General features: G+C 58.4%; 56 protein-coding genes and 1 tRNA gene (1 of these 57 only partly in view). 19 read left to right on the top strand and 38 right to left on the bottom strand.

Going from position 1 to position 56913, the window contains the following annotated elements; all coding sequences use genetic code 11:
• Positions 1 to 603: the 3' portion of a 4Fe-4S binding protein gene (locus F8N36_RS00700; protein ID WP_291330830.1), read on the top strand. The gene continues 222 nt to the left of window position 1, outside the view; only the last 603 of its 825 coding nucleotides appear in the window; the start codon falls outside the window, past its left edge; it ends in the stop codon at positions 601 to 603.
• Between the two features lie 405 nt (positions 604 to 1008).
• On the top strand, positions 1009 to 2451 hold the full coding sequence (locus tag F8N36_RS00695; RefSeq protein ID WP_291330829.1) for a diguanylate cyclase: 1443 nt from the start codon (positions 1009 to 1011) through the stop codon (positions 2449 to 2451).
• Between the two features lie 280 nt (positions 2452 to 2731).
• On the opposite strand, the gene ablB is transcribed toward F8N36_RS00695, so the two are convergent.
• The 5 genes from ablB to F8N36_RS00670 all read right to left on the bottom strand — a co-directional run bounded on the left by ablB (position 2732) and on the right by F8N36_RS00670 (position 7725).
• Complete coding sequence (gene ablB / locus F8N36_RS00690) at positions 2732 to 3571, bottom strand: putative beta-lysine N-acetyltransferase (protein WP_291330828.1); 840 nt, start codon at positions 3569 to 3571, stop codon at positions 2732 to 2734.
• Positions 3558 to 4874: a lysine 2,3-aminomutase gene (gene ablA, locus F8N36_RS00685; RefSeq protein WP_291330827.1), complete on the bottom strand. Its 1317-nt coding sequence runs from the start codon at positions 4872 to 4874 to the stop codon at positions 3558 to 3560. Before ablA ends, ablB begins: the two co-directional genes overlap by 14 nt.
• A gap of 460 nt (positions 4875 to 5334) precedes the next feature.
• On the bottom strand, positions 5335 to 6564 hold the full coding sequence (locus F8N36_RS00680; protein ID WP_291330826.1) for a PAS and helix-turn-helix domain-containing protein: 1230 nt from the start codon (positions 6562 to 6564) through the stop codon (positions 5335 to 5337).
• Positions 6565 to 7078: 514 nt separating this feature from the next.
• A tRNA-Leu gene (locus F8N36_RS00675) sits at positions 7079 to 7164 on the bottom strand.
• 120 nt (positions 7165 to 7284) lie between these two features.
• Positions 7285 to 7725: a hypothetical protein gene (locus tag F8N36_RS00670; protein ID WP_291330825.1), complete on the bottom strand. Its 441-nt coding sequence runs from the start codon at positions 7723 to 7725 to the stop codon at positions 7285 to 7287.
• Positions 7726 to 7846: 121 nt separating this feature from the next.
• Between F8N36_RS00670 and F8N36_RS00665 the strand changes: the two genes are divergently transcribed.
• Entirely contained in the window at positions 7847 to 8317 is a 471-nt protein-coding gene (locus tag F8N36_RS00665) for a phosphatidylglycerophosphatase A (protein WP_291330824.1), read from the top strand.
• A gap of 100 nt (positions 8318 to 8417) precedes the next feature.
• Here F8N36_RS00665 and infA read toward each other — a convergent pair whose 3' ends face one another.
• From infA to F8N36_RS00640, 5 genes are all read right to left on the bottom strand, one after another.
• Positions 8418 to 8636, bottom strand: coding sequence for a translation initiation factor IF-1 (gene infA, locus F8N36_RS00660; RefSeq protein ID WP_006008898.1), 219 nt, complete (start codon positions 8634 to 8636; stop codon positions 8418 to 8420).
• A gap of 135 nt (positions 8637 to 8771) precedes the next feature.
• Complete coding sequence (gene lgt, locus F8N36_RS00655; RefSeq protein ID WP_291330823.1) at positions 8772 to 9617, bottom strand: prolipoprotein diacylglyceryl transferase; 846 nt, start codon at positions 9615 to 9617, stop codon at positions 8772 to 8774.
• Complete coding sequence (gene moaC / locus F8N36_RS00650; RefSeq protein WP_291330822.1) at positions 9614 to 10105, bottom strand: cyclic pyranopterin monophosphate synthase MoaC; 492 nt, start codon at positions 10103 to 10105, stop codon at positions 9614 to 9616. Before moaC ends, lgt begins: the two co-directional genes overlap by 4 nt.
• A 190-nt stretch (positions 10106 to 10295) precedes the next feature.
• Positions 10296 to 11504 carry a metal-dependent hydrolase gene (locus F8N36_RS00645; RefSeq protein ID WP_291330821.1) on the bottom strand — a complete coding sequence of 403 codons (1209 nt, stop codon included), beginning with the start codon at positions 11502 to 11504 and terminating at the stop codon, positions 10296 to 10298.
• Positions 11505 to 11507: 3 nt separating this feature from the next.
• Positions 11508 to 11846 (bottom strand): chemotaxis protein, encoded by a 339-nt coding sequence (locus F8N36_RS00640; protein ID WP_291330820.1) that lies wholly within the window; start codon positions 11844 to 11846, stop codon positions 11508 to 11510.
• A 268-nt stretch (positions 11847 to 12114) separates the two neighbouring features.
• Here F8N36_RS00640 and F8N36_RS00635 point away from each other — a divergent pair, with 268 nt between their 5' ends.
• The 6 genes from F8N36_RS00635 (at position 12115) to leuB (ending at position 18541) form a co-directional block, all read left to right on the top strand.
• Positions 12115 to 12756, top strand: coding sequence for a phosphatidylserine decarboxylase family protein (locus F8N36_RS00635; protein WP_291330819.1), 642 nt, complete (start codon positions 12115 to 12117; stop codon positions 12754 to 12756).
• Positions 12757 to 12805: 49 nt separating this feature from the next.
• Positions 12806 to 13567, top strand: a complete 762-nt coding sequence (gene pssA / locus F8N36_RS00630; protein WP_291330818.1) for a CDP-diacylglycerol--serine O-phosphatidyltransferase — start codon at positions 12806 to 12808, stop codon at positions 13565 to 13567.
• Positions 13568 to 13683: 116 nt separating this feature from the next.
• Complete coding sequence (locus F8N36_RS00625; protein WP_291330817.1) at positions 13684 to 15231, top strand: 2-isopropylmalate synthase; 1548 nt, start codon at positions 13684 to 13686, stop codon at positions 15229 to 15231.
• A 220-nt stretch (positions 15232 to 15451) separates the two neighbouring features.
• Entirely contained in the window at positions 15452 to 16714 is a 1263-nt protein-coding gene (locus F8N36_RS00620) for a 3-isopropylmalate dehydratase large subunit (RefSeq protein WP_291330816.1), read from the top strand.
• Between the two features lie 66 nt (positions 16715 to 16780).
• Positions 16781 to 17272 carry a 3-isopropylmalate dehydratase small subunit gene (locus F8N36_RS00615; RefSeq protein ID WP_291330815.1) on the top strand — a complete coding sequence of 164 codons (492 nt, stop codon included), beginning with the start codon at positions 16781 to 16783 and terminating at the stop codon, positions 17270 to 17272.
• A 195-nt stretch (positions 17273 to 17467) separates the two neighbouring features.
• Positions 17468 to 18541, top strand: coding sequence for a 3-isopropylmalate dehydrogenase (gene leuB / locus F8N36_RS00610; protein ID WP_291330814.1), 1074 nt, complete (start codon positions 17468 to 17470; stop codon positions 18539 to 18541).
• Between the two features lie 78 nt (positions 18542 to 18619).
• Here the strand turns inward: leuB and F8N36_RS00605 are convergent, their stop codons facing one another.
• The 5 genes from F8N36_RS00605 to mqnB all read right to left on the bottom strand — a co-directional run bounded on the left by F8N36_RS00605 (position 18620) and on the right by mqnB (position 25786).
• A complete protein-coding gene (locus F8N36_RS00605; protein WP_366247015.1) occupies positions 18620 to 19549 on the bottom strand; it encodes a DMT family transporter in 930 nt (309 codons plus the stop codon).
• Between the two features lie 141 nt (positions 19550 to 19690).
• Complete coding sequence (locus tag F8N36_RS00600) at positions 19691 to 20515, bottom strand: septal ring lytic transglycosylase RlpA family protein (protein ID WP_291330813.1); 825 nt, start codon at positions 20513 to 20515, stop codon at positions 19691 to 19693.
• 530 nt (positions 20516 to 21045) lie between these two features.
• Positions 21046 to 24045 carry an AIR synthase-related protein gene (locus F8N36_RS00595; RefSeq protein ID WP_291330812.1) on the bottom strand — a complete coding sequence of 1000 codons (3000 nt, stop codon included), beginning with the start codon at positions 24043 to 24045 and terminating at the stop codon, positions 21046 to 21048.
• Positions 24046 to 24072: 27 nt separating this feature from the next.
• Positions 24073 to 25038 (bottom strand): polyprenyl synthetase family protein, encoded by a 966-nt coding sequence (locus tag F8N36_RS00590; protein ID WP_291330811.1) that lies wholly within the window; start codon positions 25036 to 25038, stop codon positions 24073 to 24075.
• Positions 25039 to 25045: 7 nt separating this feature from the next.
• Positions 25046 to 25786 (bottom strand): futalosine hydrolase, encoded by a 741-nt coding sequence (mqnB, locus tag F8N36_RS00585; protein WP_291330810.1) that lies wholly within the window; start codon positions 25784 to 25786, stop codon positions 25046 to 25048.
• A 161-nt stretch (positions 25787 to 25947) separates the two neighbouring features.
• On the opposite strand from mqnB, the gene F8N36_RS00580 reads away from it, so the two are divergent.
• Complete coding sequence (locus tag F8N36_RS00580; protein ID WP_291330809.1) at positions 25948 to 26145, top strand: DUF2065 domain-containing protein; 198 nt, start codon at positions 25948 to 25950, stop codon at positions 26143 to 26145.
• Between the two features lie 133 nt (positions 26146 to 26278).
• Here the strand turns inward: F8N36_RS00580 and F8N36_RS00575 are convergent, their stop codons facing one another.
• The 19 genes from F8N36_RS00575 to alr all read right to left on the bottom strand — a co-directional run bounded on the left by F8N36_RS00575 (position 26279) and on the right by alr (position 45929).
• Positions 26279 to 27019, bottom strand: a complete 741-nt coding sequence (locus tag F8N36_RS00575) for a ubiquinone/menaquinone biosynthesis methyltransferase (RefSeq protein ID WP_291330808.1) — start codon at positions 27017 to 27019, stop codon at positions 26279 to 26281.
• 1 nt (position 27020) lies between these two features.
• Complete coding sequence (locus F8N36_RS00570; RefSeq protein WP_291330807.1) at positions 27021 to 27191, bottom strand: hypothetical protein; 171 nt, start codon at positions 27189 to 27191, stop codon at positions 27021 to 27023.
• A gap of 298 nt (positions 27192 to 27489) precedes the next feature.
• On the bottom strand, positions 27490 to 30144 hold the full coding sequence (locus F8N36_RS00565) for a hypothetical protein (RefSeq protein ID WP_291330806.1): 2655 nt from the start codon (positions 30142 to 30144) through the stop codon (positions 27490 to 27492).
• Between the two features lie 308 nt (positions 30145 to 30452).
• On the bottom strand, positions 30453 to 30839 hold the full coding sequence (locus F8N36_RS00560; protein ID WP_291330805.1) for a cytochrome c3 family protein: 387 nt from the start codon (positions 30837 to 30839) through the stop codon (positions 30453 to 30455).
• A 98-nt stretch (positions 30840 to 30937) separates the two neighbouring features.
• A complete protein-coding gene (gene cobJ, locus F8N36_RS00555; RefSeq protein WP_291330804.1) occupies positions 30938 to 31717 on the bottom strand; it encodes a precorrin-3B C(17)-methyltransferase in 780 nt (259 codons plus the stop codon).
• 16 nt (positions 31718 to 31733) lie between these two features.
• Positions 31734 to 32906: a cobalamin biosynthesis protein gene (locus F8N36_RS00550; protein ID WP_291330803.1), complete on the bottom strand. Its 1173-nt coding sequence runs from the start codon at positions 32904 to 32906 to the stop codon at positions 31734 to 31736.
• Between the two features lie 163 nt (positions 32907 to 33069).
• Positions 33070 to 34341 (bottom strand): glutamate-1-semialdehyde 2,1-aminomutase, encoded by a 1272-nt coding sequence (gene hemL / locus F8N36_RS00545; protein ID WP_291330802.1) that lies wholly within the window; start codon positions 34339 to 34341, stop codon positions 33070 to 33072.
• 16 nt (positions 34342 to 34357) lie between these two features.
• Positions 34358 to 34837, bottom strand: a complete 480-nt coding sequence (locus F8N36_RS00540; RefSeq protein ID WP_291330801.1) for a siroheme decarboxylase subunit beta — start codon at positions 34835 to 34837, stop codon at positions 34358 to 34360.
• A gap of 125 nt (positions 34838 to 34962) precedes the next feature.
• Positions 34963 to 35517: a hypothetical protein gene (locus F8N36_RS00535; protein WP_291330800.1), complete on the bottom strand. Its 555-nt coding sequence runs from the start codon at positions 35515 to 35517 to the stop codon at positions 34963 to 34965.
• 302 nt (positions 35518 to 35819) lie between these two features.
• Positions 35820 to 37538: a cation acetate symporter gene (locus F8N36_RS00530; RefSeq protein WP_291330799.1), complete on the bottom strand. Its 1719-nt coding sequence runs from the start codon at positions 37536 to 37538 to the stop codon at positions 35820 to 35822.
• A complete protein-coding gene (locus tag F8N36_RS00525; RefSeq protein WP_291330798.1) occupies positions 37535 to 37849 on the bottom strand; it encodes a DUF485 domain-containing protein in 315 nt (104 codons plus the stop codon). The genes F8N36_RS00530 and F8N36_RS00525 overlap by 4 nt, the downstream gene beginning before the upstream one ends.
• A gap of 49 nt (positions 37850 to 37898) precedes the next feature.
• Positions 37899 to 38531 carry a 3'-5' exonuclease gene (locus F8N36_RS00520; RefSeq protein WP_291330797.1) on the bottom strand — a complete coding sequence of 211 codons (633 nt, stop codon included), beginning with the start codon at positions 38529 to 38531 and terminating at the stop codon, positions 37899 to 37901.
• Position 38532: 1 nt separating this feature from the next.
• Positions 38533 to 40347 (bottom strand): putative nucleotidyltransferase substrate binding domain-containing protein, encoded by a 1815-nt coding sequence (locus F8N36_RS00515; RefSeq protein WP_291330796.1) that lies wholly within the window; start codon positions 40345 to 40347, stop codon positions 38533 to 38535.
• 982 nt (positions 40348 to 41329) lie between these two features.
• The gene (locus tag F8N36_RS00510) at positions 41330 to 41596 is read right to left on the bottom strand and encodes an RNA-binding protein (protein ID WP_291330795.1); all 267 of its coding nucleotides are present in this window, start codon (positions 41594 to 41596) and stop codon (positions 41330 to 41332) included.
• 490 nt (positions 41597 to 42086) lie between these two features.
• Positions 42087 to 43448, bottom strand: coding sequence for a replicative DNA helicase (gene dnaB, locus F8N36_RS00505; protein ID WP_366247017.1), 1362 nt, complete (start codon positions 43446 to 43448; stop codon positions 42087 to 42089).
• A gap of 155 nt (positions 43449 to 43603) precedes the next feature.
• Positions 43604 to 44098 carry a 50S ribosomal protein L9 gene (rplI, locus tag F8N36_RS00500; protein WP_291330793.1) on the bottom strand — a complete coding sequence of 165 codons (495 nt, stop codon included), beginning with the start codon at positions 44096 to 44098 and terminating at the stop codon, positions 43604 to 43606.
• Between the two features lie 10 nt (positions 44099 to 44108).
• Positions 44109 to 44372: a 30S ribosomal protein S18 gene (gene rpsR / locus F8N36_RS00495; RefSeq protein WP_022659828.1), complete on the bottom strand. Its 264-nt coding sequence runs from the start codon at positions 44370 to 44372 to the stop codon at positions 44109 to 44111.
• Between the two features lies 1 nt (position 44373).
• The gene (rpsF, locus tag F8N36_RS00490) at positions 44374 to 44682 is read right to left on the bottom strand and encodes a 30S ribosomal protein S6 (protein ID WP_291330792.1); all 309 of its coding nucleotides are present in this window, start codon (positions 44680 to 44682) and stop codon (positions 44374 to 44376) included.
• Positions 44683 to 44792: 110 nt separating this feature from the next.
• Positions 44793 to 45929: an alanine racemase gene (gene alr / locus F8N36_RS00485; protein ID WP_291330791.1), complete on the bottom strand. Its 1137-nt coding sequence runs from the start codon at positions 45927 to 45929 to the stop codon at positions 44793 to 44795.
• Positions 45930 to 46192: 263 nt separating this feature from the next.
• Here alr and tgt point away from each other — a divergent pair, with 263 nt between their 5' ends.
• A complete protein-coding gene (tgt, locus tag F8N36_RS00480) occupies positions 46193 to 47332 on the top strand; it encodes a tRNA guanosine(34) transglycosylase Tgt (RefSeq protein ID WP_291330790.1) in 1140 nt (379 codons plus the stop codon).
• A gap of 70 nt (positions 47333 to 47402) precedes the next feature.
• Here tgt and F8N36_RS00475 read toward each other — a convergent pair whose 3' ends face one another.
• Positions 47403 to 47681 (bottom strand): DUF5665 domain-containing protein, encoded by a 279-nt coding sequence (locus F8N36_RS00475; protein ID WP_291330789.1) that lies wholly within the window; start codon positions 47679 to 47681, stop codon positions 47403 to 47405.
• A 123-nt stretch (positions 47682 to 47804) separates the two neighbouring features.
• On the bottom strand, positions 47805 to 48323 hold the full coding sequence (locus F8N36_RS00470; protein WP_291330788.1) for a VUT family protein: 519 nt from the start codon (positions 48321 to 48323) through the stop codon (positions 47805 to 47807).
• Between the two features lie 467 nt (positions 48324 to 48790).
• Between F8N36_RS00470 and era the strand changes: the two genes are divergently transcribed.
• The 7 genes from era (at position 48791) to fliQ (ending at position 53411) form a co-directional block, all read left to right on the top strand.
• The gene (era, locus tag F8N36_RS00465) at positions 48791 to 49714 is read left to right on the top strand and encodes a GTPase Era (RefSeq protein WP_291330787.1); all 924 of its coding nucleotides are present in this window, start codon (positions 48791 to 48793) and stop codon (positions 49712 to 49714) included.
• A 2-nt stretch (positions 49715 to 49716) separates the two neighbouring features.
• Complete coding sequence (locus tag F8N36_RS00460) at positions 49717 to 50445, top strand: YggS family pyridoxal phosphate-dependent enzyme (protein ID WP_291330786.1); 729 nt, start codon at positions 49717 to 49719, stop codon at positions 50443 to 50445.
• A gap of 75 nt (positions 50446 to 50520) precedes the next feature.
• Positions 50521 to 51153 (top strand): flagellar basal body-associated FliL family protein, encoded by a 633-nt coding sequence (locus F8N36_RS00455; protein WP_291330785.1) that lies wholly within the window; start codon positions 50521 to 50523, stop codon positions 51151 to 51153.
• A 154-nt stretch (positions 51154 to 51307) separates the two neighbouring features.
• On the top strand, positions 51308 to 51850 hold the full coding sequence (gene fliN / locus F8N36_RS00450; protein ID WP_291330784.1) for a flagellar motor switch protein FliN: 543 nt from the start codon (positions 51308 to 51310) through the stop codon (positions 51848 to 51850).
• Complete coding sequence (gene fliO, locus F8N36_RS00445; protein ID WP_291330783.1) at positions 51843 to 52328, top strand: flagellar biosynthetic protein FliO; 486 nt, start codon at positions 51843 to 51845, stop codon at positions 52326 to 52328. Before fliN ends, fliO begins: the two co-directional genes overlap by 8 nt.
• 31 nt (positions 52329 to 52359) lie before the next feature.
• Entirely contained in the window at positions 52360 to 53058 is a 699-nt protein-coding gene (fliP, locus tag F8N36_RS00440) for a flagellar type III secretion system pore protein FliP (RefSeq protein WP_291330887.1), read from the top strand.
• 83 nt (positions 53059 to 53141) lie between these two features.
• Complete coding sequence (gene fliQ, locus F8N36_RS00435) at positions 53142 to 53411, top strand: flagellar biosynthesis protein FliQ (protein WP_291330782.1); 270 nt, start codon at positions 53142 to 53144, stop codon at positions 53409 to 53411.
• A 415-nt stretch (positions 53412 to 53826) separates the two neighbouring features.
• On the opposite strand, the gene F8N36_RS00430 is transcribed toward fliQ, so the two are convergent.
• Complete coding sequence (locus F8N36_RS00430; RefSeq protein WP_291330781.1) at positions 53827 to 54639, bottom strand: RNA methyltransferase; 813 nt, start codon at positions 54637 to 54639, stop codon at positions 53827 to 53829.
• A 274-nt stretch (positions 54640 to 54913) separates the two neighbouring features.
• Between F8N36_RS00430 and F8N36_RS00425 the strand changes: the two genes are divergently transcribed.
• Entirely contained in the window at positions 54914 to 56593 is a 1680-nt protein-coding gene (locus tag F8N36_RS00425) for a lytic transglycosylase domain-containing protein (protein WP_291330780.1), read from the top strand.
• A 30-nt stretch (positions 56594 to 56623) separates the two neighbouring features.
• Here F8N36_RS00425 and F8N36_RS00420 read toward each other — a convergent pair.
• Positions 56624 to 56913: hypothetical protein (locus F8N36_RS00420; protein WP_291330779.1), on the bottom strand; the 290-nt coding region annotated here is incomplete at its 5' end.

Raw genomic sequence — 56913 nt, 5'->3', positions numbered from 1 at the left:
GTTGTGGCCCTGCTGCTTGGGCGGGTTTTCTGCTCGTGGATATGCCCCTACGGTTTGCTGTCCGAACTTGTGTATGCCCTGCGCTGGCGGCGGGATGGCGGGCGCCTGGTGGTGCGGCAGGCCTTCTGGGGCAAGGTTCTGCTGCTGGCCATGGGGCTGGTGGCGGCGCTAGGGGTAGGATTTCCGGTTTTGGGCATTGTTTCGCTGCCCGGCGAGCTCTCGTTGCTGCCCGTGCTTGCATGGCAGGGGGATGACATGTGGCTGCTGCTTGTGGCTGTCGCCGTGCCGCTGGTTGCCCTGCTGCTGGAATTTGCCACAGGCAAGCGTCTGTGGTGCCGTTTTGTGTGCCCGCAATCTGTGCTGCTGGGGGCCACGGCCAGTTGCCTGCCCGAGAAGGCTTTGGGCCTGCGTATTGTCTGGCGGGCAGAGAGGTGCTCCTGCAAGGGCAAGGCTCCCTGCCAGAAAGCCTGTTCGCTCGACCTGAACCCGCGCCGCAAGGGCGGCCCTGAAAGGCACGACTGTACCCACTGCGGCGACTGCGTCAGCACCTGCGCTGGCTATGGCAGCGCGCTGGAATGGTTCGTAAAAAAGAATGACGGGTAGAAAACACCGGCAGTGTCAGGCAGATAGTGTCAGATAACACCGTTGCACACCTATTGATTGTCCATTTTGTGCCGTATTGTCTTTTAAGCAAGAGCATTACAAAAAACGGCATAATATTGTCTGGAAGCTATTCACGCCTGGGCGTATAGTGACCATGCGGGTAGTGGCGCACCTTCTCTTCCCTCCTCCACTAAGTTTATAACTCCCTCACAATATTCGAGTGTTTAACATTTTTTGGCGCATGGCAATGCAGGATGCCCCATGAAATGGCGAAAGCATACGTGCAAGGGTGTGGATATGCCTTCTGGTTTCAGGAGGCCTCTTCGCGCTGCTTATTACAGGCCCGGCAGGTATACCTGGCAGGTATTGTTTTCAACGGTGTGCATTTACGGCACAATGCTGGTGATGCTTGCTGGTGCAGCCGTATGGCTGGGTTTTGACATGGCCTTGAGCCGTGAACAGATTATTCAGGAAAGGTCTGCTCTTGCAGTTCAGCAAAGCCAGTTTATGAGCCAGTGGTTTGGAACGACAGTTGTTGCTGCCGATTATGTTCTGCGCGATGTTCTTGAAAAAGTTACGGCAGATGAGGTGAACAGCAGCGTTGGCAACAAGGATGAAATACAGCGAGTCTGCCCCTGGCTGGCAAAAAAAATTTCTACCGTGCCCGGTGCCATCGGCCTTGGGCTGTACGACGCGGAATGCATTTATCGGCTGGTGGCAGACACCACAAAGATCGGTTTGAAAAGCAATCTGTCATTCTGCGCCTCATCACCTGTCATGACCGAAAACCGGGCCTACACGCAATATCTGCCTGCCATCAAATCTGCCTCAAAAGTTCCAACCATCGCCGTTACCCGCCCACGTATTTCTTCCGAGGGGCACTTTCTTGGCGGTGCCCTGGCCGCATTTCATATTGGGGAATTTCAGCGCTGGATACAGTCCTTTCCTTTGGGTGATCACGATGTGCTGGCCCTGGCCGACAGCGATGCCATGATAGTGGCGCACAATCCTCCCACATCAGCCAACTTTGAAAAACGCATCATTTCACTGGAAGAATTGCCAAATTTTGGTAGACAGCGCTCAAGCGCCAGCCTGATTGCCGTGTCGCCTCTGGACGGACGCACCAGGGTGTATGGGGTGAGCAAGGTAGAAAATATTCCCCTGCTGTGCATTGTGGGCTTTGACCTGCACGACAGCCTTCACGAATGGCGGCGGCGTGCATGGCAGTTTGGGGGCGGTTTTTTGGGAATGCTGCTGCTGTACACGCTTGCACTGCGGGAGCATCTTTTGACCCTGCGGCAATGGGATGACATGCGTGATCTGGCTGCCACCGATCCTTTGACCGGTGTCGCCAACAGACGGCAGCTAGTTTTGTGCGGCGAAAAGGAAATGGCAAGAAGCCGCCGCTATCAGGGGCATATTTCACTGTTGATGGTAGACATTGATAGATTCAAATCCATCAACGACCTTTGGGGGCATGCCACAGGTGACCGGGTCATACAGGCCGTCGCCGATGCAATGGTGGCTATTACGCGCGGGCAGGATGTGGTTGGCCGTCTTGGGGGCGAAGAATTTTTGCTCATTCTTGCCGAAACAGACGGCGTGGGGGCTCTCGCCAATGCCGAACGGCTGCGCGAGACCATTCAGGACATGGTGTCGGTAACCTCGGACGACAACCAGATTGTGCGGTTTACTGTCAGTGTGGGGGTAACCACATCTGCTCCGGATGATGCCACCTTTGCCGACATGCTCGGCCGGGCGGACCGGGCGCTTTATGCAGCCAAAAATTGCGGCCGCAATCAGGTGGTTGGCGTATGGCCTGAAACATGCGCGCGCAACGTGGCCTAGTGCTTTTTATGCCCAGATTCAGTGATGGCTGCCCGTATTATTGTGGCAGATGAGCCGTCACACCGCTTGGAACGTATGCTCGGCAAATATTTTTTAAAAATGTATATACAAAACAAATAGATGTGAGATCTGGGCGGGCTCCCTCACAGCAAATCGTTTTTTGTTGTGAGGAGCCGTGGGCGAAAAACCCCAGTTTCAATTAGAGGGAATGTTGCAAGCACAGGGGGGGCTGCCCCTGTACTCGCGAGGTGATGAATTATTGCAGATAGTCTGTGCTGGGTTATCTGGCAGCAATTTTTTTGTGCCATACGTTCATGCTTTCAAGCGTGCCGCCAATCTGGGTATTATTATACAGGGTTCCGCTGAACATATACCCCCTTTTTGCGAAAACAATATTCATTCCAAAGCTTTCCGCGCGGGCTATGGTGTATGTTGTGTGAATGCCTCTGGCATGCATGACTGTTTCCATGCGGGTCAGCAGTGTGCCTGCAGCGCCTGTTCCCTGATGCTCCTGCAAGGTGGCAAAGTCTGTCATTTCTGCGCATCCCCAGGATTTGTCCATTTCGGCCGACGCAACGGCCACAAGATTTCCGCTGTTGCGAATGCCGAAGAAAATCACGTTGTTCTTCATGGATTGGCGGATAAATTCAGGATCGTGGATGGGAAATGGGTATGATTCAAATACCCGGCTGTATATTCCGGCCAGTTCATCGGCGTGGGCCGCGTCCAGTTGCACAACATTATCTGTGTCATAGAGTTTTGTCGGCTGCTGGGCATTACGGCGTGCGGTTTCCAGAACCCTGGCAATCAGCTTGCTGTCGCGCGGAACAGCGCGTGCCTTATCCAGATACCTGCTCATGAAAATTCCCGAGCATTTGCCCTTGCACATTGCAGGCACCAGAGCTTCTTCAATAAATCCTCTCGCCGTAAACTGCCTGTAAGCCGTGGCCGGTACCCTCGCGAAAAGCTTGGAATAACCGTTGGTATGCCCAAGATCACAGATGGCATCTATTATGTCGGGGAGATCACGGGGGTCGAGCTTGAGCAGATACACGCGGTTGTTGGCCGGGCCATGCTGCACAAGCGAATTGCCCATGCTGACAATGCTATCCGTCTGCATCTTCTCTCCTTTCAAGGCGTGCGTTGTTTTCTGGCGTAAGACTGATTGTGTCGTCCCAGTCAGAAAGAAGCTTTTCTATGCCTACGGCCTTTTCAACTGCGTCGTCTTCCTTGAGCAGCAGGTTGCATTTTGAGCACTCTCTGTCGCAGTACGTGGGCTCATACGAATGGGGTTCGTTATAAATGGTGATAACACCCTCGTAGTTGCGCAGCACTACCTTGTTGGTTCCCCACGAAACGATATAATTGGGCATGACCGGAATTTTGCCCCCACCACCGGGCGCGTCCACCACATAGGTGGGCACAGCAAAACCGCTGGTGTGGCCCCGCAGGCTCTCCAGTATCTCGATACCCTTGCTGACTGGCGTTCTGAAATGGGTGAGTCCTTCGGAAAGGTCGCACTGATAGAGATAATATGGGCGCACGCGGTTTTTGACCAGCTTCTGGTTAAGGGTCTTGATGATGCGCTGGCAGTCGTTGACCCCAGCCAGCAGCACGCTCTGATTGCCCAGCGGAATGCCGGCATCGGCGAGCTTGCGCAGGGCTTTGCGAGAAGATTCGGTTATTTCGCGCGGGTGGTTGAAATGGGTATTGATCCACAGCGGGTGGTGCTTTTTGAGCATTGCCACCAGCTCATCCGTAACGCGATAGGGCAGTACCACGGGCATGCGGGTGCCAATGCGCACCACCTCCACATGCTCAATTTCTCGCACTCTTGTGAGTATCCAGTCGAGCCTTTCATCTGACAGCATGAAGGGGTCGCCACCTGAAAGAAGCACATCGCGTATTTGCGGGGTATTGCGAATATATTCGAGCCCCTGCTCCATGTTTGCCCGGGAGGGTATGGACTCCACATCGCCAACTTTGCGTTTGCGTGTGCAGTGGCGGCAATACATGGAACACGTGTTGCTGATATGAAAGAGAACACGGTCGGGGTATCGGTGCGTGATGCAGGGGGCGGGGCTGTCCTTTTCCTCATGCAAAGGATCGGACATGTCATAGCGCTCTATTTTCAGTTCTTCCGGACTAGGGAAAGACTGCATGAAAATTGGGTCGGTGGCGTAATTTTCAGCATCGATGAGCGAAAGATAGTACGGCGTTACCGACATGGGGAATTTATCGAGGGTTTGTTGATAAATGTCTTTTTCGCGCGGTGAAAAGGCAATGCCGAGCGCGCGTTCAAAAGCATCCACATTTTTTATGGCGTGGCGTATGTGCCACTTCCAGTTTGTCCAGTCCGATTTGGAAGTATTGTCGCTGAGGGTTTCAGCAAGATCCTGCTGATGATCGTTAAATATACCCATGCATGGTCTCCTGATTAAAGGATTTGCCCCAAAAGCTCGTGAATTTGGGGCTTGCGGGGATTTTCAAAAAAATGGTGCAGTCATGGTTTCTGTGCATGCGCTCGCACTGAGCAAGAGGGGCATGTCCCTCCCCAAAAAACAGGTTGTAGTACAGGTTTTTTTGTGAAACCTATTTTGTAATTGACTGTATGATTTGGATAATGTGGTGCAGAATTTCAATAGACGACTGCACGGATAATTATAGATTCTAAAAGATATAAAAATTCATTATAGTTTTAAGCTGTTGATTCAAAAATATGGGGTTATGCGCGGAAAATGCATAATACATGCGCCGTTTCATAGGATAGAAATAACGAATAGTCGGCAGTAATGATTCGATATATATATTGAATCAGTAATGTAAAAAGCCATCAAGGGGGATATGCGGGTAATGATCGGGTATGATGTCATACCCGGTTTTCTAGGTCATGGGCATTGTTTGGCGTAGATACTGGTAGAGAGATGTGCTTTTTCCACGAAGGCCCAACTTGCGTCGAATATTTTTGCGGTGGGTTTGCAGGGTTTCAAACGAAATGCTCAAGGCCCGAGAAATTTCTTTTCCGCTCTGGCCCACCTGGATAAGCTGGCAAACCCTGAATTCTCGCGGCGACAGGCGCAGCAGCTCGGGGGCACAGCTGCTGGCTCCCTCTTCTGTCAGGCCGGTCAGGTGCTCTTCAATAAGGCTGATGTATCCATCGCGAATTTCGGCAGAATCGGCCTTGGCTACCTGTTCCAGAGCCGGCAGCATGCGTTTTTTGACCTGATTGCTGAGCTGCTCGCGCAGTTCCTGGCGTTCTTCCTCCACAGATCGAATTACCTGCCGCAGGGTGATATTCATTTCTTCCACTTCAGCTTTTTTGCCGCGCAGTTCTTCCTGTGTGGTCAGGTCATGCAATATGAGCTGGTACAGGCTGTGTGTAGAAAACGTGATTTTGCGCAGTATTGCTTCAGCAGGGAAGGCTTGCCCATTGCGATCAAGAGCGACAACTTTTTCAGTATGGATGTCTTTGGGCCGTATGGAGGTGAGCGCCCGCTGCAGGGATGGGCGAAACCGTTTGCCAAAAAGAGCCATGGCTGGCGTGCCAGCAAGAACCTGTCCTTCTGGGGCATGCCTGCCAAGAGCGGCAAGATTTGCTGTAAGAACAACGCCAGATTCGTCCAGCAGCAAGGTGGAATCTTTAGCCGTATCAAAAAGCGCGTTGAAAAGAGTGATGGAGTCGGACCATGCCGTTATGTTGTCGTCGAGGCGTTCCTTGTATGTCTGACAAATCGCTTCCAGTGAGCGCCCTGCTGTTATGGCGAGGGCATATCCACCGCTTGTGGAAAGCTGGTCAGGCAGAGGGGCAATTCGCAATGTATAGCCGGGGCTATCGCTGCAAGTGATCTTGTGACTTTGGAAAGGAGGGAATTGTGCGAGTGTTTCGGCGAGCGAATCTGTGCCAAGAGCCAGGGTTTTCCAGAAAAGTGTATGTTTTTTTGCCTGTCTTACAATGTCTTGCAGCCTGGTCATGTCAAAGTCGGTAAGATTGCCTGAACTGTCAGCAAAAAGAATGAGTTCTTCATGCAGTTTTGTGGTGTTGCTGCTTGCTTTTTGTTCAGACTGTTTCGGGTGGGGTTTGGGCTTGTTGGCGAGGTGCTTTTTTGGGGGCATGCATTCTCCCTTTGCTGGCAGGAATGGATAAAACGTGTACTGCTCAATAAAATTGAAAAACAGCAAGAAATTAAGCGGTGATATTTAGAGGCAAATATAGCTGAAATTGAACATGTATTGCTGTGAATACAAGGCAATGTTTCTGATTTATGATGCCAGCCTGAAGTGTAATGCAAGTGTGTATCGAGCGTAGATTGCGAGATCGTGGTTTTATGCTCAGATTAATTATAGACTTCAGGCTGGCTGAAAGACCATATCACAGATGTTGATATTTTCAAAATTGCGGTTTTTTGAGGGGTATGGAAAGGAAATTGCGTATCGCAGAGTTATGCCCTCTGCGTTAATTTTGCTGAAGCCCAGGCCCTTCGCAGGAGTCTCTTGGGAGACCTCCACAATGCGAAATTGTGTCCATGCTTGCTCCTTGTCGGTGGAAGCGCTGGAGCTAAAGTGGACCAAGAAATCAAATTCCCGGATTCGTCGTCTTAACGAATCCGGGAATTCCCTTGATATTTAATGGTACCCGGAGCGGGACTTGAACCCGCACAGCCTTGCGGCCGAGGGATTTTAAGTCCCTTGTGTCTACCATTCCACCATCCGGGCATGTGTTGCGGTGGCTAGCGGCGCGCGCCGCTCAATTGATCTGGTCTTGGGGTAAACTTAGGCAAAATTATGGCAGGTTCGATACCCTGCTTTTCTGCTTCTGCCCCATGAGTATTCCTTTTATTCTTCCCCGTCTTCAGTCTCGCCAGCGGCGGCATCCGGAGCGTCTGCTGAGGCGATGCGCCAGGTTTTGAGGTTGGCTGGCGGGTCTGCAGGGACCGGGCGCTCTTCTTCCTGCCATTCGCCGGGCCGCAGCCAGAAAACGTGCATGGACTCAAAATTTTTGTCTACGCACAGCAGTCTGCCGCGTACACCTTGAGGCAGAAGAGCGGCAATTTCAAGGGCAATTTTGCGGTACACATAGAGCCGGTGCGCTTCAAAAACGCACTGGAACATGAGGGCGTCACCCAAGGGGGTAAAATCAAGGTGGGCAGCCCCGGCCCGCTGGAGCAGCAGCTCAACATCGCGGGTCAGGTCTTCTTCCACTTCAAGCAGCGCCTCGTAAGTGAGGCTGTCGTCGTAGCTGAAGTGGGCGAAAAGTTCGCTGCGGTTCTTGTCCATGGGCTGCATATACGGCAAATAAACTCTTTAGGCAATAATTGCGCGTGGATGTCTTCTGTGCTGGTCTTACGCGGGCTTTGAGCGTAAGGTGCACAAAAAACACGCACATCGCGGAGGCCGCATGAGTTTTTTTGACAAGCTGATTCTGTCGTTCTGCCGCCTGGGGGTAGCCGGGCTTGATCCCAAGGCCCCGGGGACATGGGGCACGGCCATAGCCTGCCTGCTGGCCCCGTATATCTTTTTGCCGCTGTCGTTGCCCTGGCGGGCAGTGCTGCTGGTGGTTATTTTTGTGCTGGGGGGGCTGGCCGCCACCCGCGCCGAGCATTTGCTTGAACGCAAAGACCCCGGCGAGGTGGTTATCGACGAGCTGGTAGGGGTATGGCTTGTGCTGCTGCCCTTTGAAAGCCCCAGCTTTTGGCTGGTGCTGGCGGCGTTCGCCTTTTTCCGGCTTTTTGACATCTGCAAGCCATGGCCCGTACGGGCCTCGGAAAACTGGCTGCCCGACGGGTTCGGCATCATGATAGATGATGTTGTGGCTGGCGTGTGGGCCTTGCTGTGCGTGGCCCTGCTGCGTGTGGTTGGCCTTGTATAAGGCCGAGGGCACGGGCCACTGAGGGCGTAGGTCTGCAAGGGGGCGCGGCCAATGGCGCAAAAGGCCACTCTGGTGGCGGAAAAAGCCGCCGCGCCCGCAGCTACTTCATGCGGTAGGTGATGCGCCCGCGGGTGAGGTCGTAAGGAGAAAGTTCGACCTTAACGCGGTCGCCGGGCAGAATGCGGATATAAAACTTGCGCATTTTGCCAGAAATGTGGGCCAGAACTTCGTGGCCGTTTTCCAGTTCCACGCGGAACATGGCGTTGGGCAGGGCTTCCTGCACCACGCCGTCTACTTCGATTGATCCTTCCTTGGCCATGTGTACTCCAAAATATGATGTGGATAAACGCCGGTCAGCTTCACAAAAAAGCGTGGCGCTGTCAACACGCCGGTGCCCCTGAATTTGGGCGGCACCGCGTGCAGACAGCGCCCGCTATGCATACCTGTGCAAAAGTTATTTCTTGCGGCCCTTGGACTGTTTGTTGCGGTGGGCATCCTTTTGTTCGGCCTGTGGCAAATGCGGGGCCAGTACCGGAGCCTTGCGCCACAGCAGCCATCCACCCGCCAGCATAAGCGGTACGCACAAAAGCTGCCCCATGGTCAGCCAGCCAAAGGCCAGATAGCCCAGCTGCACGTCGGGCATGCGTACAAATTCCACGGCAAAACGAAACACAGCGTAGCCGAGGGCAAACAGGCCAGAAACCGCTCCCAGCTTGCGGGGTTTTAGCGAAAATACCCACACCATGATGAAGAGCACCAGCCCTTCAAGCACGGCCTCGTAAAGCTGCGAGGGGTGACGCGGCAGCGGTCCCGCACCGGGAAACACAATGGCCCACGGCACATCGCTGACCTTGCCCCACAATTCGCCGTTGATAAAGTTGCCGAGCCTGCCAAAAAACAGGCCCTGTGGAATCAGCGGCGCAATAAAATCGGAGACTTCCAGAAAAGTTCTGCCACGCGAGCGGGCAAAATACCAAAACGCGCCAAGCACGCCCAACAGCCCGCCATGAAACGACATGCCGCCGTTCCAGATGCGCATGATTTCCATGGGATCGTTGATGTACACGGGCAGGTCGTAAAACAGCACGTAGCCGAGCCTGCCGCCCAGAATAATGCCGATCATCACGCAGGTCAGCAGGTCGTCCACGTCGGGGGCTGTCCAGCCGGAACCGGGGCGTGAGGCACGCCAGCGGCCGAGCAGCCAGCCAAGACCAAAACCGGCCAGATACATCAGCCCGTACCAGCGCAGCTGCAGGCTGCCTATGGAAAGGGCTACGGGGTCTATTTGGGCAAGATTCATGCTTTGAAATCCTGAGCGTTAAATTCGCCGCTTTTGCCGCCGCGCTTGTGCAGCAGGCGTACCCCGCTGATAACAATATCGCGCTGCACGGCTTTGCACATATCGTATATGGTGGCCGCCGCTGTCTGGGCGGCAACGATTGCTTCCATCTCAACGCCGGTGGGGCCCACCGTGCGCGTTTCTGCCACTATGCGCACCGTGGGCGGCATTTCGGTCACCGTAAAGCGCACATCCGCATAGGTCAGATTGAGGGGATGGCACATGGGTATAAGCTCGCCGGTGCGTTTGGCGGCCATGATGCCTCCAATCTTGGCGCAGGTGAGCACATCGCCCTTGGGCAGGGCGTTTTTGCGCAGCAACTCCATGGTGGCCGGAGCCAGTTCAACCACTGCTTCGGCAATGGCCACACGTTCACTATGGGTTTTGGCACCCACGTCCACCATGGTTACATTGCCGTGGCTGTCGAGATGCGTAAAGTTGTCGTTCATTGCTACCTCTGGGTCGTCCCCGGCGGCTGTCTGCCGGAGGGCAATTTTTAGGGCACACCCGTTGGCCGCAGGGCTGGCGGGGGAGAAAATCAACACTACCCCAAAAAGGCACAGGAGTCATTGAAGCAAATGGCAGGGTAGCTGGCAGAGAATGCGCCGTACGCCACCCCGCTGGTCAGTAGAGGGCGGTTTAGCGCAGGCCTGTCAGCCATTGCAGCAGGCTCGGCTGTGTGGGCGGGCGGGGTGCCTGCCAGAGGGAATCGCGGCGGCTGTCAGAAAATCGCAGGCGCTCACGCAGCAGGCGCTGAGAAAAGGCCTGCGTAGCAGATATGGCTGGCGCAGCTGATTTGCCGCTTTCGGGCGCGGATTCGGCAGAAGGTGTTTCCTGCTCGGCCGGAGCGGGTGCTGGGGCCAGCTCTGCCATGTATTTAAAGGGAATATCTGCACTGGGGCGCATGTCCATGATACTGCGCACCAAAGCAATGTTGGTACCAAAACGCTGGTCGTGCACCAGTATAAAGCTGGGAGACGGGGCGTCTGCTGGCTGCGTTGCCTGCGAAATGTCTGCGGGCAGCATGCTGGCTGGCAGGGGGGCCACCACGGGTAGCAGGGTAAACTGCAAAAAGGCCTTTGCCGCTGTAGATTGCAGTGCAAGGTCGCGGGCCAGGCTGTCGGGCAGGGATGGGGTGGCTGTTTCCGGGCCAAAGGGTGTGCCCAGTACGTTCATGCCCTGGGTGTGGACCATCAGGCCGCCGGAGGCTGGTTCCGTATATAGGGCGCGCCAGAAAAAAGGCGAAAAGGCATCTGGCAGCACCACAAGATTTTGGGGCGCGCGGCCTTGCGCCGTGAGGCGCTCGCGTGTCTGTGCCGTGTGCCAGGCATTGAGGCCGATGGAAATGGCGGGATAGATAAAAATCCACGTCGCTGCCAGCAGCATGAGGCCCCGTCGCGCACGCCATCGCCAGATGGCCCACAGCAGGGGCAAGGTCAGCAGCAGGTCAATAATAAAAACCCCGTTCAGCCGCACGCGCAGGTCTGAAAAAGGCAGAAGAATCATGGTTCCGTAGGTGGTAATGCAATCAAGCCAGATGTGCAGCAGGATCATGGCAGTCATAAACAGCCATGCCCCGGCAAAGCTCCAGTGCCGCGCGGTAGACGGACGCCACAATGCGTAACCGGCCAGCGCAAACACAAGGCCAAGCAGGGGGGCCGCCGCCAGTGAATGCGTGATGCCCCTGTGCAGCAGCAAAAACAGCAGAGGCGTTTGAGCAAAAACCACGTCCACGTCGGGTGAAAGTGCGGCCAGAGCGGCCAAGGGAACGGCCAGACGGCTTGCGGGGCGGTTGGGCATGGCGAACATGGCCACCGCGCCGCTGGCGGCATGGGTAATCGGGTCCATCAGTTATTGCCTGAAAGGACTGCGCTGCTTGGGAACAGCCCTGTATTGCGGGTCTTCGGGGTCTGTTGCGTTGTCAAATCTGTTGGCCCGGCGAAACTGGTTAATGCGCCACTGCTGCACGTTCGCCATTACATCCGGTCGGTTTTGCATATAGAGCATGCGCTGCGTGTTGCTTGAGCCATAGATGGGGTAGCGCAGCTGATCTTCCACGCTCACGCCCTGGGGCTGTGAGTCGTAGCTGGCAGATGAGCCCTCGCCAATATCTTTGGGGCCGCAACCACCCATGCCGCCAGAGGCGGCCAGCAGCAGTACCAGGAGGCAGGCAGCGGTCTTTCTGTTCATAATTTCAGTATAGCTTCCTCATGACATCTTCGCAATAGGCGGGCCTGAGCCGGGCCGGGTAGCGGTGGCGGTATGTGTTGCGGGGCTGCTGAAGCCTTTGTCCGACAGTGCGGGCAAAACATGCAACGGCATGGCAGGGCGTGGATGCTGCGGGGCTTGCCTTGGGGCCAAGGGCGGGGTATGTAAAACATTCGGCATGTGGCCGAAACAGATTTTGCGGGCTGGTCATATCGTCGTTTTGCCCGCGCCAAGCAACACAGGAGTCGCCATGCGTACACCCAACTGCGGCATAACCCCCGAGGGCTGGCCCTGCATAGGCCTTACCGCGCTGAGCGCGCTGGTTTTTGCCTGCATGGGCTGGTGGCCGCTGGCTGTGGTCTTTCTGGCCCTGTGCTGGTTCAGCATGCACTTTTTCCGTGATCCCGAGCGGGTAGTGCCCCAGGGCGAGGGGCTTGCCGTCAGCCCCGCAGATGGCAAGGTTATCCGCATCGAAGAACGCCCCGATCCCTTCACCGACGAGCCCAAACTGTGCGTGAGCATCTTTATGAATGTGTTCAGCGTGCACGTTAACCGGGCCCCTGTGGCGGGAACAATAGAGGGCATCAAGTATTTTCCCGGTGCGTTTGTAAATGCCGCCTTTGACAAGGCCTCTACGCACAACGAGCGCTGCGCCTACAGCATGCGCGACGAGCAGGGCAACCCCTGGACCATGGTACAGATTGCCGGGCTCATCGCCCGCCGCATTGTCTGCCGTGTTGACGAGGGTGAGGCCCTTGCCCGCGGGCAGCGCTATGGCATGATTCGTTTTGGTTCGCGAGTTGACCTTTACCTTCCGCAGGGATATGTTGCGGCCACACGCATCGGCGAACAGGTATTCGCCGGGCAGACTGTGGTGGCAAGGGCAAAGTAGCCCAACCCGCAAAGCCGCAATTGGCGGCAGTTTTCAAAGATGGTGAATAATGGCCCCCGAAGTTAAAAAGCCGCGCAAGGGAGTTTACCTCCTGCCGAACATGATCACGACGTTGAGCATGTTTCTTGGCTTTTTGTCTATGGTTTGGGCTGTGCAGGGCCGTTATGAATCGGCCTGTTTCGCCATTCTGCTTTCTGCCGTCATGGACGGGCTGGACGGCAAGGTGGCCCGCCTTACCAATACCGCCAGCGAGTTTGGCGTTCAGTACGATTCCCTTTCAGACCTTGTGGCCTTTGGCATTGCCCCCGGCATGCTCATGTGGCAGTGGCAGCTTTCGTCACTTGGCCGCATGGGAATTGCCGCCGCCTTTATTTACGCCGCCTGCGGCGCGTTGCGCCTCGCAAGGTTCAACGTAAGCACGGCTGCTGTGGGCAAGCGCTTTTTCATCGGTCTGCCCATTCCTGCGGCAGGCTGCACGGTGGTTACCTTTGTTTTCTGCGCCGCGCATTTTCCCGATGCCATGCTTGGGGCCCTGCCCTACATGACCCTGGTGCTCGCCATCGGCGTTGGGGTTTTGATGGTCAGCAAGGTGCGTTACTTTTCCTTTAAGGAATACGACTTCTTGCGCGCCCACCCCATCCGCACCATGCTCTGCTTTTTGCTTGTGCTCGGAACGGTTGTTTCCTTTCCGCGCGTCATGGGTTTTGTGCTTTGCGCCGTCTATATCGTGGGCGGCATTGTCTACACCTTCGTTATCCTTCCCCGCCGCAATCGTCAGCTACTACGCGCCCTATCGCCCCAGAGCGATTGAGGTTGCGTAACGGTTCGCCGCCCCCATAGGGCGGAAACGCTCCCCTGGACAGCCGCCCTTTACGGTGGCCGTTATGCAAGATATAGCCATCTTTGTCAGCACCAGAGGAGTTTGTCATGAACAACCGTGTCTATTTTTTCGATACTACTTTGCGCGATGGCGAGCAGTCGCCCGGCGCCACCATGAATTTGCAGGAAAAATTGCGTGTTGCGCACCAGCTTGAAGTGCTGGGCGTGGACATCATGGAAGCGGGCTTTCCCGCCTCCAGCCCCGGCGATTTTGAATCCGTGCAGCGCATAGCCGCCCAGGCCGGGGATATTCAGGTGGCGGGCCTTGCCCGTTGCGTTCCCAACGATATCGACCGCTGCTGGGAAGCCGTTAAAGTGGCCAAGAATCCCCGCATCCATGTCTTTTTGTCCACTTCTCCCCTCCATATGAAGCACAAGCTGCGCAAAGAGCCCGAAGACGTCCTTAAAATGATCGTCGAGGGCGTAAAGCGCTGCGCCTCTTACACCAGCAACGTGGAATTTTCCCTTGAGGATTTTTCGCGCACCGAGGGCGACTTTGCCTGCCGCGTGGTTGAGGCCGCCATCAATGCCGGCGCCACCACCATCAACCTGCCCGACACCGTGGGCTACGCGGTGCCGGAAGAATACGCCGCCCTCATCGACCATGTGATCCGCAATACGCCAAACAGCGACAAGGCCATCTTCAGCGTGCACTGCCACAACGACCTTGGGCTTGCCGTGGCCAACACCCTGGCTGCCTTCCGCGTGGGCGTGCGTCAGGCAGAGGTGACCTTGTGCGGCATTGGCGAACGCGCCGGTAACGCCGCCCTTGAAGAAGTAGTCATGAACCTGCGTGTACGCCACGACTACTTCAAGCTTGAGCACAACATCGTGACCGAGCAGCTCTACCCCTCGTGCCGCCTGCTTTCCATGACCATTGGTCAGCCCATCGCCAACAACAAGGCCATTGTGGGCGCCAACGCCTTTGCCCACGAGTCCGGCATCCATCAGGATGGCATGCTCAAGAACCGCGAAACTTACGAGATCATGACCCCGCAGTCTGTGGGCCGCACAGAGAGCAACCTTGTCATTGGCAAACACTCTGGCCGCAACGCAGTGCGCAACAAGTTTGAAAGCATGGGCTACAAGCTCGACGACGACCAGCTCAACCTCGTGTTTGAAGCCGTCAAACAGCTGGCTGACCGCAAAAAGACCCTGCACGACGATGACCTCATGGCCCTTGTGCAGGAAGAAGTGTACCGCATGCCCGATCTCTTCCGCCTGCGCCATGTGAGCGTGCAGAGCTCCGATGCGGGCGGTGTGCCGCCCACGGCCGCCGTTATCATGGACATTAAGGGGATTGAGCGCAGCGGCGCAGGCTTTGGCGTTGGCCCTGTGGATGCCCTGTTCAACGTCATTGCAGATATGGTGGGCCGCCAGCCCGAACTTGAGCAGTACGCTATCAACGCCATCACCGGCGGCACGGACGCCCAGGGCGAAGTGACCGTGCGTCTGCGCGAGGGCGATATCAGCGCTGTGGGCCGCGGTACCCACCCCGATATTTTCGTGGCCAGCGCCCGTGCCTATGTCAACGCGCTGAACCATCTGTTCAAAAAGGAGCAGGAAGGCCCACGTCTTCACTGCCAGCACTGTTAGCGGCTGTTTACTCTGGTTGCAACGGGCCTGGCCGTCTCCTGCAAGGGGCGGCTGGCCTGTAAGATCAAGGCGCAACCCGCTACGCGCAGCCAGCCACGGGCAGGCATGAACCTGCCGCAGCTTTTCGCAACAAACACCGGGCGCACACTTTTTTTGCGCCACAGTGAAACCGTATTCGCCGCGCCCCCCTCGGTGAAGTTCAGGATGAAAGGAGTAGACCATGCCACAGACGCTTGCGCAAAAAATTTTGCAAGCCCACACAGACGAAGTTGTGGAACAGGACGGCCAGATTGTTCAGTGCCGCGTGTCGCTGGTGCTTGCCAACGACATTACCGGCCCTCTTGCCATCAAATCCTTCAAGGGAATGGGCGCGGAAAAGGTTTTTGACAAAGACAGGATCGCTCTGGTCATGGACCACTTTACGCCGCAAAAAGATATCGATTCCGCCAATCAGGTCATGGTGACCCGCAAGTTTGCACAGGAACAGAATATCACCCATTATTATGAAGGCGGCGACTGCGGCGTGGAACACACCTTGCTGCCTGAGCAGGGCCTTGTGGGCCCCGGCGATGTGGTTATCGGCGCAGACAGTCATACCTGCACCTACGGCGGCATTGGCGCATTTGCCACGGGCATGGGTTCTACCGATATCGCCGCCGCCATGGCTCTGGGCGAAACTTGGTTCAAGGTGCCGTCCACCATTCGCGTGAATATTGACGGTCAGATGCCCAAGTGGCTGCGCGGCAAAGACCTTATGCTCATGCTCATCGGCGCCATAGGTGTGGACGGTGCTTTGTACAAGGCTTTGGAATTTGGCGGCTCTGTGGTCGACGGCCTTTCGGTTGAAGGCCGCCTGTGCATGGCCAACATGGCCATCGAGGCTGGCGGCAAGGTGGGCCTGTTTGCGGTGGACGCCAAAACCCGTGCCTACTGCGCGGAGCACAAGCGCCCCGGTCTTACGCAGGATCTGGCCGCCGACCCGGGCGCAGTGTACGAGCGCGTGGTCAACATTGATGTGACCGGTAAGGAGCCCGTGGTGGCCTGCCCGCACCTGCCTTCCAACGTAAAGCCTGTTTCCGCAGTGCGTGACACGCCCATCCAGCAGGTGGTCATCGGCTCGTGCACCAACGGTCGCATCAGCGATATGCGCGATGCCGCCGAAGTGCTGCGCGGCCGCAAGGTTGCCAAGCATCTGCGCTGTATCGTGCTGCCCTCCACCCCCACGGTGTGGAAGCAGTGCCTCAAGGAAGGCCTCATCGAAATCTTTATGGAATCCGGCTGTGTGGTCGGTCCCTGCACCTGCGGCCCCTGCCTTGGCGGTCACATGGGCATTCTGGGCGATGGCGAACGCGCCGTGGCCACCACCAACCGCAATTTCAAGGGCCGCATGGGCAGCCTGAGCTCAGAAGTGTATCTGGCCAGCCCCATTGTGGCAGCCGCTTCGGCCATTGCGGGTTGCGTGGCCGGGCCCGATCAGCTGTAGGCAGCAAAAAACAGCACCTGCCTGCGCCCCGGCCCTGCCCCGGCGCAGAGAAAGAAGGACAGCCGCATGAATTACAAGGGTAAGGCCCACAAAGTGGGCGAACATATTGATACAGATGCCATCATTCCCGCGCGTTTTCTGGTTACCATCGATGCCAAAAAACTGGGCGAAAACTGCATGTCCGGCCTTGAGCCCGACTGGGTCAAGCGCGTCACCCCCGGCGACATCATGGTTGCGGGCCGCAACTTTGGTTGCGGTTCCTCGCGCGAGCATGCGCCCATAGCCATTCTTGGCGCTGGCATGCAGGTGGTTATCGGTCACAGCTTTGCTCGCATCTTTTACCGCAACTCGTTCAACATGGGCTTGCTGCTCATGGAAGTGGGCGACGATGTGGACAAGATCAACGATGGTGACGATCTCGAAATTGACGCCACCACCGGTGTTATACGCGACCTCACTAACGGCGTGGAAATCACCTGCCCGCCGTTGCCCAAGTCTATGGCGGCTATCCTCGATAAGGGTGGGCTTGTCGGCTATGTCAAGGAACGCCTTGCCTAAATTGGCCTTTTGCTCTCTGGCTGCGTTAGAGAGTCCTTTTTACTCCGGTCGAGTACCATGAGAGTACACTCCCTGCGTAAAAAAGAACTCTCTACCTTGCCAGAGAACAACAATCCAATTTAGAAAAATAGCTGATAAGTGTATAGTTACAGGAAGATAAGCATCAACAGAAAGAATTGAGTTCAAGGATATACCATGAAAAAGACCATCTGCCTTTTGCCGGGTGACGGCATCGGCCCGGAGATTCTGGACGAGGGTGTTAAGGTTCTGAAGGCCGCCGCTGAAAAATTCAGCCACGATTTTGTGTTTGAAACCGCCCACATTGGCGGCTCTGCCATCGACGCCACCGGCGATCCTCTGCCGGAAGAAACCGTGCGCAAGTGCCGCGCTGCCGACGCTGTTTTTCTGGCAGCCGTGGGCGGCCCCAAGTGGGACGCCCTTGCTCCAGAAAAAAGGCCGGAAAAAGGCCTGCTGCGAATCCGCAAGGAACTGGCCCTTTTTGCCAACCTGCGCCCGGCCATGCTGCTGCCCGAGCTGGCAGGGGCCTGCCTGTTGCGCGCGGATATTGCCGCCAAGGGGCTTGATCTTGTGGTGGTGCGCGAGCTCACCGGCGACATCTATTTTGGCGAACCGCGCGGGCAGGAAGTGCGCGACGGTCTGCGCACCGGCTACAACACCATGGTTTACAACGAAGAAGAAATTCGCCGTATCGCCACGGTGGCCTTTGAAACGGCCCGCAAGCGCCGCGGCAAGGTGTGCTCGGTAGAAAAAAGCAATGTGCTCGAAACCTCGCGCCTGTGGAAGGAAGTGGTCCTCGAAACACACCGTCAGTATGCTGATGTGGAATTGACCCACATGTACGTGGACAATGCCGCCATGCAGCTGGTGCGCGATCCCTCGCAGTTTGACGTGATCCTCACGGGCAACATCTTTGGCGACATTCTGTCCGACGAAGCCTCGGTCATCACCGGCTCGCTGGGCATGCTGCCGTCCGCCTCCATGGGTGCCACGGGTCCCGGCCTGTTCGAGCCCATCCACGGCTCTGCGCCCGACATCGCGGGCCAGAACAAGGCCAACCCCCTTGCAACAATTCTTTCCGGGGCCATGATGCTGCGCCTCGGTTTTGACATGGGCAAGGAAGCCGACGCCATTGAAGCAGCCGTGCGCAAAACCCTGGCAGACGGGTTCCGCACCGGCGATATAATGGAGCCCGGCAAAACCCTGCTGGGCTGCAAGGAAATGGGCGACAAGGTTGTGGAACGGCTGTAGCCTCCCCTGCAACGCGATCATAAAAAAGGCCACCCCTATTCTGTGGGTGGCCTTTTTTATTTTTTAATCTGACGCTCATCAGGCAGGTTTATGCCGCTGGAAAAATTCCGTTATCTGTTTGCCCAGCATCACCAACACCACAGAGGCAGCGATAAGCCCCACACCCACCACCAGCGAAAGGCTGAAGGGCTCGTTGAACACCAGAATGCCTACGGCAACGGCCGTAACCGGTTCCATGACGCCCAGAATGGACGTCAGGGTAGAGCCGATGCGCTGGATCGCCAGAATGAGGGTGAGGTTTGACACCACAGCCGTAACCACGGCCAGAAGGGTGGCAAGCAGCAGCTCCCACCACGAATGCAGGGGCTGGAACGTGCCGGAAAGCAGGGAATTGCCGCCAGATATGACAGCGCCGAATGCCAGCACGTAAAACGTCATCACAAGGCCGCTCATGTTGGGTATGCGTGCTGCGTAGATGGTGGTAATATAAATGGCGTTGCACAGGGCAGAGAGCAGCAGCAGCGAAATGGCCAGCAGACTCATGCCCATTTCTGTGCCGCCATCGCCGTCGCCCCCGCCACTGAGCAGGTAGACGCCCGCAATGGCAAAGGCAATGGATGTGGCCGTTATCCACGAAAATCGCTCGTGGTAAAAAACCGTCATGATCAGCATGACCATGACCGGGTAGGTAAACTGTATGGTCGCCACAACGCCGCTGGGCATGTGCTTGAAGCCCCAGAAAAACAGCAGGGCCGCCATGGTGTACATAAAGCTCATGCCTGCCAGCTTGCACAGGTCAATGCCGCGCGCGCCAAAGCGCTCGCCGCGCATGGCAAGCACAATGCCCAGCACGACCGTGGCAATGGCAAAGCGGTAAAAAAGCGCCGTGGGCCCAGATACGCCAAGCTTCATGAGCGGCAGGGTAAACAGTGGAATCAGACCAAAGGCCGCTGACGACACGATACTGTAAAAGAAGCCCATTGCATCCTTCTTGGTGGTAAATGACAATCAGATTCCATACCGGGGAAGAAGCAGGGTGGCAAGCCCGCAGCATGACAAAAAAACGTCCCCAGCTGATACCGGGGACGTTTTACTGCAAAATCTGCGTGCCTGCCGTATGGCAGTCAGCATTGTGGGCCTGCGTGAGAACTAGCGGGACTGGTCTATGACCACCTCGGCTTCAGGGTGAACCTGACGCAGGGCTTCGTGCATGGCGGCGGCATCAGCAAAGGCGCGGTAGGGTCCGATTTTTTCATCGCTCTGCGCCGCATTGTAGCGCACAAAAAATGCTTCGTCGGGCTTCAGCGGCGTGCCGCTCTCATCGCTGACCACTTCCAGCTCAACCCGGCTGACGCCGCGGTTGCCAATATCAATCTGCTGGGCGGCCGCAAAAGAAAGGTCGATAACCCGCCCGCGCACAAAGGGACCCCTGTCCGTCACACAGACCATAACGCTCTTGCCGTTTTCCTGGTCGGTGACGCGAACAACCGTGCCCATGGGCAGGGTGCGGTGTGCGGCGGTGAAGGTATACATGTCGTAATCATTGCCGCTGGCAGTGGGGCCGCCGTGAAAATCACGTCCGTACCATGATGCCTTGCCGGTCATGATTTCGCTCTCCTGAGCACGCTTCAGCCAGATATCGCGGCTGTCGGTACTGTCCCTGCGGTCTGCATCAATGGAGGCCGACTGCTTGGACGAAGAATTGCGTTGCTTGGATTTGGAGCGCGATTCAGCTTTATCGCGCTTGGAGCGCGAGCTGTGCGACGAAGAGGCGGATTTTTCACTGGATTTTTCGCGTTTGGATTTGCGAGTATCAGTGTCGCCAGAAGACTTTTTGGCGGCGGAAGAGGCAGCGTTCTTGTGCTTTTGATCAGAGGGAGCGCTTTGTGAAGCCGCGTCGGCGTTCATGGGGGGGGCCAAAAGCATGCAAAGGGCTATGGCCGCCAGCACTAATGGCCAGCGTGAATACTTCATGATCGTTCCTTTGTTAGAGTTCGAGGCTGACCAGCGAAATTGCCGGGCGAACCGCGCCCGCGGTTCTGACCCCAGAAACCTTACAATGATGGCAGCAAGCGCGCCTTGCGCTCCACGTCCATCGGTTCCCCAGGGGAGTGCCTGTTCTTTGTACGGGGAATATACAGTAAAAAAATACCGCGTGTCAAACTGATAAGCCTTTTTAAATCAGCATGTTATACAAAAAATAGTCTAGAGAATGCCAAATTGGGCAGTATGGCGGTAGGAAATTGCCGCCACTTTGATGCAAACAAAACGGCAAGAGGAGGGTAAAAAGGCGGCCTTTGTGGGGGGGAAATTTCCGCTTCCGGTGATGCTCGGGCGGAGGCTGGCCGGCTGTTGACCGGCATGCGTTATGGTGTGCCTGCAGCGTTTTTTTATAAAGAATGGCGTGAAAATAACAAATGGCAATGGGCGGGAAAACGAAAATAAAAAGGGCAGACAGCCAAAGCCGTCTGCCCAATTGCATTCTTTGCAGGTGCTGTGGTGGGTTACCAGTCCAGCGTTCTCTTGAAGGCGCGGGCCAGATCTTCCACCGAAGAATCGACAATCACGCTGTCGCCGGATTTCATGGTCAACTGGCCAGTTCCGGTGACCGTGCCGATGCGTGCGCAAAGCTGCCACTGGCCAAGGGCATCAAGAATCATGGCGATGTCGGGCTTCACGCTCACAACCAGACGGCTGGCGCTTTCGCTGTAGAGCAGTTCGGTCACGTTCATGGCGTCCAGGGCGGGCACGGCATTGAGGTCAATTTCCGCGCCCAGGCGTCCGCCTATGCACATTTCTGCAATGGCCACGGCAAGGCCGCCGTCAGAGCAGTCGTGGCAGGCCGAAAAGGCGCGCTGCCCCATGAGGGCGTTGACCGCGCGGTAGCGCTGCATGGCGCTGGCGGCTTCAACATGGGGCACTCGGCCACCCTTGAGGCCCAGCTCGGTGGCGGCTTCGCTGCCGGCCATTTCACGCCAGGTGCCGCCAAGCACGTAAATGGCGTCGCCGGGCTGCTTGAAGTCAGAGGTCTGGGCGGCGGTGACATTTCGGATGACGCCCATGATGGAGAACAACACCGTGGGCGGAATGGAAATGCGCTCGCCGCCGCCGGTGTAGTCGTTCTTCATGGAGTCCTTGCCCGAAATGCAAGGTACGCCAAAGGCCAGCGAGAACTGCCGCAGGGCACGGCAGGCGCGCACCAGCTGGGCCAGCTTGTAGCGGCCATCGGGGTTGGAGGGGCTGACCACAGGGTCGCACCAGCAGAAGTTGTCCACGCCGGCCAGGGCGTCGGGGTCTGCACCCACGGCCACGGCGTTGCGGATGGCTTCGTCCATGGCGTTGGCCATCATCCAGTAGGTATCGTAATCGCTGAACTTGGGGCAGATGCCGTGCGAAATCACAAGGCCAGCGTCCGATTCCAGCAGGGGGCGGATAACGCCCGCGTCGGCGGGGCCATCGCGCTTGACGCCCACGAGAGGCTTCACCACGCTGCCGCCGCGTACTTCGTGGTCATACTGGCGGATGATATATTCCTTGGAGCAGATGTTGAGCGTGCCCAGCATGCGCTGCAAAAAGGCGGTTTGCTCAACGGCGGCCACGTCCATGGTAATGTCGGTGGTTTCCGGGGCCTTCCACTCGGCTTCAAGCTCCAGCTGCGGCACGCCTTCGTGCATGAATTCCATGGGCATGGAAGCGATGATGCGGTCGTGGTAGCGCACTTCAAAGTAGCCAGAGGTGGTGAAGCGGCCAAGAGCCGTGGCTTCCACATCCATGCGGGCCGCAAGGGCCATGAATTCGTCGAGTTTTTCAGCGGGCACGGCCAGGGTCATGCGTTCCTGGGCTTCTGAAAGCAGAATTTCCCAGGGGCGCAGGCCGTCGTACTTCAGCGGGGCCTTGGCGATGTCGAGCACGCAGCCGCCCGTATCTTCGGCCATTTCGCCCACAGAGGAGGAAAGGCCGCCAGCGCCGTTGTCGGTGATGGCATGGTACAGGCCCATGTCGCGGGCGCGCATGATGAAGTCGTACATCTTGCGCTGGGTGATGGGGTCGCCAATCTGCACGGCCGTGGCGGGCGAGCCTTCGTGCAGCTCTTCAGACGAGAATGTTGCGCCGTGGATGCCGTCCTTGCCAATACGGCCACCGGTCATGACGATATAGTCGCCTTCCTCTGCCTGTTTGAACCAGCCGGGGCGGCCGTGCAGCTCGGCGGGAATAATGCCCACCGTACCGCAGTACACCAGCGGCTTGCCAAGGTAGCGCTCGTCAAACACCAGCGAACCATTGACCGTGGGAATGCCCGACTTGTTGCCGCCGTGTTCCACACCTTCACGCACGCCTTCAAGCACGCGGCGGGGGTGCAGCAGACGCGGGGGCAGGTTCTTGTCGTGGAAGGGCGAGGCAAAACAGAAAACGTCCGTATTGCACACCAGTTCCGCGCCCATGCCCGTGCCCATGGGGTCGCGGTTTACGCCCACAATACCGGTAAGGGCGCCACCGTAAGGGTCGAGCGCCGAGGGGCTATTGTGGGTTTCAACCTTGATGCAGGCATCGTAGCCGTTGATGAACGAGATAACGCCCGCGTTGTCCTTGAAGACGGACTTGCAATAGTCGTTTTCGCCCATGCGCTCGCGCAGCATGGCCGTAGCGTCGCGGATGCAGGTCTTGTACAGGTTGTCCACCACTTCGCGGCGGCCTGTGGCGGCATCGGTATAATTGATGCGCGAGGCAAAGATCTTGTGCTTGCAGTGCTCGGACCAGGTCTGTGCCAGCACTTCCATTTCCACATCGGTGGGGTCGGCAGGCAGGCCCAGAGCCTTGCGGCGGTCAGCCTCTTCCGGGGCAGTGAACTGCTCGCGGATGCAGTGCATTTCCCTGAGGTTCAGGGCCCAGGTATTTTCGCGGCTGGCCTTGGTGAGGGCATCGTCGCCCATGGAGGACAGGTTGATGGTGTCAACGGCCTCGTTGATTTCGCCCGTAACCCTGGCGGCCTGGGCCTCAAAGCCCGACTGTGCGTCCCACTCCTGGCGGCTCTTGATGCGGTAACGCTGGATAAGCGTATTGCACAAAAGGTCGCGGGCCAGTGCGTCCACCTGATCGAGGGTGAGGGGCGCTGCCTTGTCGCTGCTGATGCGGTACTGCACGGCCGTGTACACGCGCAGGCTGTCGCGCGGAATATCCAGCACCATGGCGGCGGTATCGCGCGCGGTGCGGGCCTCGTTGTCGGTCACGCCGGGGCGAAAACCCACTTCCACAAACCAGTCTGCCGTGGTGTCGAGCAGGGGCAGCGGCTCAAGTGAGGCTTCCTGAAGAATGGGGTCGTGCCAGATGCTTTCGTCCAGCAGACGCGCCACCTGCGCGGCATCAAGGCCGTCCACCGTAAATACCTTGATCTGGCGGACGCCGGAAACAGAAATGTTAAGCGCCTTGCGCAGGTGCTGGGCCGTTTTGCGACCCTGGGTATCGTCGAGTCCGGCGCGGGGGCCGGTTTCCACCCTATAGAGCATGGTTTGCATTCCTCTTGGTTTGGCTGCTTACTTTTTTCTGTCGCGCACGTAGTCGGCCATCTGGCGCATGAGCTCACGCTCGGGTCTGTCAGGCAGAGTTTCCAATGCCTGCCTTGCCGCGTCAAGAAATTCATCTGCCTGACGGCGCACGGCGTCGTCATAACCGGCCTGCCGGATGCTTTCGGCAATGCTGGCGGCGTCGGATTCGGTCATCAGCCCGGCGCAGAAGGCGGCGTCAAAGGCGCTGCGTTCATCGGTGCTCAGGCTGTCGCGGTGCAGGCGCAGGGGCGGCGTAAGCTTGCCCTCGCGCACGTCGCCGCCGGTGGGTTTGCCCGTGACGCTTTCGGGGGCAAAATCGAGGGCATCATCCACCATCTGGAAGGCCATGCCGAGATTTTCGCCGTACGCTGCAGCCGCCGCCACAGAGGCGTCGTCCGCCCCGGCGGCAAGTGCGCCCATTTCACAGGCAGCGCGGATAAGCCAGGCAGTTTTGCCGCGAACCATTTCTTCATAGTCGGCGCTGCTAGAATCCACGCGGCGCTGGGCCGCAATTTCAAGTATTTCGCCCGCAGCCGTGCGGCTGGTGGCCTCTGAAAAACAGCGGGTCAGGCGGGTATCGCCGTAGTTTGCCACCAGGGCATTGGCCCCGGCCAGCAGGGCATCACCCGCAAGAATAACGCTCGAAACGTCAAAAATCGTGTGCGCGGCGGGTTTACCCCGGCGGCTTACGGCATTGTCGAGCACGTCGTCGTGCAGCAGGGTTGCGGCATGCAGCATTTCCAGCGTGATGGCCAGATCCTGTATGTTCTTGCTCTCGTGGCCCAAAAGGCGCGACGTAAGCACGGTAAGCAGTGGGCGCAGACGTTTGCCGCCCGCATCAAAAATGTGGCGGGCCACAGGCCGTACGGGTTCCGGCAGGGTATCCACGGCCTTGTTCAGGGCGCGGTTGATGCCGGGCAGCTCAAGAGCCAGACGTGCTTTCAGTTGGATCATATGCTACTCAGATGAGGTTAAGCGCGGGTAATACCCGCGTGAGCGCTGCCAGCGCACCGGGAAAATCCTTTTCGTCCTGGGCTCGCGGCCCAACCTTGTTGGAAACACTGCGTATTCCCACACAGGGAATGCCCATGCGGGCGCAGGCGTATGCCACGGCAAAGCCTTCCATATTTTCAAGACCGGCGGCATAGCGGACGCGCAGGTCGGATGCTCTGGCAAAACTGGCGCTGACCCCGGCCACCGTAAGCGAGGTGCAGGGCAAAAAAGCCGGGTCTTGTGGGTTTGCACCCAGGGCCGTCAGAGCCTCAAGCCCGGCAAGCTGGATGCGGTCGCGCACTGCAGGCCCCTGCGAGGGCTGCCACTGCGGAAAACCAAAAGCTTCTGCTGTTACCGAGTGCCCGTCGTGCAGGCCGTATTCGGGCCAGATTTCTTCCTGCACACGGCACAGGGCCAGCAGGGGGTGCTGCGCCAGATCAAAGGCACCGGCAAGGCCCGAATTGAGCACTGCCGTAGCGGGCGTACCCTCGGCATCGGCCCTGGCAAGCACAAGACCCATGGCAAGCGCAGCGTTGACCGGGCCCACGCCGGTGGTGCAGCACAAAGCAGGGCCGCACTTGAGGCGCAGGGGCCACAAGGTCATCTCTGGCCAGTTCTTGGCCGCAGAGGCAGAAAATCCTTCCGGAACGAATCCCGGTACAAGGCCCGCCAGTTCCGGGCCAGTGGCAGCGCAGAGTAGCAGGCTCACAGGGATTCGGCCCTCCATGCGCGGTACACAGGGCGCGGTGCCAGCAAGGGCCGTCGTGCAGCGCATTTGCGGCATGGCGGGGTGGGGCTTGTGCGCGGCGCTGTGCAGGCAGCCATGATTCGTTCCTTTACAAATCAGTGATTTTCCGTCACCAGAAAACCATGAAATTCGATTACACCCTGTTTTTGCGAGCCCTGGGGCTGGCCATCATCATTGAAGGCCTTTGCTGGACGCTGTTTCCCGGCGGCATGCGCCGCGCTCTGCTGCAACTGCTGCCGCAGCCAGAAAGCCGCCTGCGCGCCATTGGCCTGATCGCTCTGGCCGTGGGGCTTGGGCTTGTGGCTCTGGCCTGCCCCTAGGGGCTGTTTATTCTATGGCGCTTGCACTCTGCTGCCTGACGCAAGCAGGGTACAAAGTTTCTCATAGTATCAAAGCCCCTGACGTCTCTTCACTTTGAGCCGCCCGCATGTCAGTGCAGTGGCGGTGTGATTGCTAGCGCGCCTTTTCCCCCACATGCAGACATACAATGCCCGAGGTGAGCTTTTCGTGCCATGCGCGTTCAAAGCCAGCGGTGCGCATTTCCTGCTCAAGGCTGCGGGCAGACGGAAACTTGCGGATGGTATCGGCAAGGTATTCGTATGCGCCGGGGTCTTTTGAAAAAATTTTGCCCACGCGCGGCAGCAGGTGGTTGAGGTACACATTGTACAGTCCACCCCAGATGCGTTCCTGCCCGGAACCGAATTCAAGAATGCAAGCCCTGCCGCCGGGGCGCAGAACGCGCAGCATCTCAGCAAAGGCCGCCTCGCGGGGCAGGATATTGCGAATGCCAAAAGCAATGGTAATGCAGTCAACAGAGGAGTCGGGCAGGGGCAGGCGCTTGGCATCGGCTGCCACGGGCAGGATGCTGCGTGCGTTGTCGTCCTTGAGTTTGCGGCTGCCACGCACCAGCATGGGCGGGCAAAAATCCATGGCCGGAACCGTGGCCGTGGGGTAGCGGCGGCGAATGGCCAGCGAAACATCAAGTGTACCGGCGGCCAGGTCGAGCACGCGGCCCGTATCGCCAATACGCACATTCTGCGCCAGCACCTTGCGCCAGTACTGGTCAAGGCCGAGGCTCAGCACGCGGTTCAGCAGATCGTAAAAAGGCACAATGCGGCCAAACATGCCAGCCACAGCGGCATCGTGCGCGGGCTTGGCTGTGGATTCTGCGGCGGTGTTGCGGGAGGTTTCCACGTTATTTTCCGCCCTTGTCCTGGTCTGTCTCCACGCCGATGGCGGCGCAGACAACCCGGTAGACCGAGGGAAAAACCTCGGCAAAATTGCTGGGGGAAACCGTGCGCGTTTCAATGAATTTAGCGGTCAGTTCCTTGGCAACCTGCAAGGCTTCCTTGCGATCCTTATCCATTTGAGCCTCAGCTTCCGGCCCTAAGGGCTCGGCAAAAATGAAAACCCGCCCCTTTGGGGAATGGCCAAGACCCACAGCGGGTATTGCCTGGACGGGTTAAGAAACGGAAGCAACAGCCCCCGCCCCTTTTTTTAGTAGTGAGAAACGCGGAACAGCGCCCGCGAAACCGCGCAACAGCATATGCGTTCCGCCTGTCATTGGCAAGGCCGGTGTGGCTTGCCGCCGTGCGTGCGGATTTGTTGCAGCAGGCAATCTGCACCGTCCCGTTTGCCGGTGCAGTTGGGGGCCGGACCGCCTGCTATTCTTCAAGAAGGCGGCTGATTTCTTCGCGCAGGATGCGGGCTGCCGCAGATGCCGCGGCCTTTTCCACCCTGTCGTTAAAGCGGGGTTCAAGGGCATCGAGACGGCTTTCAAGGGCGTCGATGCGGGCATTGGCGCTGCGCTCTGCGGCAATGACCGGTTGCAGCCGTTCGTCTATCAGTGCATGCACGTCTGCGGCAGCTGGCTGTGCGGAGGACAGCGCAGATGCATGGGCCAGCGCGGGGGCTGCGGCCAGAGCTTCGGCAACGGCCTTGCTGATGCATTCCATGAGGCCTTGATGCAGGGGATGCCCTTCCATAAACATGCCCTCCAGCTCCTGACGGGGCAGGGCTGCTGCGGCCATGGTCTGCGAGGCCGCAATCTGTGACTCCAGAGCGGTTTCAAGCGCTATGATGCGTTCGCCTGCCTCATGCAGCGCCCTTTCGCACTGCTCAACGCGCACGGCAAGGCTGCTTACGGCTTCTGCGGCGTCTGCCGCACGGTTGGAGGCGTCAAAGGCCTGTGCGAAGGCATCGAGCGCATGTGAAGAGGCCTCGTTAGCCTGAGCCATCACGGCATCAAGAGCCTCTGCTGAAACAGCTGCAAGGGTTGCGTTCAGCGCGGCCTGCGATTCCAGCCCGGTGGGGTCGGTATCGTCCAGCTGCTGGGCTTCAAGAGCCGCTGGAGAGGTTTCGAATTCAGGAATTTCGGGCAGCATGTCGTCTGCGACAGCGATAGCGGCAGTTTCGGCACCCGGTTCTTCGACAAATTCGGTGGCGGGGTTGGCAAGCAAGTCCATAACATGCTCGGCAACCGGTTCTTCTGCCGGTTCCGCAACGAGCAGACCGTCTACCATGTCGGGCATGACGTCAGAAACGGGTTCGGCCTTCAGGTCTGCATCGGGCCGTTCGGAAAGATCGGCAGACATGGCCGCCAGCAGGTCGTCAGCCGAGTCGGCGGGAATATCCTGATCTGCTGAGCCTTCGGCGGAAAGAACATCACCAGAGGCGGCTGCCATAAGGGCTTCGATGTCTGCGGCGGTTTCTGCCACGGGTTCTTCCGCCAGTTCCTCTGCCGGTTCTTCTGCTGCAACTGCAGCCACTTCCGGGGTCTGTTCTTCCGGCAAAATATCCACCACTTCGGGCTGGGCGTCAGCCGCAAGCTCTGGCTGCGGCATGTCTTCCGTTTGGGGCAAAAGTTCGGTTTCCGGCTGCGCGGGAACAGCTTCGGCCACGGCTGCCTGAGCCTCGGCAAAGGGGTCGGCCATTGCAGGCGCGGCTTCGGGCTCTGGGGCCGGGGCGCTGGCATCTACCGCAGCCAGCAGGCTGTCAATGTCAATGCCCATGTCGGGCTGAGGTGTTGGCTCGGCCACAGGTTCAGCCGCAGCCTCGGGCATGGCCGGGGCGGCTGACTGGGCAGTGTCAAGGGTTTGCTCCAGATCGCTGGTCGCAGCAGCCAGCAGGCTGTCAATGTCCACGTCCATGTCGGCAGGAGCAGCGGGCGCTGCCGGTTCCGCCGGGGCTGGGCTGGGGGCCGTTTCAAGTCCGGCCGTTGCGGCAGCCAGCAGGCTATCCAGATCGTCGTTTGAAACAGCGGGAGCTGGCGTGGTCTTGGCAGGTGCCGCAGCAGGGGCTGGCGCCGAAACTGGCGCCTGGGCGGCAGGCTCGGGGGCATCAATATTCTGTTGCAGGTCATTGGCGGCGGCAGCCAGCAGGCTGTCGATGTCAACACCCATATCGGCTGGCGTGGCAGTGGGCGCTGCAACAGGTGCTGCAGGCGCAACAGGCTGGGGTGCGGGCGCGGCTGCGGGCTGTTCCAGATCAGTGCCTTGCTGCATGTCATTGGCCGCTGCAGCCAGCAGGCTGTCGATATCAACATCCATGCTCGTGCTGGGGGCCGGTTGCGGCGCAGCTGCAGGTCTGGGAGCGGGCTCCGCCGTCTGTATGGGGCTTGGCGCACCGCTCTGGCCACCCGTGGCAGCCTCAAGCAGGCTGTCGAGGTCGTCGTTGGACAGCGCTGTCTGCGGCGCGGCGGCAGGAGCTGCTGCCGGGCTGGCTGCGCTCAGCAGGTCGTCAATCGGGCTCGAGGTGTCAGGCTGCGGCGCAGCCCCAACAGATGCCAGCAGCTCGTCCAGATCCGGAGCATCATGGTTTGCTGCCGTGGTGGGTTCTACGGCAGGCGCTGCGGGCGCGTTGAAGTCGTTGAGCAGGGCATCCACCGCCTGATCGGGAGTTTCTGGCGAGGCTGTTTCAGCCTCACGGTCAGAGGGCTGTGGCGGAATGTCCAGCGAATCCAGCAGGCTGTCCACATCACCCATGCCGGGCATGTTGAGCTGCTCGTTGGGGTCGATGTGGTGGTCTGTCTGCGTGGAAGGTGCGGAAAAATCCAGCGCCACATCTTCTGGGTCTTCCTGCCCATCGGCCTTGATGTCCATCTGGGCCAGCAGGTCGTCAATCTCCGCATCGGCCTTGTTGGAGCCATCGTTAAGATCGCGCAGGTGTTCCTGAAGCTCTTCTTTTTCGGCTTCAGCCTCTGCAGCGGCATGGGCCCGGGATTGCTCGGACGGATCGTTTGCCGGAACTTCGCCTTTTTCGATCAGTTCTGTGAGATCGATGATTTGTTCATCGGTTTCAGCGGTGTTCTGGGCAACCATGCGCCACCTCGTGGGTTATGTGCAGCGGCCAAAGGCCGGAATCTTGCAAAATATCTCGTTTCATACTGCAAAAACGACAGATTTTCGTATCAGTTTATGGCAAAAGACGCAAACCTGCCAAAACAGTCTGCTCCAGAATGCCCAAAATTGCAGATTGGTGAAAAAATCAGCGGTCTGGTGACAGGCGCGGGCATAATATTTTTTTCTTCATTGCCCGCCGCTGTGCCAGTTCTGGTGCGATGACGATGCTTTCAATAACGCAGAAAGCCGCCCGAAGGCGGCTTTCTGGCAGAAAACTGGTATGCGGTCTACGGATGGCACTTGGACTTGGCGCAACCGGTCATGTCCTTCTTGAGGTCGGGCTTTTCTTCGCCAACCTTGGAGTGACAGCCCATGCAGTTGGGGTGCTTGAGTTCTTTCTTGGTGTGCACCACATAGTACAGGCTCTTTTCGCCCTGCTTGCCGGTGAGGTCGTCGTGGCAACCGGAGCTGCCGCACTTGGCATAGCTTTCCTTGCCGTCCACCAGATGGTGACAGGTAACGCACTCAACCTTGGCATGAACCGCGTGGGGGAACATGACGGTTTTCTGGGATCCCTTGAATTCCAGCGGTTTGTCAGGAGCGGCAGGAGCGGCAAAAGCGGCCAGGGCCAGGGCAAACACCATGATACAGGTAAGAACCATAACTTTCTTCACGGCAGACCTCCTTAGTGTGCGGCAGATGGGAACAAATTGGTGGAATTTTACGGCCCTCTGTGCAGTGTGTCAATGACTATGGCAAAATGTCATACCAACTACTTTGGTAAGTTGCCAAGATCAGAACCTTTTTTGCGGGCATACCCTCTCGGCGTCAGCATGAAGTTGCCCAGCGCGCGGCTTTCCGCATTGCCGATGATGAGCAGGGACAGCATGTCCACCTGTCCGGCGTCAAACTGGTCAAGCCTGAACACGCGCGCCTCTTCGCCGGGGCGGAAGGCCTTGCGCACCAGGCCCACGGGGCAGTGTGGCGCACGGAACCTGCGTGCTATTTCAAGGGCCTGCTCCAAATGGTGCGGCCTGCCCTTGGAACGCGGATTATAGATGGCGCAGACAAAGTCAGCTTCCAGCGCGGCATTGAGCCTGCGCACGATTGTTTCCCACGGGGTGAGCAGGTCGCTCAGGCTTATGCAGGCAAAGTCGTGCATGAGCGGCGCGCCCAGCAGGGCAGCGGCCGCACAGACGGCGGGCACGCCCGGCACAACGCCAAAGGGAACCGTGCCCATAAGCCCCCTTGATTCCAGCACCTCAAGCGCCAGCCCGGCCAGGGCGTAAATGCCGGGGTCACCAGAGCACACAAGAGCCGTGGGCTGGCCGCCAAGGGCCGCCTCCACCGCTGCGATGCAGCGTTCTTCTTCGTGCCGCATGCCCGTGCTGATGCACTGCTTGCCCGCCAGCAGCTCCGACGGCACAAGTTCCATGTACAGGTTGTATCCGGCCACGCAGGTGGCCTGCGCAAGCACGGAGCGGGCCTGCGGGGTAAGACATGCGGCGTCGCCAGGGCCAAGGCCCACAACGTGCAAACTTGCTGGAGTCATTGAATTATCCTGTCTGTCAGGCAGCGGCCAAGGCTATGGCCATGGTCAGCTGGCCCTGCACTGTGGTTTTGTGAACAAGCAGGCGGGGCGCACCCGCCGGAAAAATATGTGCTGCCGCCAGCAGCGCAGCCGCCTCGCAGACGCTGAAGGGCGGCTGGTCAAAACGCCTGCCTGCGGCGGCTGACGGGTTGGGCGTGGGGCAGAGCGCAAGGTCGCTGGCCGCAAACCCTCGCAAGGGGATGCGCATGCTCCCGGCCAAGGCCAGCAGGGCAGGTTCCTGCAGTTTTTCATTCACCGTGGCAAAGGCGGCAAGGGCCAGAGGCTCCAGCCCCTGCTGCGCAAGCAGGTCGTTTACGGCGTTTTGCACAAGGCTTGCCGGTATGCCCTTGCGGCAGCCAAGGCCCAGCACAAGCCTGGGAACAGCCACGCGCAGGGTTGTGGGCCGGGGGTCAAGCCGCCGCCAGTGCGCGGCCACCATCCGAATTTCATCTGTTGGCGGTCGTGTGTCGGTACTCGCAACAGGCAGAGGCAGCAGGCCGGGATGCTCGGGCACCGCACGGCAGGGGTCCCACAGGTGAAATTGCTCGCCTTCCAGCAGGGCAGCCTGCACGGCGGGCAAGCGGTTCCAGTCTACGGGCGGCAGGCCCGCATCGCGCAGCAGCAGGTCTAGCGCGGGCGTTGGCGTTTGTACTGCGCCGGGCATGGCCTGGGCTGCATCCGAAGCTGTGGTGATGACCGGCGCGGCATGCAGCAGGTTTGCCACATGGCGGGCAAGCTCGTTGCCGCCGCCCCAGTGACCGGCAAGCAGGCTGATGACGTAGTCCCCTGCGGGGTCAAGCACCAGTACCGGTGCGTCGGTGCTTTTGTGCTCCAGCAGTGGGGCCAGCGCGCGCACGGCTATGCCCGTTGCGCCAATAAAGGCATGGGCCGCAAAGCTGGGGTATGTTTCGGCCAGCAGGGAGGAGATTTTGTCAAAAGGCGTGGCCCCGACGGGGCAAAAACGGGCCGGAGAAAATATCTGCACACTGTCCAGTGTGGCGGGCACGCCTTCGTGAGTATGCCGGGGCGTATGGCCGGGGAGGTTCCACGGGCTGGCAGTCAGGCAGGTCGCCAGACGCTCCGCCAGAGGCAGGGCAGACTGGCTGAGCGCATAGCAGGCAAGCGCGTGGGTGCGGTGGGGGATGGGCAAGATGTCTCCGGCTTCCGGCTGTAGGGTTCGCCGCAGAGCGCAAGGCGGGACTGGTGCATCCTGCAGGCAGGGGATCAGCGGCGGAAACGCTGGCAAGGTCTCAATCGGCAGCGTTCACATGCCAGAAGGGGGCCGGTATTCAGCCCCCCCTGGCATACGGAATTTAGAACGTCACCTTGCGGGCGGCGTCCAGAGCCTTGCCGAAGTCGTCTGCGGTGTGGACAAAGGACACCATGCCGGTTTCGTAGCCCGAAGGCGCAAGGTAGATGCCCTGATTGCGCATCTGCTTGTAGAAACTGGTAAAGAGGTTCTGGTCGCACAGTTTTGCCGTGGCAAAGTCGGTCACTTCCTGTTCGCTGAAGTAGGGGCAGAACATGGAAGCGATAGTGGGCATCTGGATGGGCACGCCCTTGGCCGAAAGAATATCGCGCAGTTCCATGGCAAAGGCATGGGTGCGTTTTTCAAGGGCAGCGTAGTCGGCGGCCTTGAGGTAACGCAGGGTGGCAATGCCCGCGGCCATGGCCAGAGGATTGCCCGAGAGCGTGCCAGCCTGATACACGCCGCCCCGGGGGGCGATCAGTTCCATGTACTTGCGCTTGCCGCCAAAGGCCCCAACGGGCAGACCGCCGCCAATGATCTTGCCAAAGGTGGTGAGGTCGGGGTCGATGCCATAACGCGCCTGCGCACCGCCAAAGGCAGCGCGGAAGCCGGTGATGACCTCGTCAAAGATAAGCAGGCTGCCGTATTGCTGGGTGATGGAGCGCAGCCCTTCAAGAAAGCCGGGCTTGGGCAGCACAAGGCCCATGTTGGCGGCGATGGGCTCAACAATGATGGCGGCAATGCTTGCGCCGTGCTGTTCAAAGATGCCCTTGACCGCTTCAAGATCGTTGTAGGGAGCAAGCAGGGTGTCGGCCACCACCGCTGCGGGCACGCCGGGCGTGCCGGGGATGGAAAACGTGGCGAGGCCGGACCCGGCGGCCGCCAGGAACGGGTCGGCGTGGCCGTGATAGCAGCCAACAAACTTGAGTACCTTGTCCTTGCCGGTAACGGCGCGGGCAAGGCGCAGGGCGCTCATGGTGGCCTCTGTGCCAGAGTTGACCATGCGCACCATTTCAAGGCTGGGCATGGCGGCAACCACTTCTTCCGCCAGGGTGACTTCTGCCGGGCAGGGAGCGCCGTAGCTCGTGCCACGCGCTGCGGCCTCGCACACGGCCTTTGTCACCGAGGGCTCGTCGTGGCCCAGAATCATGGGGCCCCACGAAAGCACAAAGTCGATGTACTCGTGACCGTCCACATCGGTAATCCGGCAGCCGTGGCCTTCGGCAATAAACAGGGGTTGGCTGTCCACATTGTGGCAGGCGCGCACGGGGCTGTTGACGCCGCCGGGAATGACAGCGCAGGCTTTTTCAAAAAGCTGCCGAGAAGTGGTGTCCATCAAAGGCTCCTTGGTGTCAGGCAAAATAGGTCATGGAAATTTTTTTCAGTTCCTTGAGGCTGCGCAGCACGGCGTGCTCGCGCAGGGGGGTATCGCGCTTGAGGTCGTCCACCACGCCAAGGCATTCCGCCTCGCTACGCCCGTGAATCATGGTGTAGAGCTCGTAGGGCCAGTCGGGCGCCGAGCTCGGGCGGTAGTAGACGTGCGAAATGTGGTCGTGCCGGGAGGCCTCTGTGCCGCACTGCTCGGCCATATCGGGGCTGATTTTCCAGGCCACCATTGCGTTGTGGGTCCAGCCGGTCTTCTGGTGTTTAATGCTGGCACCAAAGCGGCGGATGGCTCCTGATTCCTTGAGCGAGCTGAGCAGCTCAAGTACCTGGGCTTCTGTCATGCCCGCCTTTTCGGCGATGTCGGCGTAGGGAGTAAGCGAATCTGGCAGGTTGTCCTGTACTATGCGCAGCACAGCCTGTTCTGCGGGGGTAAACTGACGGCTCATGAATTCTCCGGTGATGCGGGCTGAAACGTTGCGCAATCCCTGGCGCCCAGGCCAGCGGTCGCCGCAAACGCGGCCCCTGGCCGTGTGGCAGCCAGGGGCCGTATCAGCAAAAGCGGATTATGTTCCTAGCGCGAAAAAGAACGCGCAAAAAGGTCCTGAATGGCTACACGGCCATTGTCTTCAAGAAAACGGGTGCCGGTGGCGGCAAAGTGGGGATGGGTGATGCGGGGTTCGTCTGTCTGGGTCCATTTATCTTTGTCCCAGAAAAACCAGGCATTCTTGGGCTGATCAAAAACAAGCAGGGGCTTGTTGCAGATTTTGGCAAATTCTGCGCCCCAGCCGGTGCCACCCTTGACTGTGCCATCGGGCTGCACAGCGCCGATAACGATGATCTGCTCGCCACTGCTGACCTGCCAGCAGATGGACTGCAAAACCTTGCGGAAAAGAGGCGCGCGCGTGTATTCGCGGCTCATGAGCCGCGAAACATAGGTCAGACTTACATCCTTGAGGGCCAGTTCTTCGGAAGTGAGCACCCGCACACCGCGCGTGCGTTCGATCTGGTGTCCTTCAAAGCTGTAATTTACTTCTTCCAGACCCCAGCTTTCGGCCAAAGCGCCGAAGAACTGTTCTGTTCCAGCGGCGCCGCCGCTGTAAAGCACACACTGGTTGGGGGTAAGCATGCTGCCCTCCTCAAAGGATTGTTGCGCCGGACAAGGATATTCGGGCCGAAATAACCGGCAGAAGCGTCAAAACCATCATGGCAAAATTTGCAGCGGTCGGCAAGGCAAGCCCGCAAAGAAAAGCCGTGAAAGGTATTTGTTTTTCAGGCGGGGGGCGACCCGCACAACGTAATATACCCGCCAGAAAGCACGTTCTGGCGGGTATGGTGCAGGTGTTATGGGCCGGTTTTTACAGCAGATGGGGGCAGCGCCTTGTGCGGCTTGCACAGGGGCCGCCCCCATCCGGTTTTATGAATCTGGATTTAATGCACGGTGGGCTTGAAGGCCCCAAGCCCGGTTTCAGACCTGATCTTCTGGTCGTCAAAAGCCTCGCGTTCCTGCCGGGCCTGAGCCGAGCGGTCGCACATGGAAACTATCCATATGCAGGCAAAGGCCAGCGGCATGGAAAAGATGGCCGGTGACGAATACGGAAAGGGCGCGCTGCCGGGCGGGTTGCCCAGCGTTCCCACCCACACCGCGTCAGAGAGCACGGTCATGACCAGCGCCGCAAGCAGACCCACAAAGCCGCCGCTCACCGCGCCCTTTGTGGTGCAGTTTTTCCACAGCACAGAAAGTATCAGGGCCGGAAAGTTGGCCGAGGCCGCAATGGCAAATGCCAGCGAAACCATGTAGGCCACGTTCTGCTTTTCAAACACGATGCCCAGAAACATGGCTATGATACCAAGCGCCACTGTTGTCAGCTTGGATATCTTGAGTTCCTGGGCAGAGCTCACCTTGCCCTTCTTGAGGGCAGAGGCGTAGAGGTCATGCGCAACGGCAGAAGCTCCCGAGAGGGTGAGCCCTGCCACAACCGCAAGAATTGTGGCAAAGGCCACCGCCGACATGAAGCCGAGAAAGACGTTGCCGCCAATGGCGTTTGCCAGGTGCACGGCCGCCATGTTGCTGCCGCCGCGCAAAATGCCCTTGGCATCAAGAAATTCTGGGTTGGTGCTCACAAACACGATGGCCCCGAAGCCGATGATGAAGGTCAAAATGTAGAAATAGCCGATCCAGGTGGTTGCCCACAGCACGCTTTTTCTGGCTTCTCTGGCGTCGGGCACGGTAAAGAAACGCATGAGAATATGCGGCAGGCCCGCCGTGCCAAACATAAGCGCAAGCCCCAGCGAAATGGCCGAAACGGGGTCTTTGACAAAGCCGCCCGGTCCCATGATGGACGTGCTCTGCTTGATGCCCACGGCGGCGGTGAACAGTTTTTCGGGGCTGAAATCGTACCGGGCCATGACCATAAAGGCCATGAACGAGGCCCCGCCGAGCAGCAGGCAGGCCTTGATGATCTGCACCCATGTGGTTGCCGTCATGCCGCCAAAAAGCACGTAGGCCATCATAAGCAGCCCCACAATGACCACCGCATAGTGGTAATCAAGGCCAAAGAGCAGCTTGATGAGCTGCCCTGCGCCCACCATCTGCGCAATGAGGTAAAAGAGCACCACCACCAGTGTGCCCGAAGCGGCAAAAATGCGCACGGGAACCTGCTGCAGCCGGTAGGCCACCACATCGGCAAAGGTAAAGCGTCCCAAGTTGCGCAACCGTTCGGCCAGCATAAAGGTAATGAGCGGCCACCCAACCTGAAAGCCGATGGCATAGATGAGGCCGTCAAAGCCCGTGGCCATGACTGCGGCGGAAATTCCCAGAAACGAAGCAGCCGACATAAAGTCGCCGGCGATGGCAAGGCCGTTCTGAAAACCGGTTATGCCGCCGCCCGCAGTATAGAAATCTGCGGCGGAGCGGGTGCGCTTGGCGGCCCACTTGGTGATCCACAGCGAGCCACCCACAAAGACGGTGAACATGATGATGGCCGTCCAGTCGGTTGCCTGCTTTTGTGTTTCCTCAATGGTGCCCGCCGCAAGGGCAAAGCCGGGCAGCGCGGTTGTCCAGACTGCAAGCACAAGTGCGGCAAGGGCGCGCCAGATGGAACAGCCGTAAATTTTGTGCGGCCACATGGTGCGGGTTGGCGTGCTCATGACTGCACCTCTTTTTCAAGTATCTGTTTGAGGGCAGGGTCGAACGTATTATTGGCCTTGCGCACGTATATTGCCGTGAGCAGCACGGTGAGCAGTATGATGCCTATGCCCAGCGGAATGCCCCAGGTTGTGGTCATGCCCGCTGCAAGGGGCGTGGCAAACAGCGATTTGTCAAAGGCCACTATGAGAATAAAGCCATAATAGGCCGCAAAAACAAGAATGGTAAGGCTCCAGCCCAAGGAGTTTCGGGCCTTGATCAATTGCTGGTATTGAGCATTTCTTTCAATCCGTCGCGTCAATTCTGAGGCCATTGTCCCCTCCGTACATTATTTGTCCTTGTGTCACATCACACGCAGGACGTTATGGGAGCCTGTGCGTGCCGTATCTGCGCGGTTGCAGCGCCAGATACATCATGGCCGCAGTTATGGCGTCGTTCATGGCATCGTGCCTTGGCAGGGTGGGAAGCCTCAGGTTTTTGACCATGGTCTCCCACCGCAGATCAATGTAGGCGCCAGGATATTGCGCAAATCGCCAATCGTAATAACGGCCGGACACTTCAATCCGGCGGTTTGGCAATGCTGCCCCCATTATTGGCCTCAAATATTTGTTCAACACTGCTATGTCGTACTGCAAATAATAGCCGACCAGTGTTCTGCCCCTGACAAACTGAAGAAACTCCAACAATACATCCTGAAGAGGCAGGCCGTTGCTGAAATCACAGGGGCGCAGCCCGTGCACGCGCACGTTTTGCCCTTCCGGGGCGTGCTGCGGTGTGATCAGCGCGTTAAACGCCTGCCTGGTGCAGATGCGCTGCCCGTCAATGCGTACGGCAGCGATGGAAAGCAGTTCCGCCTCCTTTACGTTGAGCGAGGTTGTCTCGCAGTCTATGCTCACCAGCTGGCCGTCGTCTTCGTCCAGCAGCGAGCGGTAGGGTTCGTGCAGGCGGCGCTTGCCCCATATGCGCCCCACGGTTTGCAGCCACGATGCGGGCATCTCAGAACCTGTCCAGTCCGTAGCGTTGCCCAACCAGCCGCTTGAAACGTCGCACCACTTCCAGCGCGTCCTGAAGCAGGTCTTTTTCAAGCGTTGACAGGGTGGCTGTATCCACCTCGTTGTTCAGGGGGGTGCCCCTGCGCACCATCTCAAGGCCAGCGTCAAGCCGCAGGCGCATGAGAAAGGCCAGTGATTCGGCCACGTCGTCGGCAAAGGATTTTTCCAGAATCGATCGCGATGTCAGGGCCTCCAGCCGGTCAAAGGTGTTGGGGGCATCTATGCCCGCCTCCAGCGCGAGCACACGCGCGCCGTGCACTATGGGGAAGATGCCCGCCTTCTTGATGTCGAGCAGTGCGTTTTTTTCGCGGTTGAGCAACTGCCGCCAGAATCCCGTTTCCACCTTGCGGGTGGGAAACTGTTCTATGGGCAGCGCCATGCGCGAATACCACGCGGCATCGTCGGGCAGTACGCCGCGCAGGGCCTGCCTGCACGCCGCCAGCCACGATGCCGGGCCCGACACGGTTTCCGCATCCAGAAAGATGGCCAGATGCATGAGCCCCTCGCCCTGTGTGCTGTTTGCCCAGCCGTGCAGGGTGTGGCCCCACTGGCGCACCGTGTGCCGCCAGAGTGGCTGGTTGACCATCATGCCCCCAGGGCAGGGCGGATACCCCAACTGGAGCATGTGGTGGGTAAAGCTTTCTGCCGATTGTTCCACCTCCTTTTCGTTCAGCCCTTCTGCAAGGATCAGCGCGTTGTCCTGGTCGGTTTTCAGAATCTGTTCACCACGGCCTTCCGAGCCGAGGGCAAGCAGTGAGCTGCCCGCGAATACAGCGGGGGTAGCCACCATCTGCCACAGCCGGGCCATGAGCTGGGTGTTCAGAACCTGAACCAGCCGCGCCAGTTGCGGCGTTTTTATCCCTTGCGTCACCAGGGTTGTTACAAGTGATTCCATGTCCAGCATGGCGGCGCGCAGGTGGTCAAAGGTGGTGGCCGCCTCGAGCTGCCGCGCAATGGACAGGGAATGGTTGGAAAAATAGGAAAGCAGGTCGATGAGCGCCAGAACACCCACGGGCTGCCCTTTGTCCGTCACCACAATACGGTGGATGTTGTGGCGGGTCATGAGCAGCAGTGCGTTGAAAAGGTAGTCGTCCTTTTCGCAGCACAGCAGTGAAAACCGGGCGAACTGGCGCAGAGGGGTCTGGTTGGAAATGCCGTTGGCCACGATCTGGCAAAAATCGCCGGTGGTAAAAATGCCCGTCTGGTATCCGTGGCGCACAAAGATCGACCTGCGGCGGTTTTCCTCCATGCGGCGGGCGGCCTGGGCAATGGTTTCGTCGCCGTCGGCAAATATGGGTGCGCGAAAGCCCGCGTCGCTGATTTTGACCGCAAAGAGGCTCTGCCATTCCCTGCGGTCGCGCGACTGGGCCAGCTGCCCGAGCTTGTCTGAAACCGTGGCAAAAAAGTACGCGCCAAAAAGCGAATTCTTTTCAGTGAGCGCCAGCACCTCGCGCCCGGGGAAAACGCAAAGCAGCACTTCTTCATGCGCCACATACCTGTGGGCGGTTTTGCCTGTGGCCAGCGCGCGGCAGTCAAAGGTTTCGTGCTCGCGGTAGGCCCCCACAACGTCCTCGCCCGACATTTCACGAACAAGCCCTTTCATGACCAGATACAGGGCGTCTACCGGGCTGCCCGAGGCCAGGATTTCCTGCTCGTCGCTGAAGTAGAGAATGTCGGCAGAGGCCGAGAGGGCAGATGCCTCGGCCAGCGTAAGCAGGTCAAAGGGTGGGTGGGTAAGGTCAAAGCGGGTCGTCGGCATGGTTGATCCCATTGCTTTTCGCTGGGTTGGGGCCGGTAGGGCTACCCGCACCTGCTGCCTGTGTACTGCTGTATGGTTAAACAGTATGTCGCATGTAAAAAAGACTGTTCAAACAAATAGCAAACGGTATTTGTGGAAAAATACTTTGTTTAAAACGTTGCGTATGACGTGTGAAATGTTTCCCACTGTCTTGATTGAGCGTGTAATGAATTGTAAAAATTGTTTAATAGTATGAAAATCACTGCAAGTATCCTACAGTTATTTGCAAAAACAGCGCAAGATTTTTTTATTGTAATGAATTTATGTTTGAAATTTTTTTAATAGATTGATTATATGTTCATTTTCAGAAGGCGCAATTTTCCACTATACGGAGTTTGGCAGTGTCACATGCGCCGCATGGCCAATATATTGTGAGGCCCAGTAGCGGTAGCGCTCTGCATTTTTTGCTTTTACGGCAAAGCTCTTGCATTGCCAGTTGCGGGATGGCGAAGGTTAGCGATTGGCGGTTTTGAGCCGCAAACGCAGGAATAGAGCGGATGTTTTGAAATTGAACACCGACAAAGCGTATTTATGCAGTCGGGTTTGTAACGGGCAGACTGAAAAAACTGGGGACTCAGGCGGCAAAAGCGTGGAGCAGGGGCGGGAGTGAGGCCATAACGGAGGGGTATCAACGACAGGCTGGCCGGAATGGGATTGCCTGAAATGGCTAAACTACCAGCGCAGGCGTGTTGCCAGCATTGTATTGAGGGAGCATCAAGGATGTTGTGGCGATGGCAGACGGAGCTCTGGCGCGGGCGGGTGCGAAAGCGCTGCCCTGATCTGCCGTATGAATGAAGAGCGGGTGGGTGGGGTGTGCTGTGAACCCAAAAGCCCACCGAACACCCCACCCTCATGAATAGTCAGGGACACCTGACGGTGTCCCTTAAGTGTGCGCAACAAAAAACGCCCCAGGTCGGGGCGTGTCTTTGTCCGTTACAGCGCCCTAGTAGCGGGGCTGGCGCGGGGCTCTGGGTTTGGCTTCGTTCACGCGCAGCGTGCGACCGCCAAAGCTGAAGTTATCCAGGGCTTCAATGGCGGAATCGGCATCGCCGTCTTCCATTTCCACAAAGCCGAAGCCGCGGGCACGGCCGGTATCCCTGTCGCTGATGAGTTTCACAGACAGGACGTTGCCGTATTCAGCAAAAAGGTCCTGAACCTGTTCTTCATTGGCAGACCAGGGAAGGTTCCCGACATAGATGGACTTAGACATGAAACACCCTCTCAAAAAAAACAATCTTCCCGCGCTTCCGTCCAGTAAAACGTATTACCGGTACGCGGCCCATGGAATATATGGAAACACGCTTTGAAGGGCTTGTCAACGAATCGCTAAAAAAAAGGTGGTATTGTACAAAATTACAAGGAGAAATTCCGTGAAAACCCCATAGGCGTTGGGCTAAACGGCTAAAGGAGAAGCTTTTTTTCAAAGGTTGTGCAAATATTCTCAATATCTGATGGGGGGTACAAATGCCGTGCATGCATGGAACACTGTTGGCATAAACAAGATGCTGTAGAGTGATTTGCATTGCCGATACTTGAATTGGTTGTTCAACCAATATTGAATTGGACAGTTATTGCGTATGAAATAATCACACCAAGGCGGTACAGCATTACACCCTGCATATGCGAAAATTTCTGGCTAGTTATGCAAAAGAGCCGCGCAAAAACCGCTTTAGCGGCCTGTGCACGGCTCGAATTTTTGCCTAGGCTCCGCCCTCCGAGGGCGGGGGCATCCAGTCTGGCGCAATATCTTCAAACGAGGTGTAGGGCGACATGTACATAAGCTCGGCAACACCCACGGGGCCGTTGCGCTGCTTGCCGATAATGATTTCGGCTATGCCCTGGGGAGGCCGGTCGGCGGGTTTCTGGAACTTGTAGACGTCGTCGCGGTACACAAACATGATAACGTCAGCATCCTGTTCGATAGCGCCCGATTCACGAAGGTCAGAGAGCATGGGACGTTTGTCGCTGCGTTCTTCAACCTTGCGGTTAAGCTGCGAAAGCGCCACCACCGGCACGTTCATTTCCTTGGCAAGGCCCTTGAGCGAGCGCGAGATGTCTGAAATTTCCAGTTCGCGCGAGTCGGTTCGGCGGCTGGTGCGCATGAGCTGCAGGTAGTCAACCACCACCATGCCAAGGCCCTTGTCGGCCTTGAGGCGACGGGTACGGGCGCGCAGTTCAAGGGTGGTGAGTGCCGGGGTATCGTCAATAAATATGGGCGCGCGGGCTACCACGTCTGCCGCGTCGTACAGCCGCTGCCAGTCTTCGTCGGTCAACAGCGAAGGACGGCGCAGCTTGGAGAGATCCACCTTGCCCCACACGGCAAGCATGCGCTGCATGAGCTGTTCCTTGCTCATTTCGAGCGAAAAAACAGCCACCGGCACGTTCTGCCGCACAGCGGCATTGAGGGCCATACACATGGAAAAAGCTGTTTTACCCATACTGGGGCGCGCAGCAACAATGATAAGATCTGAGGGCTGCAGGCCCGCAGTCAGCTTGTCGAGGCGGGTATAGCCCGTGGTGACGCCCGTGATGACGTCCTTGGCGTCGGCCAGCTTGGAAAGCTTGTCGAACACGCGCTCCAGCAGCTCACGGGTGGGGGTAAAATCCTTGCCCGAGGTGCGTTGCGAAATGGAAAAAACGGCCTGCTCGGATTCGTCCAGCAGTTCGCCCACCTCGCGCGTGGCGTCATAGCAGTTGACTATGATGCCAGAGCAGGCGTTGATGAGGCTGCGCTGCAGGGATTTGTCGCGTACAATTGTGGCGTAGTATTCTGCATTGGCGCCAGAAACAACGGCCTGGGCCAGTTCGCCCAGATAGACCGCGCCGCCTGCTTCTTCAAGGGCGTTCTGGCTCTTGAGCTGTTCGGCTGTGGCGATGAGGTCGAGCGGGGCCGACTTGCGGTAAAGTTCGAGAAATGCGCGGTAGATGGTAGCGTGAGCGGGTAGATAAAAATCTTCGTCCGTCAGCTGGTCGGCAATGGAGTGCATGAGCTGGGGGCGCATGAATACGCCGCCAAGCACTGCCTGTTCTGCTTCAACGCTGTGCGGGGGCACGCGGCGCAGAATGTCTGATTCGGCTTTTTCGGCACTGTGGGAGTGCGCAGAACGAGACTGGCCGTCTTTGCTGCGGCCCTGCCCAAAAGGCGCGCCCCCGGCCGTGTGGCCGGGGGCAGAATTGCTATCGTTGCGGGAAGCCACGCTAAACCCTATAGGGTGGACTAGGCTTCTTCAGCGGGAGCCGCGACGGGCTCGTCTTCAACGATGGGCTGATGGTCGGAAACCACCTTCACCGGAACCATGGCGATCACGCTGGCGTGCAGACGCACGCGAACGGGGTGTTCGCCAAGGGTGCGGATGGGGGCATCCATAAGAATGCGGCGGCGGTCAACATCCACACCAAGGACGGCAAGGGCGTCGCCTATGATGGTGGTGGTGACGGAGCCGTAAAGCTTGTCGTTGTCGCCCACGTGCATGGGAATGACCACGTCCAGGGCTTCAAGGCGAGCCTGAAGGTCCTGGGCTTCGGCGCGCACGGCATCCATGCGGGCCTGAAGCTTCTTGCGTTCCTGTTCAAAAGCTTTGAGGTTGGCGGGCGAAGCCACCATGGCCAGACCCTGCGGAAGCAGGAAATTGCGACCATAACCAGCTTTCACTTCAACCACATCGCCAAGGCTGCCGAGATTTTCCACGTCGGCGCGAAGTATCAGTTTCATATGCGCCTCCTTAAATGGTGCTCTTTTTCTTGACGCCGGAATCGTGCGTCGCGGTGTAGATGAGCAGGGCCATCTGGCGGGCGCGCTTGATTTCGCGGGTCAGCAGGCGCTGGTGATGAGCGCAGGTGCCGGTGATACGGCGGGCAATGATCTTGCCGCGTTCAGTGATGAAATCGCGCAGGATATCGGCACGCTTGTAATCCAGGGGCAGGTCCTTGTCGGCGCAGAAGCGGCAAAACTTGCGGCGCGGAGCGAACTTTTTCTTAAAAGCCATGTTAGGCAACCTCCCCGGCCACTTCGTCGGCCAGCTTGACGGTCACAAACTTGAAGATGCCGTCGGTAATGCGCACGTTACGTTCAAGCTCGGCGATAAGTTCGGCCGGAGCCTGATACACCAGGCGCACATAGTAGCCGCGCATCAGTTTGCGCACAGGGTAGGCGAGGTCGCGCATGCCCCAATTGTCCACTTCCACCATGACGCCCTTCTCACGCGCGATGATCGCGGTAAGAGCATTGATGATGCCCTCGCGATTGTCGGCGGAAAGCTCCGGGGAAAGGAGCAGCAGGGTTTCAAATTTCCGCATTGGTATTCTCCTTTTGGATTGGCAGCCCACGCCACACGGGGCGCGAGCAAGGAACGAGTCTTATACGTCCGGCAAATGGGCCTGTCAAGCCGAAATTTGCTCTAAAGCCCCTAGCCGTAGACACGCGGGTTCATGCCCCCGAAAAGACACAGAACTTCGTATGAAATCGTGCCCAGAGCATCGGCAATGTCCTGCGGCGTAACCTGGGTCTGGCCTGGGTCGGCTGGTCCACCCACAAGCCAGGCCGTGTCGCCCACGCGTACCGGGGGCAGGCCGGTCACGTCGGCCATGATCATGCCCATGCACACCCGGCCAACCTGCGAAACGCGGCGGCCATTGATAATCATGGCTGTACGGGTAGAGAGCGAGCGGTTGAAGGCGGTGGCGTAGCCAATGGCCACCACGGCAATGGTCGCGGGCTTTGGGGCGGTAAACAGGCGGCCATACGAAACGCTGCGGCCTTCGGCCACCTGACGCACTTCAATAACCGGCGCGCTCACGCTCATGGCCCATTCCAGCCCAAGCCTGTCGCCCTTGTCTTCCCATGTGGTTCCCTTAAAAGGATTGCCACCGTAAAGAGAAATGCCGGGGCGGCAGATTTCGAAGTGCGCTTCTGGGCGGCCAATGGTACCAGCCGTATTGCACAGCGAGCGCTCGATTTCGGGAAAGGCCGCGCGCAGCGCGTCAGACATGGCGGTAAAGCGGCGTACCTGATCCTGGGTGTATGCTTCCTGCTCGGGCACGTCAGCGCACGAAAAGTGCGACAGAACCATGACAGGTTCAAGCCCTTGCGTATTGCGCAAACGGTCGATGACCTGCGGCAGCTCTGCTTCGGAAAAGCCCAGTCGGCCCATGCCGGTTTCGCACTTTATGGCCACGCGCAGGGTGCGGCCCGCGTGGCAGTGAGCCGCCGCGCGTTCAAGCTGGTCAAAGTTGCCCACCACCGGGGTAAGGCCCTGCATCACTGCGCCCTGCCAGTCCACATCGGTAAGCGCGCCCAGCAGGGGCACGATGGTCTGCCGCAAACCGGCATCACGCAGGGCCATGCCCTCAGAAACCGTGCCCACGGCAAAGCGCCGCGCGCCTGCCTCGGCCAGCACGCGTGCCACCGGCACAAGGCCGTGACCGTAAGCATCGGATTTGATGACAGGCATAAGCACCTGCGGGTGCCCCATGCGGCCAAAATTGCGGCGGATGGCTCCCAGATCAATGTGGCACAGCGACGGTGAAAATGTGCAATCGCTCACAGGGAATTCCCCTCGTTTGAACTTTGCTGACGGACGCTCTGCGCGGCAAAGCGCGCACCGCTCATGCGGCAACAGGGGGGCGTTTGTCCTTGCGCATCCCCCCGGCGCAACGGCCCCGGCCCTTGCGCGCAACACCCTACGTTGAAAGGCAGCAACCTTAGCAACATTGCCCCAAAGGCACAACAATTTGCCGCTGGCTGGCGCTGGACCGGGGTTTACGGCCCCTCTTGCGCCGCGAGGCGCTTGCGGATAGTGTGCGCGGCATGTCCCAATCCATATTTACCATCGAACATACCGACGGAGCGGCCCGCGCGGGCGTGCTGCGCACGGCTCATGGCACTATTCCCACGCCTATCTTCATGCCCGTGGGAACCGTGGGTTCGGTCAAGGCACTTGCACCCGATGATCTGGCCGCCATTGGCGCGCCCATTATTCTGGGCAATACCTATCACCTATACCTGCGCCCCGGCGACGAGCTGGTGCACAGGCGCGGGGGGCTGCACAAGTTTGCCTCGTGGCCTGGCTCCATTCTCACGGACAGCGGCGGCTTTCAGGTGTTCAGCCTGAGTTCGCTGCGCAAGATCCGCGAAGAAGGAGTGGAGTTCCGTTCGCATCTCGACGGGTCAAAGCACCTGTTCACGCCTGAAAAAGTGCTGGAAATCCAGCGCAATCTTGATTCTGATATCATGATGGTGCTGGACGAATGCGTGCCCTTTGGCGCGGACTATGCCTATACCGAAAAATCGCTGGCCCTCACCACTCGCTGGGCCAAGCGCGCCATTGACGCCTACCCGCCGGGTTCGGCGCACAATCTGCTTTTTGGCATCACCCAGGGCGGCTTTTACAAAGATCTGCGCGAGCGTTCGGTCAACGAACTGTGCGGTATGGATTTTGACGGTTTTGCCATTGGCGGCCTTTCTGTGGGCGAGCCCAAGGACAAGATGTACGATCTGCTCTACCACACGGCCCCGCTGCTGCCCGGCGAAAAGCCGCGCTACCTCATGGGCGTGGGTACACCGCTGGATATCGTTACGGGCATCCATGCCGGTGTGGACATGTTCGACTGCGTGTTGCCCACCCGCAACGCGCGCAACGGTACGCTTTACACTTCGCTTGGCAAGATCAACATCAAGCGCCGCGAATTTGCCGAAGACGACGGGCCTCTTGATCCCAACTGCCGCTGCTACGCCTGCCGCAATTTTTCGCGGGCCTATCTGCGGCATCTGTACGCCAGCCAGGAGCTGTTGTCGTTCCGCCTCAATTCGTTGCACAACCTTACCTACTACCTTGATCTGGCGCGCAACGCCCGCCAGGCCATTGTGGAATGCCGCTTTATGGACTTTCTGGCAAAGATCACGGCCCTGTATCCAGAAGAAGCCGCCCGCGCGGCTGCTGGCTCATAGCCGCATCTTGCCGCAATTTGCGCAGGGGAGGGAAACCGGGTTTCCTTCCCCTTTCTTTTTCCAGTACCCGCTAGCCGCCCCTGGCCATGCTCATGACCTGCTGTAGCATCTCGGTGAGGTAGGGAATGTTCATGCTGATGATGCGTGCCAGAATCTTGTAAACAACTGCCAGTACAAGACTCGCTCCAATGCTGAAGCCAAGCCCTCTGGCAATGCCGGAGAGGAAGTTCAGCCACAGTATTTTGCCGGTCTTTTGCGAGAGCTTCACGTATTCCGTCAGGCCGGCATTATCCAGCCGCTGGAGCAGAAGTTCCGCCTGCGCCTGTTCTTTTTCGGTGTGGGTATTCATGCAATCCCCTTGCGTTGAAGGATGGCTTTGAGCCTATACGGAACACGTCCAAAAAACAAAAACCCCGCGACTGCTCCATCGCGGGGTTTGAAAATATGGGCAGGGCCCGTGCTGCGCGATAAATCAGGCCTGCAGATGTTCCGGCGTGTATTCGCGCTGTTCGCGACGGCGTACCAGCCACCAGACAAGCAGCGAACCGGCCAGCTTGCTCATGCTCATGGTAACGACCGACCACGGCGTGGCAATGCCGATCATGCCCAGAAACACGATGCTGTCGAGCGGCGCGCCCACAAGGCTCGAGATAAGAATACGCTGCGAAAAGGGGCGGCGGGTAAAGGTATATACGGCCCAGTCGCCCAGTTCGCCCACTGCAAAGGCCGCAGCACTGGCAAGCGCAAGCTGGGGACTGGCCATGAACCAGCTGACCACGCAGCCTACCAGCATGCCCCAGAGCACATGATGGCCCACGCGGCGTTGGGCAAAGTCGCGCACCACAAAAATGAAGCCCACGACGAGTGAAAGCGGCGCCCACATCTCGCCATTGGGCAGCGGGATGAGCGGCGTGACAGAAAAGGCGAAGTTAACGCCAACGATGAGTGTAATGTAGGTCAACAGGCTGAACATGCGCGGCACAGTAAGCATTGGCGCGGGTCTCGTCAAGCAAGGCAAATCCGGTTCGCCGCCCGATTTTCTATCTCCAGATAAGTATAATAATGATGCGCTGTTCGCGTTGCTGTGTGCGGGACAGGTAACATGCCCAGGACAGGTCGTGGGTATTCCCTTGGCTTTCCATTGATATTTGGGGGGGCATTTCACCGGGTTGAACCGTGAGGGAGCAGGGCGTGCCGTGTGCTGCGTCTTGACCGCAGAGCGCGGATGTGGGACAGAAAGCCAGTTATAGTATGTTTCTAGAGTAGCCTTACTCTGATTGTGCCGGGCGAGAGCGCAAATCCTATGCCCGCCCGAATGCGGAAGCGCAATTTCTTTAAGATGTTAGCCCGCAGAGGGCGGCTTTTGGCGTGTTTGCGTATCCGCGCCCTGCAATTGCCAAGAATTATTCCGTCGCAAGGTCGGCGGTAGAGGCTGGATGCTTCCAGCCGGGAGAAAGAATGTCGGATCAGAACTATCGTTGCGGTTGGGTGGCGCTTATGGGGCCGCCCAATGCGGGCAAATCCACCCTGTTGAACGCCCTGCTCGGTCAAAAGGTTACCATTGTCACGCCCAAGCCGCAGACAACGCGCAACCAGATTGTGGGTATTCTTACGGATGAAAACGCCCAGGTTATTTTTATGGATACGCCAGGCCTTGCCCAGGTGCGCGGCAGACTGAGCAAAACCATGCTCCAGGCCGTGTGGCAAAGCCTTGCCCAGGCCGAAGTCATCATGCCCGTGCTTGATGCGCATCTGTACATCCGCCACCCCGAATTTCTGGAGCGCGACCTCGCGCCCCTTGCCAAGGCCCTGTCGAGCGACGAGCGCCCCATGATTGTGGTGATCAACAAGGTTGACCTGTTCTCTGACAAAAGCCGCATGTTGCCGCTTTTGACGCGTCTGAGCGAGATGTGGCCCAAGGCGGAAATTTTCCCCACGTCGGCCCTGAACAAGGACGGCCTGCCGGAGCTTGCAAAGCTTATCCGCTCCAAGTTGCCCGCCGCACCCGCGCAGTTCCCCGAAGACCAGATTTCTACCGCGCCCCTGCGCTTCATGACGGCAGAAATCGTGCGCGAAAAGCTGTTTCTGCACCTGCGTCAGGAAGTGCCGTATTCTGTGGCCGTTGACGTGGAAAGCTGGCAGGAAGACGAAGAACGCGGCCAGACTGTCATTCATGCCGTTATCTATGTGGCCCGGCCCATGCACAAGGCCATGGTCATTGGCCGCGCGGGCGCGTCCATCAAACAGATAGGCATTGATGCCCGTAAGGAAATTCAGGACCTGGTGGGCGGCAAGGTGCATCTTGAACTGTGGGTCAAGGTGCGCGAGCACTGGACCGAAGACGCGGCCTTCCTGCGCGAGCTTGGCCTGATGGCGGAGTAGGCATGGGCGACACTCTGCTGCAGGAACGCTACACGCGGGTGCTTGACCGGCTGGATGCGGCCTGCGCCGCTGCCGGGCGGTCGCGCCAGAGCGTGAGGCTCATTGCTGTTTCAAAACTGCATCCGGCGGAATCGCTGGCCGTGGTGGCCGCCGCCGGGCAGATTGATTTTGGCGAAAATTACGTTCAGGAAGCCCTGCAAAAAAGGCAGGACCTGACCGCAGACCCGGCCACGGCAGAGCTGTGCGCGGGTATTCGCTGGCACATGATAGGCCACGTGCAAAGCCGCAAGGCCCAGCTGGTGGCGGGGGCCTTCAGCCTTGTGCACACGCTTGATTCACGCAAGCTTGCCGACGCCATGGAACGGCGGCTGGTGGAGCTCAATGCCCGCCAGCCTGTGCTGTTTGAGGTAAATGTTGGTGGTGAATCGCAAAAATCTGGTGTGATGTCTGCAGATTTGCCGGAATTGGCCGATTATGTACTTGAGCATTGTCCGCATCTGGATGTGCAGGGCCTCATGTGCCTGCCCCCGGTGTTTGACGCGGGCGATGCGGCGCGGCCCCATTTTGCCCATCTGCGGGAGCTGCGCGACATGTTGTGCACCCGCCTGGGGCTGCCCCTGCCCGAACTTTCCATGGGCATGAGCGGCGATTTTGAAGGCGCGGTGGCCGAAGGGGCCACCATGGTGCGCATTGGTACGGATATTTTCGGGCCGCGTCCTGCCAGAGTATGACAGCTTTGGCATAAAGCCTGCTACAAGGGCTTGAGCGGTTCGCGTTCTTGACCCCACAATGTCGGTGGAGTGCGTATGGCGGCCAAAGAAAAGGAATCAAAGGCCCTGCCGGAAGGGCAGGCGGAAAATCCCAAAAAGCCTTCCAGGGTCAAACGTATCGTCATTATTTTGGCGATCCTGCTCATTACCTTGAGCGGTGCGGGCATTGGTGCTTACTGGTGGTTTTTTATACGCACGCCTTCCGTGTCCAGCGCTGTGCCGCATGATGCCCCTGCTGGTGAGGCCGCCAAGGGAGCGCCCGGCGGCGCTGGCGGCACTGCTGGTGCTGGCGGTGGTCATGGTGGCGCAGCTGGCGCTGCCGGTGGTGCTGACGGGCGTATCGAGCGGCAAAGCGATCTGCCGCGCAGCAGCGGGCAGGTACTGCCTCTGCCGCCCATTACGGTAAATATTTCTGATCCTACGGGGCGTCGCTATCTCAAGCTGGGCATGGAAGTAGAGGTCAACGCCGATGTTTCTGCCGCCCTGCAGGCCAACAGCCCCAGAATACGCGACGCCATCATCATGCTGCTGGCGGGCAAGACCTTTAACGACATTTCTACGCCCGACGGCAAGGTGCTGCTGAAGGCCGAAGTGGCCGCGCGCCTTAACCAGATTTTGGGCGCGCAAAGGGTTATACGCGTATATTTTACTGATTTTGTTGTAGAATAACAGTGGCAAACGCGGCGCAAAGGGGCAGTGCGGCCTTGGCGCAACCGCTGGTTCCATATGTCGGCTTGACGGCTGTGCCCGGTTGGGTGCCAGCCTTCCGCAGCGCGGCTGCATATTTTGGCGGCTCGCGCCGGAACAGAGAATGAGGTGACCTATGTCGCAGGAAGATCAAGAAGCCTTGGCGGCCCAGTGGGCTGCGCAACTGGAAGACGAGGCCAATGCGGCAGAACCCGCTGCGGCTCCGGAAGCGCCTGCTGGCGGCGCGCTGGACGAGGAAGCTCTGGCGGCCCAGTGGGCCGAATCGTTGGCTGCCGATGAAGAAGACAAGGGGCCTGCCTCGTTTGGCGGCGCTGGCGCAGGCTTTGGCGGTCAGGCGGTGGACGCGCATTTTCAGGATATGACCGAGATGGCGCGCCAGCCCAAGGACAGCAAGCTCAAGCGCGAGCTCGACTTTATTCTGGATATTCCGCTGGATGTTTCCGCAGAGCTTGGCCGCACACGTCTGCTCATCAACGAGCTGCTGCAGCTGGGCCAGGGGTCGGTGGTTGAGCTCAACAAGCTGGCTGGCGAACCTCTTGAAGTCTACGTCAACGGCAAACTGGTGGCGCGCGGCGAGGCCGTGGTCATCAACGAAAAGTTTGGCGTGCGTCTTACGGATATCATCAGCCCCATTGAAAGGGTGAAGCAGCTTGGCTAGCCTGCCCATACTGCTTGCCGCTGCCGAAGGCGGCCTTGCTGGCAGCGCCGTGCGCGGTACTGTAGGCGGTGCCGTGGGCACTGTAGCGCAGGAGGCCGCCACCGCTGTGGCCGAGCCGGTGACGGCGCTGGGGCAGTCTTCTTTTTCATGGGGCAGCTACATTCAGGCCGTGGGCATACTGTTTTTGCTGGTTGCCATAATGTGGCTGGCCGTGTGGCTGGCGCGGCGCTTTGGCAAGTTCAACTTTCTGCCGCGCCCCGGGTCGCTGCCGCGAGACGCTCTGGTCATGGAGGCACAGCTGCCTCTGGGGCCGCGTAAGGGCTTGATGGTGGTACGCTTCTTGAATAAAAGGTTGCTGCTGGGGGTTACAGACCAGCAGATTACCCTACTGACCGAGGAGCAGGCAAAGCATGAGCCAGAAAATGCCGATTTTCAGCAAGTCATGGAAGAAGCCCGTCGCGGCGCTGGCGGCAGCTAGCCTTATATCCGTTCTTTTGCCTGCGGTGGCCATGGCCGCCCAGGATCTGGCCATGCCCACCATGCAGCTTACCCTGGCCGGGGGAGCGCAATCGCCTGAAAAGGTATCTGTGCTGCTGGAAATCCTTTTTCTGCTCACAGTGCTTTCAGTGGCTCCGGCCATTATGCTCACGGTCACCAGCTTTACCCGCATCATCATCGTTTTCAGCTTCTTGCGGCAGGCCATGGGCGTGCAGCAGCTGCCCCCCACCCAGATTCTTGCCAGTCTTGCCATTTTTATGACGGTGGTCATCATGTACCCCGTGGGCAAGCAGATCAACGACAATGCCCTGCAACCCTATCTGGCCGAGCAGATCGACTACAAGGTGGCGCTCGACCGTGCCCAGGGGCCACTGCGCACGTTTATGTTCAAGCACACGCGCGAAAAAGACCTTTCGGTTTTTTATTCCATAAGCAAGATCGAAGCGCCGCGCAGCAAGGAGGAAGTGCCTACCATGCTGCTGGCCGCCGCCTATGTTATCAGCGAGCTCAAAACCGCTTTTACCATTGGCTTTCTCATCTACATTCCCTTTCTGGTACTGGATATGGTCATTTCAAGCGTGCTGCTTGCCATGGGCATGATGATGCTGCCGCCCATGATGGTATCCATGCCCTTCAAACTGCTGCTTTTTGTTATGGTGGACGGCTGGAATCTGTTGGTCGGTTCTCTGGTGAACAGTTTTCTGCTCTGACCGGAGGTATGCGCGTCGCTTTGGCCCTGTTTTTGCTTAAGGGGTATAGCGTTTAGCACACCGTCAAATTTCAGGAGTAGCCCATGTCCCCAGATTTTGTCATTGGTTTCGGTCGTCAGGCCATTGAGCTTTGTCTGATGATGGCACTGCCCATGCTGGGCGTTGGGCTGGGTGTGGGTGTGCTTGTGAGCGTTATTCAGGCCGCCACCCAGATTCAGGAAATGACACTTACCTTTATCCCCAAGGTTGTGTGCATGTTTCTGGCACTGCTGATGGCACTGCCCTGGCTTATGGAACGCATGATTACCTTTACGCGCGACGTTTTCATCAATATTCCCATATATATCCGCTAAAGGCGTCTCTGGTCTGCCCCGGCTGACCTCAAAAAAACTGACTGAGACATCACATTTTTGACCCGCCCTGCCATGCTGCGCACCGCGCACTGGCAGGGCGGGTTTTTGCGTTATGGTGGCGAGCATGTGGCAGGTGAGGAGGACTGCAGCAGGAGGAACTGGTGTTTTCTGTTGTGTGGGTGTTGTGACGGTTAAGATTCGACTGCAATATCTACAGTAGAGCGGAAGTTATGACTGTATAAATTAACTCTAGTGATAATCTAGAGAAAATTTAGTAAGTGTTTTGCTTGTAATAAAAAAGGAAGCGCAGTTGCGCTTCCTTTTTTATTACGTCAAGGGCTTGTCTAAAAGCTGTAAATGGGGCCAATTGTGTTGGCGTGCTTTTTGCTTTTGGATTTGCTGAGTCATGGAACCGTCATGAATCAGAATTTTTTGCCTGATGTGCGGCGGCAAGACCCAGCAGTACAGCTCCAGCCTGGGCCACGTTGAGCGAATCGAACGAGCGGGCAAGCGGGATGCGCAACATGTGCGCACAACGCTTGGCAACGCCGGGGCGCAGCCCTTTGTCTTCGTTGCCCAGCACCAGTACGGCGGGTAGCTGCATGGGCTCGTCAAAGGCGTTGAGGCTCGCAGGGCCATCGCCGCCAGCGCCGTAAATGGTCAGGCCAGCTTCTTCGGCGCTGTCGAGGGCGTGCCCCAGGTTGGTTACGCGGGTGACAGGCAGTTTTTCCAGCGCTCCTGCGGCGGCTCTACGGGCTGCGGGGCCAAGGTAGGCGCTGTTGTGCTGGGGCAAAATGATGCCTGCGCCGCCAAGGGCATAGAGTGTGCGGCAGATTGTGCCCACGTTGCCGGGGTCTTGCACCTGGTCGAGAGCCACTATGAGCGGCAGGGGAGCATTGGCCACCCCAGTCAGCAGGTCGGCAAGCTCGGTAAAGCCAGTGGCTGCAAGACGGGCCACAACGCCCTGGTGCGACACGCTGTCACGGCCGTGACGGCCACCCTGGCTGGCTTGCCCGCCAGCGCGGCACAGGCGGTCGAGAGCCACCTGGTCCACCAGGCTGAAGCGCACATTGTGTTGGCGGCAGAGGTTCAGCACCTCTTGCGCGTCGGGACCGCGCAGACCTTTTTTGCAGAAGACGCAGTCTATGCGCTGTGGATCGCTGGAGAGCAGCTCCAGCACGGGCTTGAGGCCCGGCAGCAGCGGGGCTTCTTCGGTTTCGTTATGCATACGCGCCTCCGGGCTGTGTGCGTTGGCCGCCAGGCGGCCATTATTGAATGGAGCGGTTTGTGCGGCAAAGGCCTGCACTAAAGGAATTTATGTGATATTGTGCGCGGTTGCGCATGTGTGTGGGCTGTTTGCAATCCATGCCGTGTAGCAGCGCACTGGTAAAGCAGCGGTGGCCCATGGCGGCTGTGTACGCATCTTCCCGGCAGATGGCAAGCCGGGGCGGCAAAAGGGGAGGAAACATATGGTTGCGGCATCAGACTCGAACAGAGCGGCAATGGCAAGACTGGGTATCGTGGCTGTTGTCTTGTGCCTGATGCTTGCCGGGGGGTGTGCCTCGCGGCAGGGGGGCGATTCCGGGAAGGGTCTTTCCATGTCGGTGCCGGAGGAGGACACTTCTCCGCCGCTTACCGCCTCTGAAACCGCCGCCCTGAATACCACTGGTCAGGTGGACAGGAACATCCCCGAAAGCGCCATGTCTGACGTAACTCGCCAGTATAAATACTTTTTGCGTAAAGGCCGCCCCACCATGAGCGCGTCGTCCAAAAGGGCGGAGCAGTTTCTGGCGTATGCCAAAAGGGTGTTCCGTTCGCGTGGCATGCCCGAAGACCTGGCCTATCTTGCCATTGTTGAAAGCGGCTACCGAAGCGAGGTCCGCTCGCCCGCCGGAGCTGCCGGGGCCTGGCAGTTTATGCCTTACACGGGGCAAAAGTATGGTCTGAACCAGGATTGGTGGACAGACGAGCGCCTCGACCCCTTTAAATCAACTGAAGCAGCGGCAGACTATCTGCAAAAGCTCTATGGTGATTTTGGCGACTGGCCCACGGCCATTGCCGCCTATAATGCCGGCGAAGGCAAGATTGGCCGCGCCAAGCAGGGCACTGGCGGGCGTGACTTTTTTGAGATCAAGTCTCGCAATCACATGCTTGACGACAAGGCGCAGCTGCGGGATGAAACCAAGCAGTACGTGCCCCGCTATCTTGCCGTCACCAAGATTATGCGCAACCTGCCTCAGCTTGGTTTTGATCCCATTCATCCCGACAACGCGCCCGGTGTGCTGCGCCTGAATGCAAAGCCCGGTACCGATCTTGCGGGCATGGCGCGCGCCTGCCGCATGGACATGGACGAATTTTCGGCCTTCAACAGGCACCACAAGCGCCCCATGACCGATACCAGCCGTAGTACATATATATATGTGCCCGCTGGTCGCGAGCGCGAGGCCCGTGCCTATCTGGCTTCGCCTCAGTGTGCGCCTTACGCTGGGTGGGGGCAGAGCACTGTGGCCACGAACGCCGATTCCTGGGACAAGATCAGCCGTCGGTGCGGCGTATCCGTTGCAACGTTGCGGGCGGCCAATCCCGGCAATCCGTATTTGAAGACAGGCGAAACGGTTCTGGTGCCCCGATCGGTCAATATGTCGGCTCAGGCTGTGGCCGCACTCGATGCCAAACCTGCCAAAGGGCAGGAAAAGGGCGGCAAGGGGTCACGAAACTCCGTCGAGCGCGAACCGCAGGGTGCCAGCGCCCGAGTGGTGGCGGCAGACGACGGGCCGCGCCATACACTGCGGCCCGACGAAACGCTCAGCTCTGTGGCGCTCAAATACGGCGTGAGCGTGCAGGATCTGCAAAAGCAGAACGGCATTGCCGATCCGCACAAGGTGTTCGCAGGAATGGTGCTGCGCATTCCCGGCAAGGGACATTCGCCGGTTACCCCTGCACCAGCCACTGTTGCTGGGCGCACTGTGGTAGCTGGCCCCGATGGCCGCGTGGGTGGCAAGCAGGATAAAGACAAGCCAGGCAAGGCTGCCAAGGGCGGCAAAACCTACACCGTGCAGGCCAATGACACTCTGTGGAAGATTGCCCGCACCTATAATGTGAGCGTGGACGATCTCAAGCGCTGGAACGGCGTGGATGAGAAAAACCTGCGCACCGGTTCCCGGCTGGTGGTGGAGCAATAAGCCAAATTCCGCGCCCAGAGCGGCTTTGCGCTACATAGCCAGAATAAGTCTGAAAAGATTCACTCTTGATGCTTGACAGGGGAGCTGCTTTAAGGCAATTTGCCCCCTCGCGACAAGGGAAAACGTTTCACGGAAACGCAAGCGAAATGAAATTTCGCGGAAACGAAAAAAACGGTTGACTCCTGAAGCAAAGGGGAGCATAAACGCTCCTCGCGATTGAAGAAAACGACTGCTTCCCACGGCGAAACAAAAAGTTTCGCAAAACGGAAAAAAGTGGTTGACTTCAAAAGCAAAGGGGAGCATAAACGCTCCTCGCGATT

Source organism: Desulfovibrio sp., assembly GCF_009712225.1.
In the GTDB taxonomy this organism is placed as follows: domain Bacteria; phylum Desulfobacterota; class Desulfovibrionia; order Desulfovibrionales; family Desulfovibrionaceae; genus Desulfovibrio.
The sequence above is the reverse complement of the archived record's forward strand: the minus strand, read 5'-3'. Positions and strand labels throughout refer to the sequence as shown.

Coding starts and splice junctions, on each gene's coding strand:
- moaC (WP_291330822.1), bottom strand. CDS start 10,105: ATGAACGACAACTTTACGCATCTCGACAGCCACGGCAATGTAACCATG.
- F8N36_RS00530 (WP_291330799.1), bottom strand. CDS start 37,538: ATGAGCACGCCAACCCGCACCATGTGGCCGCACAAAATTTACGGCTGT.
- lgt (WP_291330823.1), bottom strand. CDS start 9,617: ATGAATCTTGCCCAAATAGACCCCGTAGCCCTTTCCATAGGCAGCCTG.
- F8N36_RS00525 (WP_291330798.1), bottom strand. CDS start 37,849: ATGGCCTCAGAATTGACGCGACGGATTGAAAGAAATGCTCAATACCAG.
- F8N36_RS00540 (WP_291330801.1), bottom strand. CDS start 34,837: ATGAGCCGTCAGTTTACCCCCGCAGAACAGGCTGTGCTGCGCATAGTA.
- ablA (WP_291330827.1), bottom strand. CDS start 4,874: ATGGGTATATTTAACGATCATCAGCAGGATCTTGCTGAAACCCTCAGC.
- F8N36_RS00590 (WP_291330811.1), bottom strand. CDS start 25,038: ATGATCCAACTGAAAGCACGTCTGGCTCTTGAGCTGCCCGGCATCAAC.
- fliQ (WP_291330782.1), top strand. CDS start 53,142: ATGTCCCCAGATTTTGTCATTGGTTTCGGTCGTCAGGCCATTGAGCTT.
- F8N36_RS00475 (WP_291330789.1), bottom strand. CDS start 47,681: ATGAATACCCACACCGAAAAAGAACAGGCGCAGGCGGAACTTCTGCTC.
- F8N36_RS00455 (WP_291330785.1), top strand. CDS start 50,521: ATGGCGGCCAAAGAAAAGGAATCAAAGGCCCTGCCGGAAGGGCAGGCG.
- F8N36_RS00520 (WP_291330797.1), bottom strand. CDS start 38,531: ATGCCCGCATCGTGGCTGCAAACCGTGGGGCGCATATGGGGCAAGCGC.
- rpsR (WP_022659828.1), bottom strand. CDS start 44,372: ATGGCTTTTAAGAAAAAGTTCGCTCCGCGCCGCAAGTTTTGCCGCTTC.
- F8N36_RS00470 (WP_291330788.1), bottom strand. CDS start 48,323: ATGCTTACTGTGCCGCGCATGTTCAGCCTGTTGACCTACATTACACTC.
- F8N36_RS00615 (WP_291330815.1), top strand. CDS start 16,781: ATGAATTACAAGGGTAAGGCCCACAAAGTGGGCGAACATATTGATACA.
- cobJ (WP_291330804.1), bottom strand. CDS start 31,717: ATGACTCCAGCAAGTTTGCACGTTGTGGGCCTTGGCCCTGGCGACGCC.
- F8N36_RS00595 (WP_291330812.1), bottom strand. CDS start 24,045: ATGCTCTATAGGGTGGAAACCGGCCCCCGCGCCGGACTCGACGATACC.
- F8N36_RS00565 (WP_291330806.1), bottom strand. CDS start 30,144: ATGGTTGCCCAGAACACCGCTGAAACCGATGAACAAATCATCGATCTC.
- ablB (WP_291330828.1), bottom strand. CDS start 3,571: ATGCAGACGGATAGCATTGTCAGCATGGGCAATTCGCTTGTGCAGCAT.
- F8N36_RS00515 (WP_291330796.1), bottom strand. CDS start 40,347: ATGCCGACGACCCGCTTTGACCTTACCCACCCACCCTTTGACCTGCTT.
- F8N36_RS00640 (WP_291330820.1), bottom strand. CDS start 11,846: ATGAACAGAAAGACCGCTGCCTGCCTCCTGGTACTGCTGCTGGCCGCC.
- F8N36_RS00680 (WP_291330826.1), bottom strand. CDS start 6,564: ATGCCCCCAAAAAAGCACCTCGCCAACAAGCCCAAACCCCACCCGAAA.
- F8N36_RS00625 (WP_291330817.1), top strand. CDS start 13,684: ATGAACAACCGTGTCTATTTTTTCGATACTACTTTGCGCGATGGCGAG.
- F8N36_RS00510 (WP_291330795.1), bottom strand. CDS start 41,596: ATGTCTAAGTCCATCTATGTCGGGAACCTTCCCTGGTCTGCCAATGAA.
- pssA (WP_291330818.1), top strand. CDS start 12,806: ATGGCCCCCGAAGTTAAAAAGCCGCGCAAGGGAGTTTACCTCCTGCCG.
- F8N36_RS00535 (WP_291330800.1), bottom strand. CDS start 35,517: ATGCTTACCCCCAACCAGTGTGTGCTTTACAGCGGCGGCGCCGCTGGA.
- F8N36_RS00600 (WP_291330813.1), bottom strand. CDS start 20,515: ATGAAGTATTCACGCTGGCCATTAGTGCTGGCGGCCATAGCCCTTTGC.
- F8N36_RS00580 (WP_291330809.1), top strand. CDS start 25,948: ATGAAATTCGATTACACCCTGTTTTTGCGAGCCCTGGGGCTGGCCATC.
- F8N36_RS00425 (WP_291330780.1), top strand. CDS start 54,914: ATGGCAAGACTGGGTATCGTGGCTGTTGTCTTGTGCCTGATGCTTGCC.
- era (WP_291330787.1), top strand. CDS start 48,791: ATGTCGGATCAGAACTATCGTTGCGGTTGGGTGGCGCTTATGGGGCCG.
- leuB (WP_291330814.1), top strand. CDS start 17,468: ATGAAAAAGACCATCTGCCTTTTGCCGGGTGACGGCATCGGCCCGGAG.
- F8N36_RS00645 (WP_291330821.1), bottom strand. CDS start 11,504: ATGGACCCGATTACCCATGCCGCCAGCGGCGCGGTGGCCATGTTCGCC.
- F8N36_RS00460 (WP_291330786.1), top strand. CDS start 49,717: ATGGGCGACACTCTGCTGCAGGAACGCTACACGCGGGTGCTTGACCGG.
- fliP (WP_291330887.1), top strand. CDS start 52,360: ATGGCCGCCCAGGATCTGGCCATGCCCACCATGCAGCTTACCCTGGCC.
- hemL (WP_291330802.1), bottom strand. CDS start 34,341: ATGGACACCACTTCTCGGCAGCTTTTTGAAAAAGCCTGCGCTGTCATT.
- F8N36_RS00670 (WP_291330825.1), bottom strand. CDS start 7,725: ATGGACAAGAACCGCAGCGAACTTTTCGCCCACTTCAGCTACGACGAC.
- rplI (WP_291330793.1), bottom strand. CDS start 44,098: ATGAAACTGATACTTCGCGCCGACGTGGAAAATCTCGGCAGCCTTGGC.
- tgt (WP_291330790.1), top strand. CDS start 46,193: ATGTCCCAATCCATATTTACCATCGAACATACCGACGGAGCGGCCCGC.
- F8N36_RS00620 (WP_291330816.1), top strand. CDS start 15,452: ATGCCACAGACGCTTGCGCAAAAAATTTTGCAAGCCCACACAGACGAA.
- F8N36_RS00635 (WP_291330819.1), top strand. CDS start 12,115: ATGCGTACACCCAACTGCGGCATAACCCCCGAGGGCTGGCCCTGCATA.
- F8N36_RS00430 (WP_291330781.1), bottom strand. CDS start 54,639: ATGCATAACGAAACCGAAGAAGCCCCGCTGCTGCCGGGCCTCAAGCCC.
- infA (WP_006008898.1), bottom strand. CDS start 8,636: ATGGCCAAGGAAGGATCAATCGAAGTAGACGGCGTGGTGCAGGAAGCC.
- fliN (WP_291330784.1), top strand. CDS start 51,308: ATGTCGCAGGAAGATCAAGAAGCCTTGGCGGCCCAGTGGGCTGCGCAA.
- F8N36_RS00570 (WP_291330807.1), bottom strand. CDS start 27,191: ATGGATAAGGATCGCAAGGAAGCCTTGCAGGTTGCCAAGGAACTGACC.
- F8N36_RS00695 (WP_291330829.1), top strand. CDS start 1,009: ATGCTTGCTGGTGCAGCCGTATGGCTGGGTTTTGACATGGCCTTGAGC.
- F8N36_RS00665 (WP_291330824.1), top strand. CDS start 7,847: ATGAGTTTTTTTGACAAGCTGATTCTGTCGTTCTGCCGCCTGGGGGTA.
- rpsF (WP_291330792.1), bottom strand. CDS start 44,682: ATGCGGAAATTTGAAACCCTGCTGCTCCTTTCCCCGGAGCTTTCCGCC.